The sequence below is a fragment of the Kamptonema sp. UHCC 0994 genome (genome assembly GCF_029167235.1).
Taxonomy (GTDB): Bacteria; Cyanobacteriota; Cyanobacteriia; order Cyanobacteriales; family Microcoleaceae; genus Kamptonema.
In genome coordinates, this window is record NZ_JARFTR010000207.1 from 1 (window position 1) to 57,671 (window position 57,671).

The window sequence follows — 57,671 nt, forward strand, 5'->3', positions numbered from 1 at the left end:
GCAATTTCTATTTCTTTGAGAACTTATGTAACGCCGCCCTCTGGGCGGTAAATTACCGCCCAGAGGGCGGCGTTACATCAGTTTAGCGGTTGCTATAACTCAAATTCTTCACGTTCTTCATCGGTGTCGAAATCAATCTTTGCTCCTTGCACGTAGCGTAGAGCCTCCACTTGTTCCGCCAGGGTTTCTACTGTCGGTGCTTGAAATAAGCTCTTCAAAGATAGTTCTACACCGAGGGTTTCTTGCAAACGAGAAATAACTCGGATTGCTAACAATGAATGTCCGCCTAAATCAAAGAAGTTGTTACGAATACCAACTCGTTCTATCCTTAAAATCTCAGCCCAAACTTGAGCTAATTCTTGTTCTATAGGTGTACGAGGAGCAACGTAGTTTAATTCTAGTTCTAGGTGATTTTGGATCGGATTTGGCAATGCCCGACGGTCGATTTTGCCATTAGGAGTTAACGGCATTTCGCCTAAGAAGACGAAAGTTGGGGGCACCATGTAGTCAGGTAGTTTTGATTTCAAAAAGCTCCGCAATTGCGGGATTAACTTATTGGATAATTTCTTCAGAGAGGGATTGGTTGCATAGCGGTTTAGAGGTAAGGTGGTTCTTCTTGCTTCTGGGGGAGGAGCGATTTTCAGCGCTGGGGATTTCTCTGAGGTACGTCGTTGAAAAATTGCCTCAAAGTGGCCATTTTTACTGCTGATGTCTGACCATTGTAGATTTACCGTATAGGGTAAACTCTCTTCTAAAGCCCACAAACTTTCGGGATGAATACCAGGGGGGATATTCTCTAAGGCAGCAGTTAAGTCTCCTACTGTTGGTAAATTATCCTGATTTCTGAGCAATTTTAGAGCTTGTACTTCTTTCTGAAGCCGACTGTTAGGAACTCTTTTGATGCAATACAAATCTGGCTGATTTTCCTCCAGAATTTTTTGTACTGCTTCGAGAGTTAATTGTTCATCTTGCCAATCATGCCAGGTTGGTTCTACCACTGTTTGGGATTCTGGCTCGATGTATAGGAATACATCGTAGTGAACTTGAGTTGTTTCATTGAGAATGTGACCTCGGCGCAGTTGAAATTCAACTCGACCGATCGCGGGAATCTGCTCTTCTAGGGCGTAAAAGAATCCCGGATCGATCATCAGTTCTTCTTCATTGGCAATGCGATATTCTAGGGCTTTTTTGAATTCTTCCAGAGGCATTAAGGCAGGCGATCGCTTCAAAAGGTCGGCTACATGACAGGCAGCTAATAGCCCATAACCTTGCACGTCTCCCACATAAAGACATCCTCCGGCTTTGACAGTCTTTACCGCATTTTCTAGCACTCGCCACAGATAGTTAATATCGGGTAAATGCTGACTGACAGAATTCATAATTACGGTGTCAAAAGAGGCTATTTCACTCTCGTCTAATTTGTCAGCTTCTCGGCAAGCGAGAGCAACCTGGCTTAGGTTCACTTCAGGACTTTTGACGGTTTTTCCTAGTTCCTGAATTACTAATTCTGCGTAATCTGTTCCTAAGAAATAGCTACAGTGAGGCGCAACTCTCAATAATATCTGACCGCAGCCGCAGCCAATTTCCATCGCGCGATCTGGTTTTAAGCTAAGAATCCGATCGACGGTGGGATTTAACCATTGTTTGACTTGTTCTTCTAAAGCGTCCATTTCATCAGCTTTAGTCAGCTTTGCTAAGTCATCTAACTGCCAATCCGAGTCGGCGTTTTCGATCAGAACTTGTGAGAGTCCCAGAAACAAAAAGGCAACATCATCTAATTGAGAGTTGGGCGATTTCCAATCTTTTGATTTCTGGTTAGAGAGATTTTCATACCCAGATTTGTAGAGGTCATCCCATTTTTGATGCCATTCTGCTACTTGTTCGCTACTAGCATCAACTCCGGTTTCTGGATCGGCGATCGCGCTGAGATCCCCCGGTACCACATAGGCGACTAAAGCTTTCTCGCCAGGGACATCTTCGCGGGCTACTACTGCATTTTCTTGGACGGCGGGATATTGAGCTAAAACTGATTCGATCTCGCCTAGTTCAATGCGGAATCCGCGAACTTTTACTTGATTATCAATCCTGCCTAAATATTCGATATTGCCATCAGGTAAATAGCGGGCTAAATCTCCAGTTTTATAAAGGCGATCGCTACTTTGATTGCTAAAGGGATTAGCAATAAACTTTTCGGCTGTTAATTCGGGCCGATTCAGGTATTCCCTCGCTAAACCTGCACCGCCAAGGTGCAATTCCCCAGCTACGCCGATGGGGACTGGTTGTAAGTGAGAGTCGAGAATATAAGTTTGGGTATTGGCAATTGGCCTGCCAATTGATGGCGGTTGTTTTGCTCCTTTTTCGACTAAGGTAAAGGTTGAATAGGTGGTGTCTTCCGAAGGGCCGTAGAGGTTAAATAGCTGTTCGATACTCCCAGTTTCATACAGCCGTTGCGCTAATGTTTGAGAAAGGGGTTCTCCTGCTAAGTTGACTGTTTTTACATTGGCAGGGATACCGATTCTGACTAATTCTGCGATCGCAGAGGGAACTGTATTCACCAATGTAACTGCTTTGACGGCCGGTAAGCTAGGCAGGTGCAAGGCATTCTCTGCGACGATGACTTTGCCACCGCAGCTTAGAGGTACAAATATCTCAAATACTGAGAGGTCAAAGCAGATAGAAGTTGAGGCTAAAACTCCTGCTAGTTGTTGGGGTGAAAATACGCTTCTGGCCCAGTCAATAAAGGCAATGGGACTATGATGTTCGATCGCAACACCTTTAGGTCGGCCTGTGGAACCGGAGGTGTAGAGTAAGTAAACTAAGTTAGCGGGCGAACTCTGGTTTGTGGGGTTATTCTGGTTGTAGGATGCGATCGTTGGCCAGTCGCGATCGAGGCAAATGCGATTTGCCGCCGATGCCGGCAATTCTGCTAGCAATTTTTCCTCAGTTAAGAGCACAGAAATTTGTGCATCTTGGAACATGAATTCTAGCCGATCTTGAGGATAGGCTGGATCTAAGGGTACGTAAGCACCGCCTGCTTTTAAAATTCCTAACAATCCTATTAACATTTCTAGGGAACGATTGACGCAGATCCCCACTAGCACTTCCGGCCCTACTCCTAATGTTTGTAAATAGTGTGCCAGTTGATTAGCTTTGACGTTTAATTCCCGATAAGTGAGTTGTTGGTCGTCAAAGATTGCAGCTACGGCTTCCGGGGTGCGTTCTACCTGCGCTTCAAATAATTGGTGAACGCATTGAACTTTCGGTAGTTCTTTCTGAGTCTGATTCCAAGCTGTCAAGATTTGAGCTTTTTCATCGCTCGGTAAAATCGGAAGTTCGTAGATTTTTTGCTGGGTATCGGTGGCAATTCCTGCTAGTAAAGTTTCAAATTCTTCCAGGCGACGGCGGATCGTTTCAGCCGTAAATAAATCAGTATTATACTGACATTCTAAAATCAGTTTGTCGCCCAAATCTACAGCATTGATGAACATCTCAAAATTCTCAGAAATTCTGGGATTTGAGAAAAATTCTGCCTCTAAACCATCAAACTGAAGGCTATTACCCTTTAGAGGTTGATCGATATTAAAAATCACCGAGACGAGGGGAATTCGGCTGGGATCTCGCGGCAGATTTAATTGTTTAAGGACGCTACCAAAGGTCATTTGTTGGTGTTCGTAAGCGTCTAAAATAGCGGCTCTTCGCTGTCGTAGGTAATCGCTAAAGGGTCGATCTGGTTCAATTTCGGTTCGCAGTGGTAGTAAATTTACGCAATGACCTACCAGTTGGTTTTTCTCAGCAAATAGTTGACCTGCGGTCGGCATTCCTACTACTAAGTCTGTTTGTCCCGATATCCGGTAGAGAAAGATTTCAAAGGCCGCGAACACGGTATTTACGAAACTACATCCGAGTTTTGCACCTGCGCGTTTAAGCGGTGTCACAACAGAGGCATTAATTTCCCAATCTTCCCGTAAAGAGTTGTAACTTCGGAAAGGAGGTCGCGATCGATCTATGGGAAGATTGAGGACGGGAACTTGATTAGCAAACTTTTCTATCCAGTAGTTTTCAGCGGCGCGAACTTCTGAGGAATTTTCTTGTTGCTGCTGTAATAATGCGTATTCGCTGAAGCGTTCGGGTACGGGTAAATTAGGGGAAATACCTTGTTTTAAGGCTGAATAAATTGCGGCTAAATCTGGGATCATTACCCCCCATGACCAACCATCGCAGATAATGTGGTGAGCAGTAATTGTTGTCAGGTGTTCTTCGGCTTGCAATTTGATAATTTGCACGCGCAATAGGGGGCCATGTTCGAGATTGAAAGGTTGCTCAACGGCTTGTCGCCGCAGTGCTGCAAGTTGGGTTTCTCGCTCTTTTTCGCTTAATTTTGATAAGTCAATTAAGGGAATTTCCAGGTTGAGAGATTCTGTGATACAAAGGGTGGAGCCATCGGCACTTAAGGTAGTCCGTAGCGCTTCGTGTCTTTGCACAATTTCTTGAAAGGAAGAACGGAGTATTTCTAGATTGAGGGGGCCGCGTAACCGCAGGGATTGGGATTCATTAAAGGCACAATTGGCTTCATCTCCCATTTGTACGGATAGCCAAATTTCTTTTTGTGCTTCTGTTGCCGGTGCTGTCAGCAAGATTTCACCGCTAGCAAATGGATCGAACTCGACGGCGGTTTCCTTGAATTGTGAATTTAATAACTCGTTATTCATTTCTCAACTTTCAATGAATTGGCAAAGCGATCGAACATTTCTGTGTTTATTGTAGTGGAGATTTAAAAATATCTCCACTAGCCGTTAGCTATCTTGTCCCACTCAACCTTTCACTAGCCGTCATTAAAGAGCCCAAAACTGTTAAATAAGCCTCGATCATTCTCGATCTGATCGGATATTTTTTTCTCCGACCAGTCACGCATTCGTTGATGAAAAAATCCCAGTTGGATTGACAAAGCTGATCGAAGGCGACTGAAATTGTGACTGTTAGCGATCGCGCAGTATGATACCAACCACAGGGAATAAACATGGTTTCACCGGCTGAGATGATGACAGTCGTTGGGGTTGCTTGAGCAAAAAGTGGGTATTTTTTAAGATCGGGATTGTGGTGATTCTCAATGTCAGATAACCAAGGAGAGTCTTTCCGAGGGTAAAGATAAGGCTGCTGCTCTGGTGGAAATAGTGTAAATTCCTTTTCACCATACACTTGGCTAATAAACGCATACAAACCTAGGTAATCATAATGTAGGTAAGGAAATTCTCCGCCTGGCCCCCCAAAAAAAATTTCTAAATCATATAAACTATTCAAGCATACGCTAGGGATTAAGGGATTAGAAGTGCGATCGGGGATAGTAATGCTAGGTCTAGGAGTCACATAAGGTACTAATTCTGCAAATTCTTTGCGTAAGTCCATCTTCAAAGGATAAGGAGCGGGGTTGTCTTTGGTTGAATTGACCAAGAGATCCATCAAGTCCGCAACATTGTAAGGTTTATCCCCAAGAACAATGATTCTGTCAGCAAAGTTTTCTTTGAAAAATTCCGGTGTAAACTCTGTTGTTGCTCGCCAATCTTTTGAAAGATCCGTAATAATTACGGGTTTATTCGGATTGCGGTATTCGTCCACAAATTCTTGATGAGTTAGACCACTGCGGCGATCTACCTGCAATTTTTGTGTGGTTGTAGTCATGGTGATTTTTTCTTCCTTGTGGTGTTGTCTTATCTAGTAAAGAGTTTTTCTGGTTGAGGATTGGTCGAGAACAGGAACTGAGAACAGCAAGGGATAAACTGTGCGTTTACAGTTGTAACAGTCTAGGGAGTATAGACGCTTTCAATATGCCATACTGACAGTAACATAGTTAAAATGGCTGTGTAAAGATAGACTGAGGAGAAAAGTTCCTGCTCGCAGGCGATCGGGCTAATATTTTCTAGATGGATTTTTCTATTTACTTATGTCTAGCTCCCAAGAGCGCTGGTGATGAAAATATCTGGAATGCACCTACGACAACTATTATAGCGCTCTGTCTTTTGTTGGCAATACTTTTATGTACTAGATTCGATTTCAATAACAGCTTTACTCACTCTTTACAATGCGCCATATTCCTTAACAAAATCAACATATTTCTTACCTGTTGAGTGTTAACAATTCTTAACTCCAGCTATTCTTTTTAATTGATAATAACTACTTGACGATAAAAGAGTTATGTACAAGTCTTATTTCCTTAGCTTTTCTAATAACTGCTTCTATTATCTTCTTAAGATTGGCTTGGTGACTGGATTTTGTCTGAGTTAAACTCTCATATCATGTCCGGCAAATTACTTACGATCTGTCATTGCGAGCGAAGCGAAGCAATCGCCTAGTCTCTGCGATTGCTTCGGGCTTAGTTTGCTTCGCTGCGCTCGCAACACCCTCAGATTGCTTCGGAAGCCTCGCAACTGCGCTTCGCTTGGCTCGCAATGACAAGTATTTAACCGGACATGATATCACCTACTGAAAATACCCTCATCAAAACAAAATACCCCCACCTCGAAAGGTGAAGGTATTTAACTTAATGGAACTGGGCAGAATCGAACTGCCGTCCAAAGCGGGTATTAGCTTCCCGATCGCTCACAGGTTTAGCCTATCTGATCCTTTAGGCGGGAACTATCCATTGTCCCGGATTGTGGGATGCTCTGGTAAATTCTTTCCAAGATTAGCCTACCAGAGGAAACTAATTAGGGCATCCGTTGGGGTTTTGTCTGTAATCCTTAACGGAGTCAAACTACAGACGCTCGAACCGTGTTATGGGTTATTAAGCAGCTACAGTAGCGGCTTTACGAGCAAAGGGTACAATGTTGTTTGCACTTATTGTTTGTTGAGCCCGGTATTTCCGAGAGAAGACTCACTCTCGACCTGCATCACGGAGTAGCGTTCGCCACCCTGTCGAAACCATTACAGCCCCTTGTTTGCATATATCCATCATAGACAAGTTTTTTTGTCAAGTCAAGGGCAAACTACTGCAAATGCAAAAATTTATCCAATGCAGCCACAACCGCAGGCGGCCAGCGGCGGATGGTTGCCACCCAATTTAGGTCTTTATAACGACCATCAAGCCCAACAGCCGCCACCCAATTACTCTCAGCTTCTCCATGCTGTCCCGTTTCCCAAAGGGCCGCAGTTAATGCTGCTCGCATATCAGCAAATTTCGGGTATCGGCGCACTAAATTTTTCATTGTGGTGATGGCTTCAGCAGTTTCGCCAGTTTGGTAAAGAGCGAGGGCGTAATTAGCACGGGCAAAGGCGTATTCGGGAGCTAAGTCAGCAGCTTTGCGGTAGTCTGCGATCGCCTTTTCCCAATCTCCTAAACCCGCCTCTGCATTCCCTCGATTATTGTAAGCGGCTGGATCTTCGGGGTCTAATTCCAGTACATGATTATAAGATGCGATCGCCTCTGACCATCGCCCCAAACCTTCTAAAGCCGTACCGCGATTCAAATAAGGATCGGGAGCATCAGGAGCTAATTCACTCGCTTTTTCATAGTCTGAAAGCGCCTCTTCTAGCTTATTTTGACTTACCCTAGAATTGCCGCGATTGCTCCAAGCTGGCGCAATTTCTGGGAACTTGTCAATAATCTGCGTCCAGAAACCTTCAGCATTAACAAAATTTCCCTCATTTGTAGCACTAAAAGCCTTTTGTACCAATTCCCCCAATTCTTCCTGGGGATTAGCTGTCTCTGGTGTTGAGGAAAGCGCGATCGCGTGAGTTAAATTACTAAACCAAGTGACCGCGATCACTAACGAAATAGTTAAAGATGTCAAAATTAAACGAATCATAGCGAGCTCAGAAGTTCAATTTTACTTTACTTAATTATTAACTTAAATTGTCTACAATTTGGGTTTTTATATAATTCAAACTTAGCTACACTATATTCAGCATTTACTATCGGCAATTAGAGAGTAAGATCGCGCTACTGCGATCGAGACTCCCAGCCGCGTTCTCATCCGCTTCAATCTCGCTTGGCGCTTAAGGTTATTTTCTAACTCTCATCAGCCTTGCTATAGATTGAAAAACATCACAAGTATAGCCCGCCGCGCACGCAGGCGTACCTCAAAAAATTTATGAACAGCAATTTAACTTCTGTCAAGCAATTAGCTTACAGAACAGTATTTATCTATGCCTTTTTCAGTAGCCTGTGGATTCTAATTTCCGATATGCTACTGAGAATTCTGACTAATAGCTCGGTTTTTTTTACTAATCTACACACCGTTAAAGGGTGGGCTTTCGTTTTAGTTACCAGCACCTTTCTCTATGCTCTCATTCGCCGAAATTTACACTCACTCCAAGAAAGTTACCATCTTTTAGAGGCAATCATTGAAGGCACAACAGATGCTATCTTTGTTAAAGACATTCAAGGGCGCTATCTGATGGTAAACTCTACAAGTGCTCAGATATTGGGAAGACCAAAATCGGAAATTTTAGGCAAAGACGATCGAAATTTCTTTTCACCAGAAATTGCCAGCCAATACATGGAAAATGACCGCTTAGTTATTACTGCGGGCGAGACTCAAACTGTGGAAGAATTTGGGATGATCGATAATATCAAGCGATTTTACCTTGCCACAAAATACCTCTGCCGGGACAAAAGTGGCAAGATAATTGGCTTAATTGGCATCTCGCGAGATATCACCGATCGCAAACAGGCAGCAGCAGCATTACAAGAAACAAAAGAAAAATTAGAAGCGGTTGTTTATGCCTCACCCTTAGCTATTTTTGTACTCGATCGCGAAGATCGAGTTAAGATGTGGAACCCTGCGGCAGAGAGAATTTTCGGCTGGCGAGAAGCAGAGGTGTTAAACTGCCCCCTTCCCGTTATTCCACCTGATAAACAGGAAGAATTTCGGACTTTGCGCGATCGCGTCTTCCAAGGCGACTCCCTAGCGAATCTGGAGGTTAAACGCCAGAGACGAAACGGATCTCTAGTCGATATTGCTCTTTCCCTAGCGCCTCTGTACGATATTAACGGTCAAATTAACAGCACTCTGGCTGTTGTCGCTGACATCAGCGATCGCAAATATGCAGAGTCAGAGCGCGATCGCTTAATCGAGGAACTTCGACAACAAACCGAAGATTTGACTGCACTCAGTATTGTTACGGGTAACAGCATCAGTACCTTGAAACTGGAAGAATTGCTGAACGTACTGTTAGAAAGAATTGTAACAGTAATGAAGGCTGACAGAGCGACGATTTTGTTACCAGGGGAAGGGGAAGCACCTACTACGCTATGTATACGCGCCAGCATCGGAGTTGAGGCGGGAATAGGCGATCGCACCACAGTCCCCATCGGAGAAGGCTTTCCCGGCATCATCGCCGCCACTACAAAACCGCTATATATAGAAGATGCTCAAACTGACGGGCGGGTATGCAGCGAGTATATTCAAGATTGCGGAATTCGCACTATGTTGGGCGTACCCCTCAAGCGCTACGACACTTTAGTAGGAGTCCTTCATGTAGATTGGTGCCACATTCATCCCTACAGCGATCGCGAACTACACCTATTAGAAATTACCGCCGAACGCTGTGCAATGGCAATACTCAACGCCCAGCTATATGAACAAACCAAAGAATTACAAGAGCGCCTTCAATTGCAAATTGAGCGGATGCCAATAGGATATATTTTCACCGATCCAGAATCCCGCATTCAAGAGTGGAATCCTGCCGCCGAAACAATATTTGGCTTTAGCAAAGAAGAAGTTTTAGGTAGACATTACGAGATCATCGTCCCTCCAGAAGTTCGCAGCGAGATCGGAGATATTTTTCAGCAGCTATTTCAAAACGAACATACGAAGCAAAATGTTAATGAAAACCTCACTAAAAAAGGTGAAATCATCACCTGCGACTGGCAAAATACAACGATAAAAAAAGAAGACGGCGCGGTAATTGGAGTGTTGTCAATGGTGCAAAATATTACCTTGCAACAGCGGGCAGAAAAGCAGTTGTGGAAGTATGCTTTTTACGACCAAATTACTGATTTACCCAATCGAACTTTGTTTCTAGCTTGGCTTAAACAATTTGCCGTGCGATCGCTGTGGGACGAAGGGAATTTATTTGCTATACTTTATCTGGATCTCAACCGCTTTCAGCTCGTAAAATATAGCATGGGCCAGCAAGTAGCGAACGAACTACTATTAGCTGTAGCAGAAAGATTGCAAAATTGTCGTGCTGAAAGTGAGGAATTGGATCGGACTCCTAAAATTAATAGTATTGCTCACGTCGGAGCAGACGAGTTTGCGCTCTTATTAGAAAACATTCAGGAAGAAAGGGATGCGATCGCGATCGCCGAAAACATTCAAAAGCAATTAAGCAAACCATTCAAATTAAATGGCTGCGAACTATTCACAGACTCCAGCATCGGCATTGTCTTGAGTTCTATTAATTATCAGCAACCAGAACAACTCCTGCAAGCCGCCGAAACTGCCATGAATCACGCCAAAGGATTAGGAAAAAGCCGCTATGCCGTCTTCAATACATCAATGCAAGAACGAGCTGCGAGACCTTTACATTTAGATGCAGATTTGCGACGAGCTTTAGAAAATAAAGAATTTCAGGTTTATTACCAGCCGATTTTGTCACTGATTAATCATCAAATTATCGGCTTTGAAGCTTTAGTACGGTGGCTGCATCCTGACAGAGGTTTAGTTTCCCCTGCGGAATTCATTCCCATAGCAGAAGAAAGTAGTTTAATTATACCACTAGGGGCGTGGGTTCTCCGCGAAGCAATAAGTCAAATTATGGTATGGCAGCAAAAATTCCCTGCTAATCCTCCTTTATCAATTAGTGTTAATGTTTCCGCAGTACAACTGGTTCAACCCTGCTTTATAGAGCGAATCGATCGCTTGCTAAAAGAGACAGGAATTAATCCTTTGAGCCTGAAATTAGAGATTACAGAAACCGCAGTTATGGAAAATGCCAAATCCGTAACAAATGTTCTGGAATACTTGAAAGAGCGCGGGATTCATTTGAGCATAGATGACTTTGGCACGGGATATTCATCCTTCTCATATCTACATACATTTCCTTTCGACACTTTGAAAATTGACCGTGCCTTTGTTAGTCGGATGAGTGTAGATCCTAAGAATTTAGAAATTATCCGCACCATCATCATATTAGCTCACAATTTAGGCATGGATTTGGTAGCTGAAGGAATAGAAACAATAGAGCAGTTAGACAAATTGCAAGAGCTACAATGTGAACATGGGCAAGGTTATTTGTTTTCTCGGCCTGTAGATAGCGAAGCAGCGGAAAGATTGCTCGAACTCCAGAAGAGAGCTATTTAACCTCTTAAAACGGCGATACTTTATCGCGTTTTTCCTCGTCTTGTAAATCAGTTTTTTCATTCGAGCTTATGTCATCATCCGGCGGACGTTGCGGTTGTTCCTGCTTCTTAAAGCGATCGCGAGTCGAGACAATCACTACATACAAAACTGGAACCATAAACAAACTCAAGAAAGTAGAAACAACCATTCCTCCTGCGATCGCATTTCCCAGCGATCGACGACTTGCGGCCCCCGCACCTTCAGGGTTAACTAGGGGAGCAATCCCCAAAATAAACGATAAAGAAGTCATCAAAATTGGTCGTAAACGCTCTTGAGCCGCCTCAACTGCTGCCTTAGCAATTGGATATCCCCGCTCCCGTAACTGGTTAGCAAATTCCACAATTAAAATTGCATTTTTACTCGCCAATCCAATCAACATTACTAAACCAATTTGACAGTAAACATCATTAGCTAAACCGCGCACCGATTGAGCTAAAAGTGCTCCTAAAATCGCCAGTGGAACAGCAAGCAAAATAATGAAAGGATCGACATAATTTTCATACTGAGCTGCCAAAACCAAGAACACAAAAACCAGCCCCAAACCGAAAATAATCGGTGCTTGACCCCCAGACTCAATTTCTTCTAAAGAAGTCCCCGACCATTCATAACCAAAACCTGCGGGTAAAACTTGAGTTGCGACCTTTTCCATCGATTTGATCGCCTGTCCAGAACTAGCTCCTGGGGCCGGAGAACCGTTAATTTCAATCGATCTAAATAAATTGTAGTGGTTAACAGTTTGTGCTCCCACCACCGGAGTTAGCTTTACCAAATTGCTCAAAGAAACCATTTCATTTTTTCCAGAGCGGACGTACAATTTGCCAATATCTTCAGGATTAGCACGAAACTGTTTATCGGCCTGGACATACACCCGATAATTACGCTGCTGGAGATTGAAATCATTCACATATTGCGAACCCAAAGCAGTTTGTAACGTACTAAAAACATCATCAATAGGAATATCTAAAGCCTTAGCACGATTGCGATCTACTTCCACAATTAATTGAGGCGTATTCGCAGCAAATGTACTAAATACTGCTTGCAATCCCGGCGTTTGATTCGCCTGCTTTAAAATTCCACCCATGCTCTGAACTAGACCATCTAAACCGCTATTACCTTTGCGATCTTGCAATTGAAATTGGAAACCTCCAAATTGACCTAAACCTTGAATTGCAGGTGGATTCACAGGAAAAATTCTAGCTTCTGGAATAGCAAAAAACTTGCCTCGTAACTTCCCAATAATCGCTTGTACGGTTTGATCTTCTCCGTGACGTTCTTTCCAGGCTTTAAGTGTAGTAAATATAATGCCTTGATTAGAAGTGCTACCACTAAAACCAAATCCGCCCACAGAAAAAGTTCCGACAACTTCAGGAAGCTTGAGGATTTCTTTTTCAACTTCGTCCATTACTTTCTGAGTGTATTGCAGCGACACACCTTGGGGCCCTTGAATAATTGTCATAAAATAGCCCTGATCTTCTTCCGGGATAAATGCTGTCGGTACTGACAAATAAAGCCAAGCGGTTACTCCCAGAAAACCTATGAACACGAGGGTGACAATAGTTTTAATTCCTGTTAGAAATATTAAGGATTGCCGATATTGCCGCTGCATCCAATCGAGAGCTCTATTAACACGACCAAAAACCCAACCCACAGGGCCGCTAAACTTCTGCCCTGGCCGCAGTAATATAGCTGAAAGTGAGGGTGTGAGAGTAATAGCAATAAAGGTAGAAAGCAGTACAGAAAAAGCAATTGTCAGTGCAAATTGTTTATAAAGCGCTCCCGTTGTTCCGGGAAAAAATGCCACTGGCACAAACACTGCCATCAACACTAAAGAAGTCGCAATTACAGCACTAAAAAGCTCCCGCATTGACTCAAAGGCTGCTTGGCGGGGATTCATACCTTGGCGGATCAAGCGGTCAATATTTTCTACTACAATGATCGCGTCATCAACTACTAATCCGGTTGCTAATGTTAGACCAAACAGAGATAAGCTATTGATCGTAAAACCAAAAACTTTGATAAAAGCAAATGTCCCAATCAAAGAAATTGGAATTGTGATGGTAGGAATAATAGTAGTACGCCAATCTTGCAAGAAAACAAAAATCACTATCACCACTAGCAAGACTGCTTCAAATAATGTCTTGACTACTTCTGACATTGACTCTTCTACAAATAAAGTCGTATCCAGCGCTACTCTATGTATCAAGCCCGGAGGAAAACCAACAGCTAGTTTTTCCATTTCTGCTTTGACAGCATGGGCGACATTCAAAGCATTACTTCCCGGTAGTTGGTAAATCCCTAAACCCACCGCATCATTGCCTCGAAATCGCAGGAAAGAGTTATAACTTTCTGCTCCTAGTTCCGCTCTTCCGATATCTTTTAACTTAACTAACGTTCCATTTGCCTCAGTTTTGAGGACAATTTCTTCAAATTCTGCTGGTTCTTTTAGGCGACTTTCAGCACGCAAGTCAATTTGATACATTTGCCCCTGGGGAGCCGGTTCTTGACCAACTCTCCCAGCACCAACTTGCAAGTTTTGTTCATTAAGCGCCCTGGTTACATCTTGCATTGTGAGGCTACGAGCGGCTAATTTATTGGGGTCTATCCATAAACGCATTGCATAGCGTCTTTCCCCAAAAATTCGCACGTCGCCAACCCCTTTTATTCTTTTTAAGGCATCTGCTAAATATAGGTCAGCGTAGTTGCTTAAAAATATGGTGTCGTATTCTTTATTTTCTGTAAATAAGCCGATGGCTAATAGGAGACTGGTAGATTGTTTTGTAACTCTAACTCCTGTGCGTTGTACGGCATCTGGTAGTTGTGGTTGAGCAACTGCAACTCGATTTTGAACATCGACGGCGGCGATATCTTTATTACGTGACGGGTCAAAGGTAGCTGTGATGGTACTGGTTCCATCATTACTGCTACTGGAAGTTAGATATTTCATCCCTTCAACGCCGTTTATTTGCCTTTCTAGGATATTTGTAACTGCATTTTCGACAATTTCAGCGCTCGCCCCGCTATAGTTAGCTGTTACGTTAATTTGGGTAGGGCTAATGTCGGGGAAGCGTTCGATCGGCAGAGTCGGAATGCTAATTGCGCCTACCAGGATAATAATTAAGGCGCAGACGCTAGCAAAGACTGGTCGTTTAATAAAGAAATCTGCAAACATTATTTTGGTAATTGCTAATGGCTAATTGCTAATGGCTAATTGCTAATGGCTAATTGCTAATTACACTTTAGTGAAACTTTAAAATAGCCCCCTTTTGAATCACATTTGGTATGTAGTTGCGCTTCAGCGCTCTTAATTCGCCTTTTAAGAGCGCTGAAGCGCAACTACGTACCTAAACTACGTACCTTAATTTTTGCCCCCTCCTGGTAATTTTTTATCTTGCCCTTGCCCTTGCCCTTCTTCTTGAGCAATAATAGGTACGCCGTCCGTCAGGTTAAGAATACCTGCAACAACAATTCTTTCCCCAGCTTGCAATCCTTCTATTACTTGGTAATTATTACCCTCAATAGTTCCTAATTTCACTGGCTTTTGCCGCGCGATTAAGGGAGGCATTCCAGGTTGTTGCTGTTCGGGTTTTTGAGCAGCAAAGACAAAAGTTTGGCCGCCTAAGCGAGTGATTGCTGTGACTGGAACTAAAATTCCAGGGGTTTGTTTCCAAATTACTTTGGCTTTCACGAATTGCTGATTGAGCAGTTCGCCGCTGGGATTAGAAAAAGTGGCTTTAGCTAAAATTGTCTGGGAATTGGCGCTGACATTTGGGGAGATAAAACTGATTTGACCTTTGGCGATCGCTTTGCCTTGAGCATCCAACATTTCTACTGGCAATCCTAAGCGTAATTGAGGTTGTCGCTCTAAAGGAATTGACAATCGCAAGTCTAGTAATTGGTTCTCAGTTAGAGCCGTAAGTAAGTCGCCTTTTTGCAAGTAGTCGCCAACTTTCGCGGGTACGTCACCGATAACTCCGGCAAAAGGTGCGATCACTGCTGTTTCTTGCAGTTGTACTTCAAAGCCGCGCACTTGAGCTGCGGCTTCGGCCACTTGGGCTTCAGCTTGATCGACTTGCTCTTTGCGAGTGCCATTGGCTAACTCGGCTAGTTTGCTTTTGGCTTGTGCGACTTGTGCTTCGGCGATCGCGATTTCCTCTGGGCGAGAGCCGTTTTGCTGTTGGCGCAAAGCTTCTCGCTGTTGTTGCAAAGCTGCTGTCCGCCGCTCGATTTCGGCTTGTCTGTTCTTTTGTCGCTGATCGAAGCGCCTTTGGGCTTCTCGGAGGTTGGCTTTGGCGGAACGGTCTTTTTGTTGGTATTGCTCGAAGGTGTTGGCGGACTCTGCGCCTTCTTTTGCTAATGCTTGATATCTGGCGAGTTGCTGGCTGGCAAGCTCTGCTTCGGCTTTACTGGCTTCTATTTGCGCTCTTGCTTGGGCGATGTCTTCTAGGAGACTTCCGCTTTGGGCATCGGCGAGGTCGGCTTCAGCTTGGCTAACGCGGGCTTGGGCTTGGCCAATTTCTTCTGGGCGATTGCCCGATCGCAGTTGGGCGAGGTTGGCTTGGGCTTGGGCGACTTGGGCTTGGGCTTGGGCGATTTCTTCTGGCCTTGAGCCTGCTTGCAGTTCTGCTAAGTGCGATTGAGCGCGGATGAGGTTGGCTTGGGATTGTCTCAAGTCAGCTTGGGCGCTGTCGCTTTTGATGCGGGCGATCGCTTGTCCTTTTTCTACGAAGTCGCCGGATTTGACAAATATCTCTGAGATCAGGCCATCAATTTCAGGCTTGATTTCTACTGAGCGTTTTGCTTCTAAGCTGCTGACAAATTCGGAGGTATCTTGAATTAAGCTGGTTTCAACGGGTGCGAGTTTGACTGGTATGCCTTGAGGTTGACCTGCTGCTGCTTGTTGTGGGCGAGCGTGACTGGACTGCCACAAGTGCCAGCCGAAAGCTCCGCCTAGTGCGATCGCAATGATGGCGGCGACTAGGGGTAAGCGCGATCGCGGTTTGCTAGGACGGGGGCGATCGACAATCGGGGGAAAATCGTCTGGTTGATAGCTGTCTGCATCTGTTGGGTGAATTTCCGATGTAGGAGACTGTTGATCTTCAGCATCAACGACGGATTCAGGGGATTTAGAATAAGTCATTTACAACACCAGTTAGATAGATTTTTTTACATCGGACTTACCCAGATTTTGGCTGATTAGACCTCTTGGAAAAGTCCTTTAACTTGATTAGTCCGCGCAGGTCTTGACTGAGCTTGTTGAAGTGCGGAGTTTGTATGTTTAGCAGGGATTGCCATCGCCTGATGTTTTTGCTAAGCCTTGGTTACGATACTATTAGGAAAGTTTTCTGTTATCTCTCAAAAGTTAGGATGTTTACCGAAGATTGCACATCCTTCTTCTGACTCACCCGATTGGGTGAGTGCGATGGATTTTCCTTTTCGCAAGACGGATTTAGATCGATTGGGGAGTCTCGTACTTGTGCGATCGCGCTTCTTTGTTTGGCTAGTTGCTCGGTTAACCACTCTATTTCTAAGGTCAGTAATGACTTGCAGCGATCGCGAGAGGCGAATTGATAGTCATCTATGAGTGGATATTCACTCTTAAGGCTGTCAATGTAGTCTTGCCGGAGGTAACATACTCGTAAGCGGTGTTCCAACAATTTCACCCGTTCTGCGGGTTCTAAGTCGCCAAAAAAGAAGAATTTGATTTGGAACCGGGAACCGCTGTTAACCCAGCTTTCTTGGGGGTGTTCGAGCATTTTGTGCCGCCAGAGTTCGCGTCCAGAGGGGGTAATGCCGTAAATTTTGCGCGGACATCCAGCATCTCCGGCTTCTTCGGCAATTGTGGCAATCTGGCCTCGCTCTTCTAAACGCTTCAGGAGTGGGTAAATCGCTCCGTAGTTGACGCTGATGCAACTGCTCATAAACACCTCCAGTTGTTGCTTTAGCCGATAGCCGTGCAGAGGTTCCCGTTGTAGCAGACCAAGGGCTGATAATTCAAGCATTTATATCAAGTTGATATTATAGTCTGGATTATATACTAAGGAGTTGACAAGCGCAAGTATAGTAATTTGTTCTTGATGACAACAGGCGAGGTGGTGGCGATCGCACTTAGGCGATGTGCGATCGGCTGTGGACATCTGGGGTGGGGTTAGAGGATGGCTTAGTACCCAATCTTTTGAAGAACAACAAGACTTTGGTATTAGAGTTATTATAGCTTTCGGAGGTATAGTTTAATGCTGACTATAGATATCGAATCAATTCTAAATTCTATTCCCAATGAAATTCACTGGGAAGACATCGTACAGTTTGAAAAACTAGACGAGCGAGTTGCCATTGCTAATGACCTTTGTGCGAATATTATTGGTGTAAATGAAGGTACTATTGAATGGTGTCCTAACGATAATCCACCCAATCATTTAGAAAAGCTGGTTTGGTGGTGGGTTGTTCGTCCAGATTTAGGCGCGGCGATCGCAAAAGAAGCTCCTCAAGAGTTCAAAATGATTATTAGTCAGTATATTTTGCAAATTTGATTTAACAGTAAACTAGGTCAATTAGAATGTGAAAACTATGAATATTAGTCCAAAATTTGTAGAAATTATCCAGAAGGCAAGAGAGGAGTTTAAAGCAGGGAAAGAGCTGTCTCTTGAGGAAATGAAACGAGAAGTTTTGCCGTAAATAATATATTTTGCCAATTTGACACAATCTAAGGATTAATATTAGTCAAACTTGGGTTTCTGCAACCGAGGTAATTTCAACCTGAAATGTCATATTTCTGTTGCATTCCCTGAATGAAATCCCCAATGGGGCGACTTTTCCCAGCATTGAGTTCCTCAAAACCTTGCTGGATACCTGCGATCGTTTCTAGCTTGTCAATTAATTGGCGCAGTTTGGTTGGATCGATTTTGCCGGGTTCAAGAAAGGTGACGATCACTTGAGTGCGATCGCTCATATTCTGCGGTAACTCGGTTAGTTCGATTTGCCCATTCTGATAAAAGCCTTCGATCGTTTTGAGCATAGGTTGCAGCAATGGGGTAATAGCTCTTTCAAGATTGTATCCGAATAATGGTGGATCATGCTATGATTTTGGCTTGCAATCGACAAAGGATAGAGCCTCTTCATCAAGATAACCTGCGATCGCCATTTCAATTACTGCCCAAACTGGATAGTTCATTATTTTAGCTCGCATTTCAAGTGCGCTACGAATATTTTCAGGTAATCCTTCGAGAAAGATTTGTGCTAATTCAGGGGAGAGATGTCCCGCGATCGCAGGCTGAGTTTGCATATAGTTAGTCCCTCGCTGGAATTTTTACCTTGATCGTTAAAGAAGCTTCTCAAGAACTAAAACAAATTATCAGTCAGTACATTTTACAAATTTGACAATAATCTTTGGCATAAAGAATTTTACTTAGCTAGCTTTAAAATACTTAAAAATTTCTTGAAAAGAGTTAATCAGACTTTCAATTTCTTGTTGAGAGCCGGGAATAATATTAAATTCCCATTTTCTACTGTGTCGGGTCAGTAATTGTTTAAGATTTTTTGTGCTGGAATAGTTTGAAACAAAAAATATATTATTATAGGACTTGAAATCCATAGTTAATCCCAAGAAACCTCTCCCTACATTGATTCCTAAGTGACTTTTCTCATAACACTTGCACTCGACAGCAGCAATGATTTTTTTATAACTAGGCATACATTGATGTTTACGACAAAAATCTGCTTCACGTTGAGGTAATATGCATACATCACATTCGTGAGCAATGTCAGAAAATCCTTGAATTTTTATACCTAAATGAAGCTCTAATATAGATTCTTTTGAACTGCTGCTATTGTTATAATTCTTAGCTTGACTAAAATCTAACCTTGCATAAGTATACGCTGGTTGATTTTCAGTATAAGTATAAATTTGTCCTGGACTTGTACGAAAAACTAGGCTGTTGTTATTGAATTTCTTCTTGGATGGAGTATCAAAAATTATCTTAGCCTCTTCTCTTTGGGCAGCTTCTAAGATTAATGTAAAAACATAAACTTCGTATAAATCATAGCTTTTATGTGGGTAAATAAATTTTTGTAGGTTTTGTTGTGAAAAAAACTCTTCTACTTCCGTTAACAACTGATCGGTTAGAGAATTTATTGGCATAATTATTTAATAATTAATAATTTCATTTCGCAACATTATAATTAACTTAAGTATATCGTCTTTGTTTCGTAAAATAGAGGAATCAAATCTGGAGGCATCATCACGCGGATAATAAAGAATCGGACGGCTTTCATTATTTCCATCCTCTATAAATTCTATTGATTGAATTTCTTGCCGCCCTAATGATTGGAATAAAGCTGTGCTCATATCTATTCTTTTAGCTGTTACTTCCAGAGCTTCTAGCAAGAATAGTAACTTTTCTTTTTCTGAATATCTTTCTGTTCGTAACCTCTTTCCTCCTCGTCGAGACTCACTTAGTTCAACTATTTTTTCTTCCTGTATCATTCCCTCTACGCTTTCGACAAGGGTGTTCAGTTCTAAATTCAAAAGTTGCTGTCGAATTTGATCATATACTTCACTGCATTGCTCTTCATCCATAAAATTACCTTAAGCTGAATACAACAAACTTTGTAACTAATCTACCTCCTGTTTTAACTTATTTGCACCCCCAAATATTGCCTTTTCAGGTCAGCAGCGATCGCTCACTTCCATAATCAGGATTATCTCACTTTTAGTGCATTACTGGATGAATCTGTAACAATTCGTAATACCTCAGCAATAGAGCGATCGCACACTTTCCCTAACTCCCTCCCAACTTCAACCACCCAAATACATCACCCACCGTTAAATGCAATTTAACCAAGTCTGGAACTGGTAACACATCCCCCCCCTCAGTAAACAGTTCCGGTTGTTTTCCAGGCGGATAAACCAACACCGATCGCACATCTGGATCGAGCAGCCAACCCAATCTGCTACCATGTTTTAAACAATGCAAAATATTACCAGTCACCTTAGTTTGACTTTGATCGGGAGACAGAATTTCAATTGTCCAATCTGGATAAGTTGGGAATACATTTGCAATATCACCACTCTCATCAACAGGTATCCTTTCCCAGGCAAAAACTGTCACATCTGGCACAACTGAACGCCCACCAAAGCTACACCGCAATTCTGAGAATGCTATGGCAATTCGCTGAGGTTTGACTACTGCATTGATAGCTGTTACCAGTTCAACTTGAAGAATACTATGTTTTCCTTGCGGCATAGGTTTCTGAATAATTTGACCATTGATATATTCACTCGCCGGCTTAGTTTCTGGCAGCTTCAAAAACTCTTCCAGTGTGAGATTTTTTGCAGGTATCAGTACCATTTTCTATTCCTCCGCATCAATATAACCCAAATGTTTCCAAGCAGCAGGCGTAGCGATCCGGCCGCGATTTGTCCGCTGCATAAAGCCAATTTGCATCAAATAAGGTTCGCAAACTTCCTCAATAGTTTGCGAATCTTCACCCGTAGCCGCAGCGATAGTTTCTAAACCAACTGGGCCGCCGTTAAAACTTTCAATCATTCTGCTGAGAATTAGCCTGTCAGTCCAATCTAAACCTAAAGGATCGACATTAAAAAGTTCCAGAGAAATTGAGGCAACTTCGGCATCAATTGGTGTCAAATTTTTCACTTCGCTGTAATCTCGTACTCGTCTAAGCAAGCGATTAGCTATGCGGGGAGTACCGCGAGCTCGGCGGGCAATTTCTTCGGCTCCCTCTGTAGTAATAGGGGTGTCGAGAACTTTGGCACTTCTAAGTACAATTGAAGTTAATTCATCAATTTCGTAAAAACGTAATCTTTGGATAAAACCAAAGCGATCGCGCAAAGGTGCAGTTAGCGAACCCACTTTCGTAGTCGCCCCCACCAAAGTAAACGGTTTCAAAGGAATGCTGCGCGTTTTAGCAGTCTTACCTTGACCAATAGTAATATCTAAACGGCAGTCTTCCATCGCCGGATAAAGTATTTCTTCTGCTACCTTCGAGAGACGGTGGATTTCATCAAGAAAAAGAACATCTCCAGCCTTGAGACTAACTAGCAATCCTACAATATCTCGCGGTTTTTCCAATGCCGGGGCGGTAGTAATCTTGCAACTAACACCCATTTCCTCAGCAATAATCAGCGACATAGTAGTTTTGCCCAATCCCGGCGGGCCGTACAATAATAAGTGATCTAGGGGTTCATTTCGGGACTTGGCCGCTTGAAGTGCGATCGCCAAAAACTCTTTTAAATCTTTTTGACCAATATAATCAGCCAACCTATGAGGTCTAATTTTCTCTTCCTGCTTGTTGGTACTTTCCTCATCAGCAAAAGCTTCCGGTTCCACCAGAGATTCCGGTTGACTTTTAGCAGCTTTGCGCCGGGGAGGTTTTTTGAACTCTTCCGGTAAATCTGGAGAGGGGGGTTGTTTTTTAGAGGAAATAATTGCCATATCGATCGCTATCAGACATGAGGAATATAAGAAACCAACTAGCCAATCGGCCTAGGAATGATAGCTGACGGCGGGCGGATCTATTGTTTACAATCTTAGAAGACTTTGCACAATTAATGCTAATACTAAATTTGCAGATTTTGGCTCAAAAAACTTATACCAATTTAAATTAAATAGGACTTAGGCAAATTTATTTGTACCGCCGCCGTCAAGGCGATGACTTTACCGCCGAGACGGCGGCGTTACGTTTTAACCGCCATAATTCCAGCCAGTAGTTTCGAGTAGAAGGGGATCGCCTTCACGGTGAACCCCTGCGCCGACGACTTCTCCGACATAAACGGTATGATCGCCATGTTCCACAGCACCGACAACTTTACACTCTATATAGCCCAGGGAATCTGAGATAATCGGACAGCTTGTTTCCTCTCCCAGATAAAATTCTACATCTTCAAACTTATCGCCAACACGCCGCTGAGCTTTGAAAAATTTCTGGGCGAGTTCTTTTTGTCCAGCTTCTAGGAAACTCAAGGCAAAAACGCCGCTGGCTTTAATCATGGCATGGGACTTGGAATCTTGCTTAACGCAGTTTACGACTAGGGGAGGCTTAAAAGATGATTGCATCACCCAGCTAGCGGTGAAACCGTTTACTTCTTCACCGTCCTTAACGCCGCAGATGTATAGTCCGTGAGGAATCTTACGCAGGATTGTCTGTTTTGCTTTTTCGTCTAGCACGGGCGTACCTATCTGAATTGGTTGTATATAGATTAGTTTAGCAATCTGTATCCCTACTACCAACTTATTATATATAAGACTTACGCAAATAGTACGATTTTCTGTCTTTACGAGCCAAGGGAAGTGCAGTTGCGAGATTACGAAGCAAACTCGAAGTAATCGCAACTTTTAATTTTTACTTGATGTAGTCTAAGTCCTAAGTATAGCGATAGCTATGGTTTAAGTTATCCCCTAATAATTGTATAATGTTAAGGTATTGGTTGCAGCGATCTGGTTTTTAGTTGATCTATCGCTTGTAAAATTGGTAATAAAGTAAAGAAAGTTCCTTTGGTTTGTCCCTTTTTTTCAATTAAACCACGTCGAGTTAAAGACTGAACGGCATTAACTAAGTTTGGCAATATTTGAGGAGTAAATTCTCGATCTAATTGAATTTCCTTATGAATTTGTTTCATAGTTAAACCTTGAGGATATTTACTCAAAACTTCGGTAATTTTTAACTCAATATCAGATAAACGTTGCCAATGTTGTTGTAAAATAGCTTGTAATTCTGTGGTTAAAAATAAAGGAGAAAGTTGACTAAATTCAGCAACACTGCCATTAAATAAATCTTCAATTGTGTAAGCGATTAAATTTAACCATAAGGGGTTGCCTTGATAAAAATTAATAATATCCAACCATCTCTCTTGATCTTGTAAGCCTATTTTTTGCCAAATTTCTGTGATAATTGTGGGTTCTAAACCGGGTAATGGGTAAATTTTAACGAAAGGATTTTTTTGAGAAAGAGAGATAATATCGATCGGCGGTTCCCAACTAATGAGAATGAGGCAACTTTGATGACAAAGTTCGGCAATTTGTTTAAATAGTTTGCTATAATTGGTTTGGTCTGGTTGATAATTTCCGGCTAATTCTCGGCTACTTAGGATATTTTGGACATCATCAAAAATAATCAGACAGCGATGACAACGGAGAAAGTTAAGGAAATTTTGACGCAATTCATCGAGATTATCTGGTAATTGATTTTCCGTGTTTTGCAGAAAAATTTGCAGGATAGATTTGAGGAGTTTTTCTAAGGTTGGCGCGGTGTCGAGACTGCGGTAGATAATGTAATCAAATTGTGGTTTTATTTGTTCGATAAGAGTAAGAGTGAGGGCTGTTTTGCCGATGCCACTTAGACCTAACATGGTAATGATGCGAGTACGATCTTGGAGTATCCATTTTTGTAGTGTTTCAAGTTCAGTGGGGCGGTGGGAAATTGAGGCAATCGTTGGTACTTCTGTTAAATCTAATATGGTTTCATCGGATGTAGATGATGAGGAAAGGGATGATTGATCTTTTTTATCGGGAGAAACACTTAGATTATTATTAATTGTAAAGTTACTTTGGCAAACTCCAGAAACAATGGTTGATGGATAATTAGATGATGAAACATCATTTTTTATATTTTTTAAAACGCTTCTAACATTTTTTTTACTAACCTCTTCTCCTAATGCTTTCGATAGCGTTTTCCAAAGAGCATATCCCACATTTTTAACATGACTTTCACTAAAACCATGTTCACGAGCAATTTCCTTATACAATTGACCCTGAATACCGCCACGTAAAATAGCTTCTTGAAGATCATCAAGATGTTTGCCAGTTCTTTCAAAAATTAAGTCATCGGTCAGTTTTAAAATTTCGTCTATCTCCATAAGTCGTTAGAATTACCTATTTTGGATTATTTTAACAGATTTTTGTGACTTTTCGTAATTTTTAGTAACTTTCGGACTTGGCAAATCATAATTTTTAAGACTTTTTAGGCTTTTTTCGGTCTTGACAGTGACAATTCATTTTTGGCATCATAGTGATAGCTGTAAGAAGTAGGTGGCCATATCATGCTTACAAACATTAATCCCCGCCAGGTCTTGACTTGTTTGATCGTGATTACAAAGAATAATCCGGGATGCTATAAGTCTTTTGCAGCAAAGAAATTGACATCTCAGGTTGTAAGTTTACTATATGGCCACCTCACTTACATTTTTCATGAAAACCAACAAAATGCAAGGAGAATCGATTTATGGAGATCATATTGTTACTGAGTGCCTGTTGTTTTGCTGGCATTGCTGGTTCTACAGCTATACTAGAAGCTGTCAAAGAAGATCAACCACACGAAATCAACCACAAGAAGAAAGTCAATGCAAATAATTTTAGCTGTCGCGAATGCTAGGTGTCGAAAATAGTATAGGTGAGGTGTCAAAAGTATTAGCTGATACAATTTTGCCCTTAGAAGGAATGCTGGAAACCTTTATGGAGCATTATCACCTTATCCTATCACGACAAATACAGATCGTCTACCAGATTGATCGTCAATTGTTTGAAAAGACTGCTTAAAAAGACCACTAGGTTCCTAGTGAGTCTTTTACATATTAAGGTCAGAAAATTTATGTATTTAATCTAGGCAAAATATGAACGATCGGTTTCGATCAACCTTACAGTTCTTATTAACAGGGTTGCTAATTGGTGTAGTGGTTAATCAAATATTTAGTTGCTTCATCATGGGTGGCTATGTTATGCCTGATCCAACAGCCTCTACTGCTAATGTTAATGTTATAGTACAAAAGTTTAAAGTTCCTGTTATAGAAATAGCTTTTTTACTTGGACTTTCTCTAAATTTTCTAAGAATAGGTCATGCTTTGATTGTATTAGAAACCAGTCGATCTTGTCGTGATTATCAGGACTGTATGGAAAAAAATTGTTTTAAATGGCATATTCCTTTTAGCCAAATTTCTTGTTTATTGTTATTTGTTGTCATAGGAATTTATTTAGTTTTATTTGGTCTGCCTAATTTTGAACAAAAGAGTGCTGAAGTTTTACTCGCAACAATTGCATTATTTTTTGTAATATTTTTTTGGGATGCACCTACATTTTCTGTGTATATAAAGTATATAAATAGCCAGAAAAATATTTCTTCGGTGTTAATAGAAATAGTTTTTAATCACTCTATAGGTAAACAAAATGAAAATTATAATAATAATTGTATAGCTAGAGCTTTAATTAATTGGGTGATTTACGATCTGGCTTGTTTCGCATTACTTATCCTGGGATTTGCTCTAATTGGCATCTTGTATACAAATAAGCTTTGCTTGCCTCTATTGGGATGTTTAGAGGAAAACTATATTAAACTTGCTTGGGCTTCATTTTTACTAATATTGGTTTCTATCTTAGATTACTCCCATCCTAAATTATTTAAAATAAAATTACCTTTTGGCTGGTTAACTAATGGTATATTCTATATAAAATTACCTTTCGGCTGGTTAACTAATGGTATATTCTATTGGGGAGATGAATCTGAGAAAAGAGAGTCTGATGTACTAAATGACAGTGCTTCTGGTTCATACTCTAAAGAATAACTCACGCTAATTTACTCCTAATTTTTGGTAAGCATCGGCGGCCAAAATACGTTGTCTTCCAGTGCTTCGATGCTTTTGTATTTCTAATAAACTTTCGCGAAATTCTGGTTTCAATTCTAATCCTCGATCGGGATCGCTAAAATACTCGTCTAAAGACTCTTTTATAGTAAGTTGAATTAAATCCTGAAGTTCCTGAGATGATATACCTTGATTTATTTCATCAGGTCTTTTTGCTTCCACCTCTTGACTAACTATTTTTTGTAAGTCTTCTAGTAATTGTAACTTGTCACTTATTCTTAAACTTTGGACTTGTTGCAGTATCTCGTTATAAGTTGCCATAGATTTTTCCCGTAAGATAAATACGATCTCACTATTATATATTAAATGCAGGTGTTTGTCAAAAGTATATTTTCTCAATTGCTAATTAAAAAAGAAAGGCGATCGCTCTTTTTTCTTAGTAAAAAAGCGATCGCGATCGCCGTCATTTAAGCAACTCCATACTGCTTAAACCAAGCTTGTAATCGCTTCCATGCGTCCTGAGCTTCTTTTTGCCGATAAGTTGGGCGATAATCGGCATTAAAGCCATGTGGAGTATCTGGATAAAGCACTATTTCCGAACCGCTACTCCCAGTTTTGAGAACCTGACGCATTTTCTCAACTGTATCACTGGGAATGTAATCATCTTTGCCACCGTAAAGTCCTAAAATAGGTACTTTTAAAGTGGCTGCAATATCAATCGGATTTTTGGGATTTAAAGAGGTTGGTTCAGCAATTAATCGTCCGTACCAAGCTACGCCAGCTTTGACTTTGGGGTTATGAGCTGAGTATAACCAAACGATGCGACCGCCCCAACAAAATCCTGTTATTCCTAGTTTGTTAATGTTGCCTTTTGATGATTTTTCTGCCCAAGCTACAGTTGCATCTAAATCAGACATAACTTGAGTATCTGGAACTTTAGAGACAACTTTGCTGATGATTTCTTGAATATCGGTCATTTTGGAAACATCGCCTTGACGGGCGAACATTTGAGGTGCGATCGCTAAGTAACCTAATTTGGCAAAGCGGCGGCAAATATCCTGAATGTGAGCGTGAACGCCGAAGATTTCTTGCACTACTAATACTACTGGGAAATTGCTACCCGTTGCCGGCATTGCTCTATATGCTGGAATTGAGCCATCTTTAACAGGAATTTTTACTTCTCCTGCTAATAAACCTTTGGTATCTGTGGTAATAACTGTGGCGGAAATGGGATGAGCTGCTAATGCAAATCCGGCGGCAAGTGTGGTGATTGTAATGAATTTTCTGCGGGTTAATTCTATCATGGTTGTTGGTTGGTTGTTGGTTTTTGGTTGGCTTCGACGTGAGCGCTAAGCCGAAGGTTCCAGCGTTGATGTCTTTTATCTTACCGCAATAAACCAGTAAAGCAATTAACAATTAGCAATTAACAATTAGCAATTAGCCATTAGCCATTAGCAATTAGCAATTAGCCATTAGCAATTAGCCATTAGCAATTAGCCATTAGCAATTAACATTTTTTTTGACGGAATAGGTGACTGTGTTCGGGATGGTAAAGGCGCGATCGCCCTTCTACTGCTCCCAAGGCTGGACTAATCACATACATTGTGGTTCTAATTAATTTATTATCAAGGGTAACAACTGCCATTTTGTCAAGAGAAACTAGCAAAATCTTTTCATCCGGCCAGCCTAAACGGTAACAAATTGCTACTGGTGTATCGCTTGGATAATGTTCGGCTAACTTAGCTTGAGCTGCTTCGACGTGGCGGGCACTCAAATATAGACATAAACTCGCCTGATGTGCGGCTAAACTTGCTAATTCTTCGCGTTGTGGAACTTCTGTGTTACCGCTGATACGGGTAAGAATAATAGTTTGTACTCCTCCGGGTATTGTCAGCTCAACTTTAAGTTTAGCGGCTGCTGCCTGGAAAGCGCTAATTCCTGGTATTACCTCAAAAGGGATGTCGGCTTCAGCTAAAGCTTGCATTTGCTCGTGTATGGCACTGTAGAGGCTCGGATCGCCGGAGTGAAGGCGGACTACTGAAAGTTGCGATCGCACTCTTTCGATCGCGATCGGCAAAATCTCTTCGAGGGTTTTATTCGCAGTTTGGATAATCTCAGCATCAGGGCGAACACCCTGTAGAATTTGCTTAGGAACTAGGGAATCGGCAAATATAATTACATCAGCTTTAGCCAGTAATTTCTGAGCCTTAACTGTCAATAAGTCCGGGTCGCCGGGGCCGGCCCCAACGATATAAACTCCAGGTTTCAGAGACTCAGTGTTATCGATCGTACTCATTCAAAAAAAATTCTACTAATTTTGGCAATTGATCCGGGTTCACTCCATCCCATCCAGAAAACAAGAGTGGTAGATGCACCCTGGTTTGAACCCTAGAGACCTATCTCTAGGGTTTTTTTAATTATTGGTATCACCATCATCTCGCGAGCGGTTAATATTAGTTTGTTGTTGGCTTGCTGACACCACATCTGGCAAAGGGCGATCGAAAAAGTAAAGCCAAGCTAGCCCCGTCAATCCTACAAAAATACCTGTTAAGCTTACTAACTGAGCAATTCGCAACGAGCCTAACATCAAACTATCAGTTCGCAACCCTTCAATCCAGATGCGACCAGTGCTGTAGGCTGCTATATAAACTAGAAATAACGTGCCTGTTTTCAGGCGGCGTTTTCCCTGTAAATCCTGAAAAAATAATGTCAGTAATAAGCCAAATACTGCCAAATTCCATAAAGACTCGTAGAGAAAAGTAGGGTGAAAATAGTCAAATTGTCTGTATTCTGGAGGCAGTGCATAGCGGCGATCGGGGGGTATGTACAATTTCCAAGGCAAATCTGTAGGGCCTCCGAAAGCTTCTGAGTTGAAAAAATTTCCCCAGCGACCAATTGCTTGACCTAAAATTACAGAAGGAGCCATCAAATCCGCTAATTGCCAGAAAGAAATTTGCTGAATTTTGGAGAAGATTAAAGCTGCTGTTAGTCCGCCTAAAATAGCTCCGTGTATGGCAATTCCACCTTTCCAAATTGCAATGATATCGCCTGGATTTTGACTGTATTGTTGCCACTCGAAGAGAACGTAGTAGAGTCTAGCACAGGGAATCGCTCCCACAACTAGCCAGATCGCGAGGTCGCCGATGGTTTCAGGGTTGATGCGGCGGCGTTCGGCGAGGTATTGGGAAAGGTTTACGCCAATTAAGACTGCTGAAGCAATTAAAAGACCGTACCATCGGATCGATAGTGGCCCCAGGCTGAAAATTATGGGGCCTGGAGAGGTAAATTGAAAGGCTAAGGGTAGGGCTGGATGGTGTAGCAACATGAAAATTTAATCGATAGTGGTTACAAACTGTAAGATCCGCGCACCCTGTACGAAACTACAGATTTGATTTTAGGTTGTGGCGGTGACATGAGTGCAATATCGGTTCAAATTTCTAGGACTTACACAAAGAAACCGGGTTAAATTAGTAGTAGTCCGTTTTTAGTTTTCCTCCGTCCTATGCCCGTTGTCGAATCCCCAAAGCCCCATGCCTCTTCTTCCTCGCCCCTTTTAGGTGCAACTCTTGCGGAGTTAACAGCATGGGTACAACAGCAGGGACAACCTGCTTACCGCGCTAAGCAGTTACATCAGTGGATTTATGAGAAAGGGGTGCGATCGCTTTCGGAAATCTCTGTTTTCTCGAAACAGTGGCGTGAAAGTCTGGCCCATGTCCCCATTGGTCGGTCAACAATTCATCATCGCTCAGTTGCTCCCGATGAAACTGTAAAATATCTTTTGAAGTTAGCCGATGGTCAAATTGTGGAAGCTGTTGGTATTCCGACGGAAAAGCGTCTGACTGTTTGCGTTTCTTCACAGGTTGGCTGTCCGATGGCCTGCGATTTTTGTGCTACTGGTAAGGGTGGTTTTCAGCGCCATTTAGCTAAACATGAAATTGTCGATCAGGTATTGACGGTTCAAGAAGATTTTAAACGGCGCGTCAGCCATATTGTGTTTATGGGTATGGGGGAACCGCTACTGAATCTGGAGAATGTGGTAGCGGCGGTTAAGTGTCTCAATGAAGATGTGGGCATTGGACAGCGAAATATTACAATTTCGACAGTGGGAATCCGCGATCGCATCCACCTACTAGCTGAACATCACCTACAAGTTACTCTGGCTGTTAGCCTTCACGGTTCTAATCAAAAGTTACGGGAAAAGTTAATACCAAGTGCTCGTAATTATCGCTTTGATGAATTGATGGAAGAATGCCGGGAATATGTGAAGATTACTGGTCGCAGGTTGAGTGTTGAATATATTCTTTTGGCAGGCGTGAATGATTTGCCTGAACACGCGGCTGAGTTGGCTGATAATTTGCGGGGTTTTCAATGCCATGTTAATTTGATTCCTTATAATCCGATTGCGGAAGCTGATTATGAGCGACCAAGTGATTATCGAATTAAGGTTTTTGTGGAGGCTTTAAAGGCGCGACATATTGCAGTTAGCGTGCGTTATTCTCGCGGTTTAGATGCAGATGCAGCCTGCGGTCAGTTGCGGGCCTCGCGAGTTTAATTTTGGTGTGGATGCTGCCGATGGCTATCTTTTTGGTAAGGGAGATATTAATTAGGCAGCACCCACCCTTAAAGGTTGATGTTGTAACTATATTATTGGCGGCAATAAACTCCTGTGGCAGATGTCTCTATAACTTTACCAGTGCGAGAACAAGTAATCATTAAATAGTCGCAGGTGGGACATTTAGTTTCCGTTAGCTGAGTGCTAGAGTGATAGTGGCGTTCGGCGGCGGAACTGCCGCAATTTGGACAGCGAATAGCTTGTTTTGTCTGCATTTTAAATCCTTTGAGTTTAATGGTTTTTAACGTGCTCTTTAATTTCAAATTAGATCATTTATTTGAAAAAATTAATTTTCGCAACAAAACGTATCTAATTTAACCAATTGGTTAAGAAATTGTAACTAGAGAATTGAATCCAGAAACGTCGATCGAAAAGATCAAAGAAAAAGTTGATGGTTAAATAGGGGAAGATTTTTATAAAAATACTAGGATATAATTTTAATTAAGTGTTATAGCAATCATTCGATAGTTTTTGTGTTTTAGCAAGATTTGGATGGTATACTCTATGCGACTTGAAAGCCCTTTTCACGAAGGCGAACTCCACGCACAGCAACGGGTTGGCGAGGAGATCGCAGCCCAACAAAATGGGCAAATCATTGGGGATACAATTCTCCAAAATGCAATCAAATTCATCGAACAGCAACGCATGATTGTTCTGGGCAGTGTGGATGCAGGGCAGAAAGTTTGGGCATCGGTGTTGTTTGGGTTGCCTGGTTTTGTTAAACCTGTCGATTCGCAGGCGATCGCATTTGACTTAACCCAAGCTATGATTAATCCTCACGATCCTTTCTGGGCAAACATCCAGACTGAAAATCAGATCGGAATGCTGGCGATCGAACTTGTCAGTCGCCGTCGGTGGCGGATTAATGGCGCGATCGCTCAACAAGGAAGCGATCGCTTATGTTTAAATGTTGTAGAATCCTATCCCAACTGCCCCAAGTACATTCAGCGACGGCAGCTTGTTCCAAATTTCGATTTAACGACTGCAAAACAATGTTCTGAGGCACAATTTGGACAATCCCTGACACCTGAACAGCAGCGTTGGATTGGATCGGCCGATACTCTATTTGTTGCCAGCGCCCACCCAACTCGTGGGGTTGATGCCTCTCATCGCGGGGGAAATCCAGGCTTTGTCCAGATTCTAAATGAGCGATCGCTTCGCATTCCCGATTACGCTGGAAACAGTATGTTTAATACCCTGGGAAACCTGGTTATTAATCCTTTAGCGGGGTTAGTTTTTATAGACTTCGATCGCAGTCGCACGCTGCAACTGACAGGTAAAACTACAATTCAGTGGAATCTGGATGAGTCTACCGACTCAACTGGTGGGACTCATAGATATTGGGATTTCGCAATTGACCAGTGGTTAGAAACTGACTTACCCCAATTACTTCACTGGGAATTTTTAGATTATTCTCCTCACAATCCAATATGAGTCATGGTAAACTTGAGGAGAAATATGAGGCTGAATTATGATAAAAGAGATTTTTATAGAAAACTATAAATGAAAGTTAGAGAAATCATTAAAATGTTAGAAGATGATGGTTGGTATTTAGCCAGAACAAAGGGCAGCCATCGTCAATTTAAACACCCAGAAAAGGCTGGGACTGTCACTGTGTCAGGTAATTTAGGTGTTGATATGCCAATAGGTACGCTTAAAAATGTTTTGCGTCAAGCTCAAATAAACGAGGAGGAAGATTAATGCGTTATGCTGTTGTAATTGAGAAGGGTGAAACTAGCTACGGTGCGTATGTTCCCGATTTACCTGGATGTGTGGCTGTAGCTGAAAGTTTAGAAGATGTGAGGAATTTAATTAAAGAGGCGATCGCATTCCATCTTGAAGGACTACAAGAGGATGCTTTTCCTATTCCTGAACCTGTCTCTATTTGCGAATATGTTGAAGCTTAAGCTAATTATAATTAACATATTTCTATTTACAAATGGCGATGCAAAGAAGTATCAATAATGACCTTACCTAACCGTTTCGAGTTTCCCATCGCTAAAGCACAATATCTCTTCAGTCGTACCACTGAACCAGGAAAAGGAGGAGATAAGCGGAAATTCTGGCAAGAGGTAATGGAATTTCAATCACCAGAGGCAATTCGAGAGACAATCTTAGCAGAGGTATCCTTGGATATGCTACAACCTCAGAGTCAGAACGAGCAAGGTCAACTTTATCGTGCCTATATCCAAGTTACAGGGGCCTCTGGGATATCCCGACGAATTAGAACAGTTTGGATTGTTCTATTTAATGAAGATATTGCCAGATTTGTAACAGCAGTACCTGATAGATCAGGAGGTTTATAATGAATAAATTTCAACTATTTGATGGCGTTAAGCTAGCTGAAGAAATCCCCTTAACTGATGGAGGAGTAGCGCAAACGGGAACAGTCGGCGCAATTGTGGAAATTCTTGGAGATGGTAAAGCTTATCTTGTCGAATTATTTGGCGACTGGGTTAAGTATGATGAGAATGGGGATTTTATGCCAGCTACTCAGGATGAATCCGGCTCATTTATGGAGACAATAGGTGTAGAAACCGTTTATCCTCATCAATTAATTTTAACAATTCTTGCCCGCGAAACAATGGGAGTTCGAGAACATTTAACAACAGTTTTAGATAATTTGTCCGATGATTTAGTCGCTGAAGTTCGCGATTTTGCTGAATTTTTGCAGCAAAGACAACAACAAAAGCAAGTAAGCTAAAAAAGCTTTCCTCTTTTTGTAATTGTAGCGATCGCACTTTCTTTTTAAATATCGTCATCGCTAACCCTTTAAAATCAAGCAACACCATACCCCGTATATTGCCTTACCTCTGGCGGCTGAAAACCCAAAACAATCTTATCTTTAGAAATTCCCCTGGCGACTAACTCATCTGTCACCCCATCTTCAATCCCATCTCGCAAAATCCAAACCGAATCGCCAATAATTTCAATGTGAACTAAACACCCATGAATCCTTTGTAAGTCATTCCAACCATTATTCATCAATAAAAAATGATTTCTATTCTCACTCACAATTAATACACAATCAATTTCACCCTGGGAATAGGGGATATTAGCATGATATTGCAAAACATCATTAATAATTTTCCGATAATTATCTAGCTTGTCCATTGTATAATTACCTCCTTTCTCGGATCGAAAACTAATAAACGCAAATCGGTTTTTCTTAACAATAATTCTCCAATCGGTTGATGAACTCTTGATAAATGATTAATAATCGCCAGAACTTCATCTAATGTTTCTAGCTATCATCCTCCTATGGGTGTGATTATCCCGAAATTTTCGGCTTTTTGTGACCTAGTGGCTGACAAGACGGAAAATTTCGGTATAATAAATACTTAGATGCAATTGGAACAGCACGAATGGACTCTTGGGAAAAGCTGCACAACTTTATGAAGAGCTTTGCAGCAGCCGTTGAGCTTAACTCACGCGCTGCTAAACAAGGCTGCTTTGTGGAATGCGTTGTGCTTTCGGCGGCGGTAATCGACGCTACACTTCGAATGGGCTTAATCCTCAAGCATCAACTTGATACCAGCAGTAATAGCCTTCTTGATGACCTCCTGCATCAAGAAGAGAGAGATAAGATCATTTCAGAACAAAAGATTTACACAATGTCTCTCTCGAATCAGATTATTGATCAGGCTACTTTTGATAAGCTCAACAATCTTTATAAACGCCGTAACCGTGTTATCCATCGTTATTGCATAAGTCTGATCACTACAAAAGATGTTCTAGATATCGCATCTGAATACGACGAACTGAAGCATGAAGTCTCGGCTTTTGTTGAAAAACTAGAAAAGGAGCAGATCAGGCTCGGCGTTGGAATGACATCAGAAGGTGGCACAGGTGATATTGCTGATCAAGTTCGCGATCTTGCGCTTGGCAAGCATGGAGATGATGGACTCGCAAATGCCCTTAGAAATGGCATCTAACAACCGCGCTGCACCGGAACTCTCCAATGCAGTAGGGTGCGTTAACGAAGTGTAACGCACCATCAAATATACACAAATGTAACGCCCCATCTTTATGTTAATTTAAGGTGTGTTACGCTGTCGCTAACACACCCTACGACTGCAAAGATATCGGCAACCGCTGACCAGAACCGTTAAGGTGTTTATCGCTCATTGGTCTGTCTGAATTAGTTGTGATAAACATCTTCTCGTTCCACTAATTCTAAGGTCAATGAACGTATAATAATTTGGAAAAATAGATTTTTATGATGGAAAAATATATCATAAGGCTTTTTCACCTAAACTTGAAATGTTAATAACTGAAAATGGGAAAGGGAGGAAAATTAATACTTCTGTACAAATACTTTTAGAAGATGAGGAATTAGAATTTGATGATATTATAGATGCTTTAGATTTTGTAGTTGAGCATATTGCTGAAAAAATAATTGATGATTTTGATATATCTCGATTAATTGAACTAGATTATGTTGGTGATCGAGATGATTTATTGTCAAGTATCAAGGGTAAAAAACATATTAAAAAATTTGGTAAATTGGAAAATATGAATGGTAATCAACTTTATATTAATGTAGGTGGTAATAGAACGGAAAATATAACTAAAATAAACCAATTAGCTTCTTTATTTAGTTTTATGAGAGATTTTAAAATCATCAATTAAAAGCTAAAAAGGAAAACAATCTTTAGTGCGATCGCCGATCTTGTAGGGTGCGTTAACGGAGTGTAACGCACCATCAAATATACACAAATGTAACCCACCATCTTTATGTTAATTTAAGGTGTGTTACGCTGTCGCTAACACACCCTACGACTGCTAATCATCGCAATATCCTTGAGGTTTTTCTTTTCTGCCATCTTTACCCCAATCTGGCGGATAAATTCCCTGAGCGATAAACCGATGAATACTGGAATACTGCCAATCTTGGGGATTTTCACACAATCCATGTCGAACCGGATTATCATGAATATAATCACAATGGAGCGCAAAATCCCGTTCATCCCGAATTAAATGCTCCCAAAACCGACGTTGCCAAAGATTACTTTCTCCTCGCTTTTGTCGTGATTGAGAAACCTCCCGATTAACCCCTAATTCTTGTCCATAATGTTTGGTAACATAAGTTTTAATTAAGCGCAATCTCACCGACAAATCCTTATCATCAGGAGATAAAGTCCACAAACAATGGAAATGATCGGGTAATAAAACAAAAGCATCAATACAAAAAGGATATTTTTCCTTTACTTTTTCTATTGCTTCTCGGAGAGCTTTTCTCCCTATGTCACTACAAAGCCAAGAATCTCTTTGATAAGTGACTTGTGTGATGAAATATGTACCTCCAGAAACATTAGGTCTTCGATAATTAGGCATAGGCAGTTAGTCAGGGTGAAATTAAATTATTCTTAAATTATTTATTGTATTGTCATAAATCTGTCATTGATGACAATTAATGTGTCATTGTACATTAAAAATAAAACCAAATGGGCGATACAGGATTTGAACCTGTGACCCCTTCCGTGTGAAGGAAGTGCGCTACCACTGTGCTAATCGCCCGCGAAAAACAAATATAACACAACCACCCCAAATAAATCAACCCCCCAATTAACATTTCCTCCCTCAATCCCCCTGCGGGTACTCCTCCCACAAACTCGTAGTCTGTCGCAAACTCCGAAAATCCCCATTTCCCAAAATCAAATGATCCAACACGGGAATCGCCAAAAACTGCGCCCCCGCCAACAATTGCTTAGTTAAAGCAATATCCTCTGGGCTCGGTTCCAGATTCCCCGACGGGTGATTATGGGAAACGATCGCGCGCGTGGCCCCCTGACGAATCACTTCCCGGAAAATATCTCGCGGATGCGCCAAAGTCTCTGTCGCCGTCCCAATTGTAATCACCTGGGTCCCCAATAACCGATTTTTCACATCCAGCAACAATACGGCAAAATGTTCTTGCTGCTTCCACATGAGATCCTGACTCAGCGCGTCTGCGGCCGACTGGGGACTATCAATCATCGCTAAATCAGGCGATCGCGACTGAAAAACCCGCTTTCCCAACTCAACCGCCGCTAAAATCGTCGTCGCCTTCGCCGGCCCAATCCCGTGAATCTGCGTCAATTCCTGAACGCTAATATTTCGCAATATCGACAGCGGATCGCGCTGATGTAGGCTTAATTGATTTAAAATAAATTGTCCCAGACCTACCGCCGAAAGTTTCCCAGGCCCCTGACCGGTTCCTAAAAGAATCGCGATTAATTCCGCTGTAGAGAGACTTTTAGCGCCATTCGCCATTAATCGTTCGCGAGGTCGTTCGCTGGTTGGTAAATCGGCAATTCTCAGGCTGTAGGTCATAGATGCACCTGCGATCGCAACTTAGACAATGAAACCATATTACTTTAAACTGGGCGGTTGAAACCGCGTCTACACAAACCAAACCCGCCTACGCGGGTTAAAATTCTACAGAAAATCGGCGGTTGAAACCGCGTCTACACAAACCAAACCCGCCTACACGGGTTAAAATTCTACAGTCCGCGAAGGCGGACTTCGTTTGTGTAGCCGCGAATTATATTCGCCGGGTCTTCATTTATTTGTGTAGCCGCGAATTATATTCGCCGGGACTTATTGCTTATTGCTAAAGATTAGGCCCTAAAATAGATACAACTCCCCCAAATTCAACCATGCAAATCCGCTTTAAAATAACTCGCCAAACCCAAAACTCCGCCCCCGAATTTCAAACCTACACCATCGATGCAGAACCAGGTAATACTATCCTTGATTGCCTCAACCGCATCAAATGGGAACAAGACGGAACCCTCGCCTTTCGTAAAAATTGCCGCAATACAATTTGTGGCAGTTGTTCCATGCGAATTAACGGCCGATCAACCTTAGCTTGTAAAGAAAATATCGCCAGCGAAGTCCAAAGACTCCAAAAAATTGCCAACGCTAACTCAGCCCAAACTCCTTCAGATTCGATCCCAGAAATTACCATTGCCCCAATGGGTAATATGCCCGTAATTAAAGATTTAGTCGTAGATATGACTAGCTTTTGGAACAACCTAGAAGCAGTCGAACCCTACGTTAGTACGGAAGCTAGAAAAATTCCTGAACGGGAATTTCTCCAAACACCGGAAGAACGAGAAAAACTCAACCAAACAGGTAATTGTATCCTCTGCGGAGCCTGCTATTCTGAATGTAATGCCCGCGAAGTTAACCCGGAATTTGTCGGCCCCCACGCCCTCGCCAAAGCCTACCGCATGGTAGCTGACAACCGCGATGACCAAACAGAAAACCGACTAGAAAAATACAATCAAAGCACCGATGGGGTGTGGGGTTGTACCCGCTGTTACTACTGCAATTCTGTTTGTCCGATGGATGTTGCACCGATGGATCAAATTGGTAAAATTAAACAAGAAATCCTCGATCGCAAAGACGCACAAGCCAGTCGTTCCATTCGTCACCGCAAGGTTTTAATTAATTTAGTTAAAGAAGGCGGTTGGATTGATGAGCGTAAATTTGGTGTACAAGTAGTAGGTAACTACTTTCGCGACATCAAAGGCTTACTCAGTCTTGGCCCCTTGGGTTTGCGGATGATTGTTAAAGGTAAATTTCCCTTATCCTTTGAACCATCGGAAGGTACAGAAACAGTGCGAACGCTGATCGAATCCGTGCAAAAATTAGAACAGTAAGCCATTGGCAATAATCCCAGTTGTAGTAGTAAAATTCACCTAAAATATCAAACCAAAATGACATCTGAAACCCCAACTTCAACACCAAAATCAACTCCAGAAACACCAAGCAAACCCGAACCTGCCTTTGGTTGGACTCCCTATGCAGAACAAATTAATGGGCGTTTTGCGATGATAGGATTTGTAGCGCTGTTATTGCTAGAATTGTTTACCCGCCAGGATTTCTTTACCTGGTTGGGGATGTAATTTATTCCGTAACGCCGCCATCTTGGCGATCAAGTCACCGCCAAGATGGCGGCGTTACGTAAGTAATGCGTAAGTCCTATTTTAGAGAAATGGTATAATTTATGTTTCTTATAATCAAGGGGAAAGCAATATTTGAATTTTACTTTCCCCTTCCTTTTTAATTGTTACGGATAGTCAAAGTGTACTTACCCCGATCGGTTTTATCCCGACCATTCACAATTACCTTATAGTTGCCAGTGGCAGGTAAAGTAATACTCAGCATAGAATTGCAGAACCCCTTGCTGATAAAATCTTTCTTAGTTGTCTCATCTTGATAGTTGCAACTATCCCCCATATCGTCAGCTTCTTCGATCAATTTGCCAGTAGAATCAAACAGTGCTAAGTACGTATCAAAATCAGGACTTTCTACCTTAATAGTTACGTTTTGACCTTGACGACCGTCAAAGCTATATTGGTCGAACAGACTCCCATCAATTTCAAGTACAGACGAGTTCGTAGGGCTCAGTTCCCCATCTTTTTCCAAAATAACGCTAGATGGCGATTCGGAAGGGCTAGGCGAAGGTGGTAACGGTCTAGGCGATTCGGAAGGGCTAGGCGAAGGTGGTAACGGTCTTGGAGAGGGCGATACTGAAGGACTAGGCGACGGTTCAGGACTCTCCTGAGCTAAAATAGAATTAGCGGACAAAACAGACTTCCTCTGAGGAAATTCTGCTGAAATAAAGGAAGAGCTAGTGCTACCAACAACCTGACTAGAGGGGGAAAATGGCGCAGCGATGAGTGGATTGCCAGAAAAGGCAGCTAGTAGGCTAACTGGCGCGATCGCCCAAAATCTAACTTGACGCATGAATTACCTCGAATTGGGAATAAAGAAAAAGACCTTTCCTTTCTCTGTTTTTAACGGACTGTCAGAGTGTAGCGGCCTCGACCTGTAGAATCATAAGCATTAACAATCACTCGATAAGTACCCGCCACAGGTAAAGTCACAGCGATCGCAGCATTTTTACTTGACTCAGTAATGTCGTCATTTTCCGCAACTAACCTGCTATTCGGGCCAAACAATGCCAAATACGGATCAAACTCAGAACTTTCGAGCATAATCGAGACAGACTGTCCGGCACGACCTTCAAAAGTATACTCGCGGTAAAGACTCCCATCAGACTCAAGTACAGGAGCACCTTCAGCTAAAACCCCATTTTCCTGCAAAATTACACTTCTTGACTCCGGCGGAGTAACCTGAGTCGGCGCACTACCCTTAAGTTGTAAAGTATAAGACCCCGATTGCCGCGCCTCATAAGAATTTGCCAGTAGAGTGTAAGTACCATCTGCGGGTAACGTCACCACAATTCGGGCATCTTTATTACCGCCGCCATCATCATCTTGAGCGATTTCGCGCTGACCTGGCCCCAACAAAATCAAATAAGGGTCAATATCTTTGCTCTTCATATCAATAGTGACTTCCTGGCCAGCTTTACCCTCAAAGGAATAGAGGTCAAAAAAGCTATTGTCCACTGGCAAGATGCTGGATTTTTCATTAAGCTTGCCATTGACCATTGGCCCGTTTAGCATCAATTTTTGAGGTTGCTGGCTGCCAAAAAGTGAGCCTCGCCTCTGGGATACGCGGGAAGCTCTACCTTCTTGAACTGCCGTCAGGAATGGGGGCACTTTGTCCACAGAAATAGCAAAACCAATGCCAATATTGCCTCCACCTTGGCCGCGAGTAAAAATTGAAGTGTTGACTCCAATTAATTCTCCAGCACTATTAAGTAAAGGCCCTCCAGAATTGCCTGGATTGATAGCAGCATCGGTTTGAATCAAGCCTCGATCTTTGTCAATACGGCTGACGATCCCGACAGTAAAAGTACCCTGAAATTGACCGAAGGGATTGCCGATCGCATAGGCCCGTTGACCAACTTTTATCGAACCAGCAGCCGCCAGAGGAATTGTCGGTAAATTAGTGCGATCGCGTATTTTCACCACAGCTAGGTCTAAACCATCTTCCCCAAAGCCGACGACATCGGCTGTTACCTTACTGCCATCTGCCAGAATTACTGTCACGGTTCCGCCTTCGGAGACAACGTGAGCGTTAGTTAAAACCATCCCATCTGGAGTAACGATCGTGCCACTACCATTAGCCTTGTCCGTATCGATAGTAACGACAGCCGGACTAGCTCGTTCGTAGACGCGGATATTTGTTTGTTCGTCAACATCTTGTTGGGCGATCGCACCGTCTACATACCCCAGATTAACTTGGGTTAAGTCCTTTACCCGCATCGGTGACGGTGTGGCAGCAACACCTGCTCCCAGCACCGCACCAACTGTTAAGATTCCTGATACTGCTAAGCCCAAAATTTTGAAATTCATCTGGTTTATGTGGTGAATGCTCTTTTCCTTAGTAAGGAGGACGGGGACAGCCAGGATTTAAATCAATTGTAACTTCATATTAGATTGGTATTATATCAATATTAACCATTCTCAAACTGGCTCCCCGATTCTGGATGGTGGCTCGTTAGCAAGATAGTGGAAATTGGCTTCGCGCACTTTAGCATCCTCGTCATTATAGAAAAACGACAAAAGAGCAAAACGTTGACCCCTAGTTACTGGTGTCGCCTCATGCAACACGGAGCAAGAAAAGACGATCGCACTTCCCGTCTCGGCTCGATAGCCGTTAGGCCCGTACTCTGGAAACCGTAGATATCCGCCCGTGTATTCTCCTACATTTAGGTTGAGAGTCATGGCAAAGCGTCGGTGCAGCGTACCTTTGCTAGTGTTATCTCGGTGGGATCTGAAGTAGCCGCCACTATCAGCATCATAACAACCTACAAGATAGCGTTCAAACCTAGTTATTTTAAACTGAAATGCCTTTTCTACCTCCGGGCAAACGCGACGAACGATCGCATCACTTAACTTTTGTTGTAATTTAGGCTCCTGAATAAAGACATCTTGTCGCTTCTTGAAACTATCGTCTAACAAACCTACAGTTTTCCCGTCTATTTGCCTCATAAAACCAGAGGGACTACCGCCTTCAGCTTGATAAAAATCAATCAAGCTACGGCAAAAAGCTTTGTCCAAAACGTTAGGAATTACTAAGACTGGCGCGTGTCTGGTTGCGGGGCGGGCTTCTTCAACCGGGGGCAAAGCTTTGAAAAAACGCAAGACTTGCTCGGCGTGTTGAGCGGGATCGCCCATAGAGAAACGGTTTAATATTTGGAGGTTTTCGTTAAGAACGAAGGTACAAGGAGCATATTGAATGCCAGTAGTTTCTCCTTGCTCAACAGTTTGGCAAACACCGTACTTATTACTTACAGTTTTGTCGAAGTCCCAGAAAAAGATGAAGTCAGGGGCGATTTCTGAGGGTCGGTTGTACTCTTTGTCGGCAGAATCTATGCTGACACCGAAAAATAAGACTTGTAATTGCTCAAATTCCGCTCGCAGATTTTGGAAGGATTTAAGCATTAGTTGGATTGGATCAAAGGCACTACTGCCAAAGAAAAACAGCACGATCCGCCGACCTCCAACGGTAGAGAAATGAAACAACGGGTTAACTGTGGAGGCAAGGGAAAACCAAGGGGCGGGATCGCCAATTTCAAGTAATCGCATAGTCAGTTTTCTGTCAATCTGTCAATCTTTAATTCTTAATAGTTGTTTTTTATTTGTTTCTTGTTCCCGGTTTTTCTATTTTAGTTAAGAGGGTAGGGGGAAATTTTTATCTTTCTCCCCCATTAGCAATTACCAATTACCCATTAGCAATTACCAATTACCCATTACCCCTGTGCTTATGAGTCAAAATTAGTCGAATTGTTAGGATCATCATTGGGATAGTCTACGGGTCGATATTCAACGTAGTCTGCTGGCGTTGCGTCTTCGCTACCTCTACTCCGGCGCGGTCTAGATTCTTCAGGAGAACGGCTCCTTTTTGGTCTTGTGCTAGTTTCGGGGTTGGGGATCTCTGACCCAGGGGGGCGGGTGTTGCGTGTGCGAGTAGGTTTGTCTTCGCGATCGCCCCCTTCCCAGTCATCAGGTCTATCTGTTGTGGGACTTGCGGGACGCACTGGCCGCCTCCTGGACTTTTCTCCCAAATCTGGTCTTGGTGTACTGTTACTACGAGTTGATGGGCGGCGGCGGGGTTCTTCGTCGTAGCTGTCCCGCGTCGAACGAGGATCTTGACTGGCCCTAATTCGAGGACGGGGAGGATAATCTTCTTCTGGTTCAAGTCGCTCTACCTCAGCGTCATAACTGTCATAAGCGTAGGCATTACTGACAGGTCGCTCTTCATCTACTATTTGGTTGCGACTCTTGGCCCCGGCGGTTGCAGCACCCCGTAGGTTGACGCTTTCTACTGCAAAGAAGATGGCGGTACCAGAAAGAAGGAACTGACCGAAGGCCAGAATTGGGTCTAGCCGCCATCCTTGAAATAGCAGAATACCGCCGCACAACAAGCCTACGGCGGCAAAGAAAATATCGTGATCTCGCGCTAGTTTGGGCTTCCAAGATCGCAGAAAGTACAGGCCTGCGCCGGCCACTGCTAGGACGATTCCTAGCAGACTGCTCCAGTTCAATCCAAAATTAACCATTAGCCTTTCTCCTATGTCAGTCCTAATGTTAACGATTTAGACATAAAACCTCTACTGAGATTAAGCCGATCGGACTTACGCTCATGGGCCCAGAAACCGGGTTTTTTACGAAAATACTTCGTTGTAGACTACAGATTCGATAAAAACCCGGTTTCTTTGGTCGGAGTGCGTAAGCCCTGGCTTATAAGTACAAGGAAGAAGGAAGAGCGTTAACTGTTGACCATCGACCGTTCACTGTTTTTCAGTTAACAGTTAACAGTTAACCCATTCCCAACCTTTTAGGTGCGCTTGATCTTATCTTTCTGGCTGATAAAGAGTAGTGCGACTGTTCCAGGAATTAATACAAGCCCAGCACCCCAAAGCAGACTGTACAAAAAGTTAGCTAGTGAAGGAGTCATAGATCCAAAGCCCTCTATTACAAGAATTTGATTTTTATTAATTTTATAATAGGACTTACGCAAAAGTATTTGTAACGCCGCCTTCTAGGCGGTATAAGGAACCCGCCCAGAGGGCGGCGTTACGCAAACAGGTTAAAATTATGAGGAAGTTACTTTACAAAACTTAAGATATTGATGGCTGACATGAGTTCTATTACTATTGCGAGTTGGATACTGGGCTTTGTTCTGGTGGTGATGACTTTGCTGTTTATTTTCCGCATTGTCCTGACTTGGTATCCGCAGATAAGCTTGAATCGACTACCGTTTAGCCTCATTGCTTGGCCGACGGAACCGTTGTTAATCCCGATGAGGAAGATTGTACCTCCGATTGGGGGTGTGGACATCACGCCGATTATTTGGGTAGGTATTGTCAGTCTCCTGCGGGAGATGCTGTTGGGTCAGCAAGGATTGCTGACGATGATGTAATTGGTTAGGTTAACTGTTAACGGTTAACGGTTAACGGTTAACGGTTAACGGTTAACGGTTAACGCTTGTTTTGACGCATCCACTCTTCAACGAAATTGGTGTAAACTTCGCCGGCAAGGAAAGCGGGGGTTTCTAGGATTTTTTGATGGAAGCCGATAGTCGTGGGTACGCCGGTGATCGCGCATTCTCGGAGGGCGCGTTTCATCCTGCGGATGGCTGTGGGGCGATCGCGTCCCCAGACGATCAATTTACCAATCAAAGAATCATAATAAGGCGGGATCTCATAATCTGTGTAGACGTGAGAATCCATCCGCACGCCGGGGCCGCCGGGGGGTAAATAACCGCTGATTCTACCGGGATGGGGACGGAAGTTATGGTCTGGATCTTCGGCATTGATACGGCATTCTATGGCGTGCCCGTTCATTACAACTTGGTTTTGTGACAGTTGCAATTTTTCGCCTTGGGCGATGCGAATTTGTTCGGCGATTAGGTCGAGGCCGGTAATCATTTCAGTGACGGGATGTTCTACTTGGATGCGGGTGTTCATTTCCATGAAGTAGAATTTGCCGGATTTGTCAAGCAGAAATTCGACAGTTCCTGCGCCTGTGTAGTTGATAGATTTGGCAGCTTTGACAGCCGCATGACCCATTTTTTCTCGCAGTCTGGGAGTAAGGGCGGGGCTGGGGGCTTCTTCTAGGAGTTTTTGATGCCGCCGTTGGATGGAACAGTCTCTTTCGCCTAGGTGAATGACGTTACCGTGAGAGTCGGCGAGGATTTGAATTTCGATGTGGCGAGGGCATTCGATGAATTTTTCTAGGTAAATCCCTGGGTTGCCAAAGGCTGCATCAGCTTCACCTTGGGCGGCGGCTAGGAGTTTGGGGAGTTCGCATTCTTCTCGAACTAGCCTCATGCCGCGCCCACCGCCGCCTGCTGTGGCTTTGATCATTACGGGATAGCCAATTTCACGGGCGATCGCGATCGCTTCAGCTTCGTCTTTTAGCAATCCGCCGCTACCGGGGACTGTGGGCACTCCCACTCGCTGCATGGTTTCTTTGGCTGTCGATTTGTCGCCCATCGATCGCATGGCTTCTGGAGAAGGGCCGACGAAGACGATCTGGTGATCGGCACAAATTTCGGCAAATTTGGCATTTTCCGCTAGGAAGCCGTAGCCGGGATGAATGGCTGTGGCATTGCGGGTGAGGGCGGCGGCGATGATATTGGGGATGTTCAAATAGCTTTTGCTGCTGGTGGGTTCACCTATGCAAACGGCTTCGTCCGCTAATTGGACATGGAGGGCGTGACGATCTATGGTGGAGTGTACCGCGACGGTTGGAATCCCCATCTCTTCGCACGTGCGGATGATACGGAGGGCGATTTCTCCGCGATTGGCAATTAAGAGTTTGGAAAACCCCATCTTTGGTACTTGTGACTTTGCGATCTGTAGAATAGACCTTTTAAGTATATTGTGGTAGTGGATTTTACCCAAAATCTAATTTAAAAAATTTGTTGCACAATTTTATGGTTTTGGTGTTAAGATTGTAAATCGGCAGCGATAAAGTGAAAAGTATGAGCTTGCAACTTCTGGGGCTGAAGAAAAATCTTCAACTCAAAACCGCGCAGTATTGCGAGGTAGGAAGCAATCTCAAAACTTAAAGCTTAAAAAGCGGATGTGGCGGAATTGGTATACGCGCACGTTTGAGGGGCGTGTGGCTTGTCCTTGCGAGTTCGAGTCTCGCCATCCGCATTTATGGGTTAGGTAATTAGTAGTTGGTGATTGCTAAGGTCTAACACTTTGGAACTAATACCTGCTGGACAAGACTGGGGCGATCGCGTTTTCCAGTCTTGTTTTTTTAGAGAGTGCGGCGATCGCGTGCCAATTTCTGGTATCTTGATAAAGTAAGCAGCACTCGTCGGGATTGCATCTAAGAAATTAAAATTTGAGTTAGAAAAGCTGCTGGAAATACCCATAATTTGAAGTAATGGGGATTTGTCAATCAGTGGAGTATTAAAGGGATGCAATCTCAGGAAAATTTGAATAGCGCCAGTGTTGAAGAAGTGGTAAAGCGGATCTTTATCAATCGCAAGATTACTCGCGCCGATCAGAGAAGGTTTATGGCGGCGATGATGTCAAAGGATGCTTTGACTGTGGAAGAACATGAGCAAATTGACCGAGTTTTTGATGGTTTGCGGCGCGGAGTTTTGAGGGTTGTAGATTAGGTGTATTAGCGAATCTCGCCCTAGGTATCGCGTTTTGAGGTGGTTGAGGAATAATTACTGAACTTTATTGGGTTAAAAAGGAGTTTCTATCTCTAAATTAATGTTTTTCCCTAACTGCGGATGCTGAAAATAAAGCTCCCTTGCGTGTAAGTGTAACCTATTTGCTGCGGTCTGACATCCATAGAGACGATCGCCTAAAATTGGTATTCCTAAACCTCTTTTATCTGACGCATGAACCCGAATCTGATGAGTACGACCGGTTAACGGCATAAACTCAATCCGAGTAAAATTTCCTTCCCTTTTCATCACTTGAAAACGAGTTAAACTGGGTTTCCCGTATTCTATATTTACTTGCTGATAGGGGCGATGTTCAGGATCTCCCCATAGTGGCAATGAAATCTCGCCACCATCATTTATTACATTACCATAAAGTACCGCTTCATAAATCTTTTTAACTAATTTATGTTGAAATTGACGGCTTAATTCCCGATAAATTGGTAGGGAACGAGCTAATAGCATAATTCCTGAAGTTTCCATATCCAAACGATGAACAGGGATAATATTTATGCCATCCGGTAACAACTGACGTAAGCGACTTAAAACGCTATCTTGTCTATCGCGATAACGACCAGGAACAGAAAGTAAACCTGATGGCTTGTTTACAGCTATTAGCCATTCATCTTCATAAATAATTGGTAAATTTTCTGTTATGGTAGGGAAACGGCATTGCCTTTTCCCTACTGCGATCTGATTTTCAGAGGTTTCTAAAAAACAATTTTGAGACAAACCTGATAGTAAAAATCCCATCAAGGGCTGACAGCGCTCCGCGCAAGCTCCATAAAATTCTCCCTGAATTTTATCAAGATTTATTGATGAATTTCCCCACCAAAACTCTGCCATTGCTAAGGGTTTAAGGTTATTTATAGCTGCATAGTGGAGTAACTTCGGCGCACAACAATCTCCAGTACCCGTAGGCATTAAACCAGTTGGCATTAATTCTTGTAAGGAACGAGACTGGCCTGCAAAATTAGCGATACTGTAAGCAGCATACATCTGAGTTTGTAGTTGCTTTGATAGAGTTTTTCGCTGTTGTTTCAGTTGAGTAATTCTGGCATTAGCATTGTCAATTATCGCCTTTAATGGCTGCAATTTTTCATTTTGATCTCGTTTAAGGTTACGCCTTTCAATTCCATCTTGTTGACTTTTTTGATCGAGGTTTTCGAGAGCTAAATTAAGTGCTTCATCTGTGAGGGTTTGGGAGATAAGTTGACGTTTTTCCTGTCGCTGTTGTTTGCAACTGCGATGACGTTCGCTCATTAATTTTAACTGTTGTTCAAACTCGCTAGATAATGTTTGGTATTGTTGCCATTGCGGAAGTTGTTTTAGGGTAATTATCTCTTGTTTAATAGCATCTAATTCAGCTAAGGTATAAGCTTCTTCTAATGCTACTTTATCGCGTCCCGGAATTGGTGGAACCCAGCCATCAATAGTATGAGAACCATTGAGAAGGCCTGAGAATGCTTTGAGTACCCGTTGTTCGCCATTAGGCATTTTAACTAATAGTATCCCATACATTTTACCTTCGCGGGAATAATCATTATTATTGGCTAATTGCTGCATTAAACCTTTAGCAATTGCTTCAGCTATGGGAGTGCGGGGAAGTTTGAGTAATTCACCATTTTGAGGGGAGATTCCTTCGTAGTAATAGGTAGGATATGAGTTATGCAAAGAAACCGGGTTTCTCTGAAAAATCTTTGCTTTCTCAACTAGATATTGAGGAAGAAACCCGGTTTCTGGCTGGAAGTGGGTAAGTCCTGTAGAATATAAGTTATTGATAGTAGCATTTTGGTCAATAAAATCTGAGATGGGGTGAAGGTTTATCATAATTAATGATATCAGATGTTAATCCTTAGACAAAATCAAGTTAAGTACGTTTAACTCGTTAGAAGTCAAAAGATATTTATCTGTAAAAATCTTTTCCCTACTTTGTTCTAAACTGTAACTTCTAAACACAATAAACGGGAAATCTTGATATTTATGTCCGATTGGCATTACACTACCTACAGGGTAGAGCGAGCGCATATAAGCCGACAAAATCTCTCGAAACTGCCTGTCTTCCGGTTCTTCCAGCCTGCTGTCAGCAAAATACTCCTGCATTTCCTCCCCGCTAACGAAGGCAAACAGCGGTATGGCATAATAGCGATCGAACTGCTGGCTAAACTGTTCAAAATACTGAGTTTTTTCCACATCGCTGTTGAGAAATTGGACTAATTCGATCGCACCTCCTCTAATAGCCGATATTACATTCTCCGGGTACGACTTGCTATCCCTAATCCGATACATTTTTTGCAGCAACTGATTATCTACACATTTTTTAATTTTCTGATGCAGCGATATCTGGTACTTTTCTGCCAACTTTTTATTAGCTAGAGGTACTACCAACAAACTACCACAAACATGACCAATCTCTAGATGATCGTAACTCAGCAAACCTGCAAGAGGATTGCACTTTTCCAAAAACTTGCGATTAAAATCATCCCGCATTTCCAGGTAAGAATCGCCCTTGTGACGCGAGTTGTCAGAATTTGTCAAAACAAACTCCCCACGATCTAAAAGTTCTTCTAAACTCGTATAAACCTCCTTTAATAACATATCTCCTCGTTGGCTTTCGCTCTTTAAAGTCTTAATTAAAGAAGCCATCTTGTTACTAAAAGTATCGCCCACCGCGGAAACCGACTTACCACCGATGGGAATCATCAAAAACTTTTCCCTACCTAAATAACCATATCCCAAAATTCGCGTCATTACCGCCGTCTTCAGAATCAGCAGTAAATTTAACAAATTCAATTTACTTTCTTTTAAAGAAAGTTCCGCATCATCAGCATAATAAACTGCTGTATCAGACAGGTAAAAAAACAACTCCTTATCTTCACCATCAAGGGTTTTCCCATGTTTATCTTCCCCGCGTCCCCGATAAATCACCTGTATCACTTCCATCAGATTTTTCTCAATCTGGAAGCGGGGAATATCAACTAAAATATGTTTTGTTTTCGGGAACGATAAGCCGCGACTTCCCGATGCAGTCATAAAGATAACTTTAGCTGTATCTTTACACTGCTGTATTTTTTGTTTTTCCTGTTCCGAGATACTAGCGTGAATTTCTAGATAATCGGTAAACTGCTCAAATTTGCCGCGACTATCTCGAATTCGAGCGATTAATTCTGCCAATCTTTGCTTGTTTTGAATATAGACTATAATTTGTTCAACACCAGGTAAGGCTAATTTGGTTTCGATATCTGCAACTATTTCTGATTGTACTCTTTTTACTAAATTAGTATTCTCCTTTAAAGACACATCTTCATTATATCTAACAGTTTCTACAAATACCTTGTAAGTTATCTGCAAACTGCGGGCTGGGTAGGAATTCGCATTGATGGCCCTTGCAGGTAGCCCTTTGAATTCAAAAGGAATGGTTTGTAAAGGTGCAATTACATCCGAATTTTTTGGTAACTTTTTAAAGTAGATTTTATCCGGTTCTGGGGATGTATTTTCAAGGTGTTGTTTAATCACATCGGAGTCAACTATCGAAGCATCTGCTACAATAATTTTAGTATTAAAACCATGTTCCGGCTTGTACAATTCATGTTTTTTGACAATCTTGGCAATTCCGGCTAAAAACTCAACGCCACCGTCATCTCCAGTAATTTCATCTATCATAATGAAAATGTGTTTGATGCGACTAGATATTTCTTGCATCTTGGCGGGTATGACTAATTTTTCTCGTTTGTTATAAGTATCTTGAAATATCTTTTCTAAATAATCTAGGGTGTTTTGTCCATTTTCTTTCATTCTTAAAGATTGGATAGATACCGTAGCGACAATATTGTTAGAGGTTTTACAGTTTATCAGGCTATAAATTCCATTGCAAATGCTATTTAGCACTCCCATAGTTTTGACGCTAGCTGGTTGAATTACGGTTTCATTCTTTCTTTCGATTTGTCGTTGGTGGTATTCTTTTGTCTTATTTTCTGGATTGTCTTGAAGAAAATGAACTGTTTGTTTTGTGAAGTTTTTCCTATGGCTATTCGATGCGTACTTGACTGTAAGCCGACCACCATTACTTGCAATAATGTCGGAATTTGTGTTAATACAAAATAGCCGCTCGTCGCACAGCAACCCAGTGTTTTTATCTATGAATTTCTCGATAATATCTAAGTTTACTTGCTTGCGGGGACTGACGTAGAAGAATAGGAAACCGTCATGGATATGTTGTTGGAGAAATTTTGCGATCGCCGTAGTTTTCCCAATTCCCGGATTCCCCGTCAAAAAGATATAGGTTTCATCAGATTGAAGCGCTTTCACAATCAATTCAGCATGAGCATTTCTCAGATGTAATCCGCGATAAATTTGCAAATCATCTGCCAGTTTATCTGAGATAATATCTATTGAATTCTCAAAATCGTCGATTCTCTCTGTATGACATACAGGTTCAGTGACATTTTTCCCAATTCCTAATAGAGAATTGACAAATTTTCGGCCTTCTTTGAAACTGCGAGCCGCGTTAAATTGAATAACATCCAAAACTTCGCTGCGGGAGTCACTAATTTCCTTGTTGGTAGGTTCGTTTTTGTAAATCTGGGCGCAAGTTGCTAACAACTTAAGTTTGTCCTTTCGTAGGGAAATAGCGCTAATATTGCGATCGCCATAACCCACCACATTCAACAAAACGTCAGCCTCACTTGAAATTATACCAGTTTGTTCCAGAAATCCATAAAAGCTGTGAGCATAGCTACCAGCCTGAATTAACTTCGTACTTTCCTTATCCTTATACTTAAAAGCTGTAAAAAAGCGTTTTAAATCCTCCGAGAAATCCACACCTAAAGTGCTCGTATCCATCCGCAGATTAGAAAACACACTTTTCGATCGCAAATAACTAATTTCTCTGAGTAAATATTTTCTGATCGCCTCTATTTCATTGATATCCTCCGGTTTTGGAGCTAACATCGGAGAAAACACAGACAAATCAACGCAGAGAATTCTAAAATCATTCCCGTGTTGTAACAGGATGAGCGTATCAGCTTGCAAAAACTCGCCTTTTTTCGAGTAGCGCCGGATGTACGAGTTAATTTCATCATCTGATAAACTAAGTTTGGTAGTTTTTAACTGAGATAATAGTTCTTTAAACGCTTCTTTTTCACCTTTTTTATAGGTTCTGATACTATTAGCATCACTAAAACTACAATGACAATACAAAATTTGCAATCTGTGCAAATTCCAGCCAGTAGATTTGACGTACTCCCGGAAAAAATTCAACCCACCAAGAAAGCCTTTTTGAACAAAAAACAGGCTCCATTTTTCAACAACTTGAGCATCTAGACTAGCCAGCAGATTAGCTTCTTTGATTATTTCCGCCATCATCTTTGGCAATTTGAGCTGCTGCAAATCCCGACTGTAAGAATCACCAAAATTGTGAGCCAGCTTTTCCTTTTTAATATATGCCAGAATCCCGATATTGAATCCCACCTCAAACAGCCGTCCAAAATCTTCACTTATCATTATTTTGCACCTCTCTCAGTTACGCTCAATACTTCTCTTACCTTATTCAAAAAAGCCAGCGAGTTAAACTCTGCACTCCCGCCCGCATGACTAAATATAGATAGATTACCAACCGAATCATCGCCGATAATATGAGAGTATGGATCGAGTTTCAAACTAATCTGTTGACGGGCTTCATACCTGGAAAAGTGGAATATGGTTAAATAGTGTAGTAAAGTATCTTTAATTTCACCATCATACATCAAACCTTGGCGAATATCTTGGTCATCCAGAATGCCTTCATATATATTCAATAGTGTCGAGTAAGAAATCACACCATTGTAAAAGTTCTTTTCCCCTTGTTCTACTCTGATACCATTAAACAAATTGAAAAACATCACAGCTTGTTGACTGGGATCTTTTGATAAACTTTCCAGTTCCGTTGTATCCTGAATGTAGAAAGATTCTCCCTTGTGTCCTTTCAGACTGCGGACGTAATATTTATCAAAAAATATCGGATAAATCCTGATATCTTGTCGCTCTCCTTTTAAAATTTCAATCAGCTTTTTCGACATGAAAAATAATTCTTCATCTTCATCTGTCTGGGTAATGTGCAGCGTGCTTGTATAAGGTGCTTGTGCAATATACAGGAAATTGCGATAGCCATACTTGTAGAGTTGGCTGACAGTATCTTCGAGGATTGATGGCTGAGTATAAAGGTTTTGAACGCTGTAGTTTTCTGATAATGTTTTTAGCATTCCGACTTGAATTGTATCCTCTGATAGGCGTTTGATTCCCGCAACTTCACCTAACAAACAGGTTTTTCTCTGAAAGCGATCGCTATTACCTTTTTTCGCATCACTTTCGCAACTGGAGACGACAATAATTGCTAAATTATCCAACTCTGGAGATAGTGGAACATTCCTGAATTTAAACTTTTTAGGAAGAATTGAATAGAGGGAACTTAAACCATTGCGGATACTGAAACCATTGGGTTTTCCCTTGATGCGAAACCCTTGAGAAGTCGATCGGTATTTTTCACTAAAAAGATGAGACAATGTTTTGGAAACGTTAGCCATAAACTTTTCCGACGGCGAAGGGTGATTGTGGTCGCATTCGTGAAGTCTCACCATCGGAATAAACAAATTCTTTTTCTGATTGTGTAACAAGATTTCCAAGCAAATATAAGACAGCAGTGAAATAGAGAATTTGTAAACAAATCCTGCTTCTGGTTTCAAACCTTCCTGGCTGTCTAAACGTCTATTGTTATAGCAAAATAACAGCATTTTATACTGCTTGAAAGAGTTGTCACATACGCTCATTAGACTTTCGGGAACCCACATTACAGGCAAAGCATTAATGCCCTTAATGTTGTATTCTATACTGAAATTTTGAAATTCATCAGTAGAAAAATAACGGACATCTTCAATTATGATATTGACTGGTAGTTGACAGATAGCTGTTTCGTTGATGCTCGATTCTTCAACAGTGATATACTGAAGTGCTTGCTTGGGATTTCGTTGCAGAACATCATTAAAAAATCGACCTGTCGTTAAAGCGTTATCGAGGTCTTCTAGAATGCCTCTTTTGATGCTGATATGTCGCGGCTCTGTGCGACTTGGCAAAATTGTTTCGCGATCTAAAAACTTTCTTAAGAGTTGTTTTAAACGCTCTATTTTTACTTCAACATGATATGTATTTAAGCCTTTTATGATGCCTCGAAATATTCCCTTTTTCTTTTCTTCATCAGAATCTCTGAGTACAGACCTTACTGCTTCAAAGCTTTGTCTAGGATCGTAAGTTAATTCAGATTCAGGGTTGTAATCGGGTGCTAAGGGATTGCTCCGAGAAGCAAATACAAAATAGTACAAGAATGCTATTTTTAATACCTTGCGAATAAAGGTTTCGCTAGTGTAGCTATCCGCCAATTCAGCTTGGTGTTCCTCACTTTCAGGATTTAGCAAATTCAGGTTATAGTCAAACACAGGTTCACCGCCGCGTGCTTGAACTTCGTTGCCAAATTTCATTTTTAAACCAAAAATATATTTACGTTCGCTCAAATGGCTGTCTGTGGTTTCTCCTAAATAGCCTGCTACAATTGGAATGATGGGAAGTGCATCTAAGGCTTCCGCTCTGGAAAACATATCTCTGTAGTTAACTGTGACACCAGCATAATTGACATTATAATAGCCGTCATCTTTTGTGAGATCGCTAATGTATTCTTCGATCCACCTAAGCCGTCGTATCAATTGTTCTAAATAGATAATACCAACACTATCTGTGTTGCTAGTGCGGAGGTGTTCTAGTAGATACTCCAAGTAGGTAATTTTAGCTTCTTTTTTTAGCTTCCCTAGAGTTTCTTTGTCTACAATTTTGAGCAACTTGTGAAAATCAGAATTTCCATTTTTAACCTCCTCATCAAGCCGATGACGCAGTTCTTGCTTATCGCTTTCACTCTCAGCATTTTCATTAATGTAATTTTGTAAACCCTCCTTGAGTTGTTGCTGAAAGATGTCTGAATCTCGCACGGTGATAGTCAATTTATGCAGCTTCAAAATTGCCGTTGTCCCAACAGTATTTGGGCGCTGCAAAGTTAGCTTCTTTTTCGCTAAGATAGGAGAGGATTTGGCAAAATCGTATTTGAAACCTAATTCTTGACCGCTTCCCTGAAAAACTGGTGATTCTAAAGGCTCAATTAAGTTAGAGACGAAATCTGCAATAGCATCATTACCTCCCACAGCAGATGCTAAATGTTGACGCAAACAATCTCTAATTTGTCTAATTTGATTGCCAAATTTAGTTTCAACTTCCCCTGGAAAATTGACTGTAGCAGAACGTGCTTGGCGTTCAAAAGAACCCAAGGGAGGAATGATTTGTAATTGGGAGACTTCATTGGCAATTGCATCAATATCAATTACCAGGCGATAGTTATCACTTGACCGACTAAAAGGATTTTGACTCTGCAAAACTCCTAAGATTTTATCCAGTAAATCACCATAGTCCACTGGAATTAAATCATCGTCACCTAGTCTTAAGCTGTTCACCATATTAACTCCTTTAAAAAGCCTGAATCCACTCTTTCACATCATACTCAGTCCAAACCCCATTTTGCCAATAAGGATCGGCCTCCACCCATTGTCTCACACTTGCTTCATCCTCAGCCTCATAAATCGCAAAAACCTTAGTTAAATCCTTAGTTGGCCCAATTGTAATCAACACACCAGACTCTTTTTGCTTCGCCAAACCAGCCAAATGAGCATCCCGAAAAGGCGCACGCTTTTCGATGACATCCTCACAGTAACTTCCCCACATCACATACTTAGTCATAGCCTTCAATCTCCTTAATAATTTAACTTTCAGACTATCGATCTAAAATCAAATCCATTGCCATTGTTATAATATCATCTTCCTTGACCATTTTGGCAATTTCTTCAAAATTATATATCCCTTCAAAAGCTTCTAAAGCCGCCGACTTCAACGCCGACTCATAGGCATCCTGTAAAGTCTCCACTAATTCCTCTTCCGTGAGATAGTTTCCTTTAGCTTTATGCCGTTTGTTAGTACGTTGAATTTGCTTAACTGCATTAAAAATCGAAGTTTCCCAAGACTTAGTAGTGCGGTTTTCAGCAACTTTTTTAATTAAATGCAACAGCAAAATTATACCATAACTAAAAATTTTATTCAGCTTATCAGATTTACTCATTTCTTCCAATTCTTCCACCAGTAGCAGCGCCTCTGCAACCTTGCCTCGGTGCAACAACTCCTTTAATTCCATTAATTCTTCCATAAAGTTTGACGTTCTTGCTATTTAATATGTTACGCTAAATTATAACTTAACACCATATTACTCGTAACGCCGCCCTCTGGGCGGTATCTTAACCACCGAAATGGTCACGTTAAGCAAGTACAGGAGACAGCCATGACAACATTATTAGAAATTCATTTATTTACAGTTCAAGATTATCACCTGATGATAGAAACTGGTATTATTGACGAGGATGAAAAAGTAGAATTACTAACAGGACAAATAGTAAAAATGGCATCCAAAGGAACAGCGCACAATGCAGCAGTAAAACGTACTGTAGAACTATTGCAAGATCGTTTAGGGAAGTCAGTTTTGATTAGCGTACAAGACTCTATTAAATTAAATGATAACTCCGAACCGGAACCAGATATTGCCTTGCTTGTTCGAGATCCACTCTACTACGAAGACCGACACCCAACCCCATCAGAAATTTACTTAATTATTGAAATTGCCGATACAACTCTCAGAAAAGATTGCGGAATCAAAGCCCAAATTTACGCTCAATCAGGCATTATTGATTATTGGGTATTGGATGTCAATGACCGCCAACTCCACGTATTTAGAGAACCGAGTCAGGAAGGCTACAAAAGTGAATTAATACTTGCTGATAGCATGACTATTTCACCTTTGCACTTTCCTGACACTTCCTTTATCGTTAGCGAAATGTTACGGCCATTAACAACAGCCTAACTTCTCAAACTAACAGCGAACTGCTTCACCAGTGCATCGCGAACTTTTTGTTGCACAGGTTCAATATCACCATCAGAAAGAGTGCGATCGCTAACTCGATAAATTAACCGAAAAGCCAAACTTCTTTGACCTTCCGGCACATTCTCGCCGCGATATTCATCAAACAATTCTACCGACTCCAGCAAACTCCCCCCCGCCTTTTTCATCACACCTTCAATCTCAACAACAGAAACATCAATAGGTGCAAATAAAGCTAAATCTCTTTCAGCCGCAGGGTAACTAGAATAAACACTGAATTTCCGAGTCAAATTATCAGCTTCATTCAACGCCGCTAGCAACACCTTCAAATCAAACTCGAAGGCATAAACCGCCTCTGGTAAACCTCGTTCTTGTTGCAATTGCGGGTGTACTTGTCCGAAAATTCCTAAAGGATTACTTTCACCCTTTTTTAATGAATTAGAGAGAATTGATAACCCTGCTGTGCGGCCTGGATGCAGTCGCGAATCACTGCTATCGCTTTGATATTCTACCCTCAAACCCAAGGACTCAAACACACCCTCTAAAATCCCCTTCGCCTCAAACCAAGTCAAAGCGCGATCTCGTCCACCTTGTTGCCATTTCCCTTGAATTGGATCGCCCCCAATAATACCAGCAACCCTGTCCCCTTCCCGCATTTCCTCCCCATTTTTCCAGAAAATACGACCAATTTCAAACCCATTTAATGGGCCATTTCCCTGCTCTAAATTATACTCAAAAGCATCGATCAATCCTGACAACATCTCCGTCCGCAAAGCCGAATACTCAACTAACAGCGGATTAGCCAAAACTACTTGATTTTCCCCCTCAGTTTTCACCAGAGAATAGTGCATTAACTCCGTCAAACCTGAAGCGCGAAAAGCTGCTCTAATATTACGAATTGCAGCATATTCTAATGGTAAAAAACCTGCCGCCGTCTTACTTGGTAAAGTATCACAAAAGCGATCGTAACCGTAAAGCCGCGCAATTTCCTCAATTAAATCAATCTCCCGTTCTAAGTCCCGATGACGATAAACTGGTACCGTCACCGTCCACACTCTTTCCTCAACACTTGGAGCCACACCGCAGCCTAAAGCTGTCAGAATACCCTTAATTTCATCAGGTTGTAGATACTTTTCATAAAGCGTACCTTCGCCCCGTTTAAGTTGTCCTAAAACTTGATTAACTCGATCTAAACGCAATTCTACACTGCGAGTTAAATTTGACTTATCTACACCGATACTGGCACTTTCCTGAACAACAGGGACTCCTTCTGCCAATTCAACAATCAACTTTAAAGCACAGCGGCAAGCTAAAGCTAATTCTGCCTGATTTACCCCCCGTTCGTAGCGAGTAGAAGCCTCACTTCGCAAACCTTGAGAACGAGCAGAACGCCGAATGGCTACAGGCTCAAAAATGGCAGCTTCCAAAACCAAATTCTGCGTACCTTCGTGAACTTCCGTCTCTTCCCCACCCATCACGCCAGCTAGAGCTACAGGCTTGTCATTAACAGTAATTAACAGCGCTTGTGCTTGCAAATTCCGT

Annotated in this window: 52 protein-coding genes, 2 tRNA genes and 1 other RNA gene (1 of these 55 running past the window's edge); 18 read left to right on the forward strand and 37 right to left on the reverse strand. The window is 42.0% G+C overall.

The annotated features are described in order from the left end of the window. Nucleotides 1–92 precede the first annotated feature (92 nt). The 4 genes from PY364_RS18500 to PY364_RS18515 all read right to left on the reverse strand — a co-directional run bounded on the left by PY364_RS18500 (nt 93) and on the right by PY364_RS18515 (nt 7,799). Nucleotides 93–4,709, reverse strand: a complete 4,617-nt coding sequence (locus PY364_RS18500; RefSeq protein WP_275524699.1) for a non-ribosomal peptide synthetase — start codon at nt 4,707–4,709, stop codon at nt 93–95. 88 nt (nt 4,710–4,797) lie between these two features. After that, on the reverse strand, nt 4,798–5,676 hold the full coding sequence (locus tag PY364_RS18505) for a cupin-like domain-containing protein (RefSeq protein WP_275524701.1): 879 nt from the start codon (nt 5,674–5,676) through the stop codon (nt 4,798–4,800). An 860-nt stretch (nt 5,677–6,536) separates the two neighbouring features. Beyond that, nucleotides 6,537–6,928: a transfer-messenger RNA gene (ssrA, locus tag PY364_RS18510) on the reverse strand. Between the two features lie 52 nt (nt 6,929–6,980). Beyond that, the gene (locus tag PY364_RS18515) at nt 6,981–7,799 is read right to left on the reverse strand and encodes a tetratricopeptide repeat protein (RefSeq protein WP_275524703.1); all 819 of its coding nucleotides are present in this window, start codon (nt 7,797–7,799) and stop codon (nt 6,981–6,983) included. 285 nt (nt 7,800–8,084) lie between these two features. Between PY364_RS18515 and PY364_RS18520 the strand changes: the two genes are divergently transcribed. Next, complete coding sequence (locus PY364_RS18520) at nt 8,085–11,300, forward strand: EAL domain-containing protein (protein WP_275524705.1); 3,216 nt, start codon at nt 8,085–8,087, stop codon at nt 11,298–11,300. 4 nt (nt 11,301–11,304) lie between these two features. Here the strand turns inward: PY364_RS18520 and PY364_RS18525 are convergent, their stop codons facing one another. The 3 genes from PY364_RS18525 to PY364_RS18535 form a co-directional block, all read right to left on the reverse strand. Next, entirely contained in the window at nt 11,305–14,508 is a 3,204-nt protein-coding gene (locus PY364_RS18525) for an efflux RND transporter permease subunit (RefSeq protein ID WP_275524706.1), read from the reverse strand. A gap of 186 nt (nt 14,509–14,694) precedes the next feature. Beyond that, nucleotides 14,695–16,476 (reverse strand): efflux RND transporter periplasmic adaptor subunit, encoded by a 1,782-nt coding sequence (locus tag PY364_RS18530; protein WP_275524708.1) that lies wholly within the window; start codon nt 16,474–16,476, stop codon nt 14,695–14,697. Nucleotides 16,477–16,684: 208 nt separating this feature from the next. Next, nucleotides 16,685–17,338 carry a PadR family transcriptional regulator gene (locus tag PY364_RS18535; RefSeq protein ID WP_275524710.1) on the reverse strand — a complete coding sequence of 218 codons (654 nt, stop codon included), beginning with the start codon at nt 17,336–17,338 and terminating at the stop codon, nt 16,685–16,687. Nucleotides 17,339–17,569: 231 nt separating this feature from the next. On the opposite strand from PY364_RS18535, the gene PY364_RS18540 reads away from it, so the two are divergent. Then, nucleotides 17,570–17,866 carry a hypothetical protein gene (locus PY364_RS18540; protein WP_275524712.1) on the forward strand — a complete coding sequence of 99 codons (297 nt, stop codon included), beginning with the start codon at nt 17,570–17,572 and terminating at the stop codon, nt 17,864–17,866. Nucleotides 17,867–18,087: 221 nt separating this feature from the next. Here the strand turns inward: PY364_RS18540 and PY364_RS18545 are convergent, their stop codons facing one another. The 8 genes from PY364_RS18545 to PY364_RS18580 form a co-directional block, all read right to left on the reverse strand. Continuing rightward, nucleotides 18,088–18,351 carry a hypothetical protein gene (locus PY364_RS18545; RefSeq protein ID WP_275524713.1) on the reverse strand — a complete coding sequence of 88 codons (264 nt, stop codon included), beginning with the start codon at nt 18,349–18,351 and terminating at the stop codon, nt 18,088–18,090. Between the two features lie 60 nt (nt 18,352–18,411). Further along, on the reverse strand, nt 18,412–18,618 hold the full coding sequence (locus PY364_RS18550) for a hypothetical protein (RefSeq protein WP_275524714.1): 207 nt from the start codon (nt 18,616–18,618) through the stop codon (nt 18,412–18,414). A gap of 123 nt (nt 18,619–18,741) precedes the next feature. Further along, nucleotides 18,742–19,473: a hypothetical protein gene (locus PY364_RS18555; protein WP_275524715.1), complete on the reverse strand. Its 732-nt coding sequence runs from the start codon at nt 19,471–19,473 to the stop codon at nt 18,742–18,744. A 6-nt stretch (nt 19,474–19,479) separates the two neighbouring features. Next, entirely contained in the window at nt 19,480–19,911 is a 432-nt protein-coding gene (locus tag PY364_RS18560; RefSeq protein ID WP_275524716.1) for a hypothetical protein, read from the reverse strand. A 202-nt stretch (nt 19,912–20,113) separates the two neighbouring features. Beyond that, nucleotides 20,114–20,683, reverse strand: coding sequence for a Uma2 family endonuclease (locus tag PY364_RS18565; protein WP_275524717.1), 570 nt, complete (start codon nt 20,681–20,683; stop codon nt 20,114–20,116). A 3-nt stretch (nt 20,684–20,686) separates the two neighbouring features. Continuing rightward, nucleotides 20,687–21,787 (reverse strand): Holliday junction branch migration DNA helicase RuvB, encoded by a 1,101-nt coding sequence (ruvB, locus tag PY364_RS18570; protein WP_275524718.1) that lies wholly within the window; start codon nt 21,785–21,787, stop codon nt 20,687–20,689. 249 nt (nt 21,788–22,036) lie between these two features. Then, nucleotides 22,037–22,519, reverse strand: a complete 483-nt coding sequence (locus PY364_RS18575) for a flavin reductase family protein (protein WP_275524719.1) — start codon at nt 22,517–22,519, stop codon at nt 22,037–22,039. Nucleotides 22,520–22,767: 248 nt separating this feature from the next. Next, nucleotides 22,768–24,207 (reverse strand): NB-ARC domain-containing protein, encoded by a 1,440-nt coding sequence (locus tag PY364_RS18580; RefSeq protein WP_275524720.1) that lies wholly within the window; start codon nt 24,205–24,207, stop codon nt 22,768–22,770. A 365-nt stretch (nt 24,208–24,572) separates the two neighbouring features. On the opposite strand from PY364_RS18580, the gene PY364_RS18585 reads away from it, so the two are divergent. Then, a complete protein-coding gene (locus PY364_RS18585; protein ID WP_275524721.1) occupies nt 24,573–24,722 on the forward strand; it encodes a hypothetical protein in 150 nt (49 codons plus the stop codon). A 343-nt stretch (nt 24,723–25,065) separates the two neighbouring features. After that, nucleotides 25,066–25,905 (forward strand): hypothetical protein, encoded by an 840-nt coding sequence (locus PY364_RS18590; protein ID WP_275524722.1) that lies wholly within the window; start codon nt 25,066–25,068, stop codon nt 25,903–25,905. A gap of 6 nt (nt 25,906–25,911) precedes the next feature. Here the strand turns inward: PY364_RS18590 and PY364_RS18595 are convergent, their stop codons facing one another. The 4 genes from PY364_RS18595 to lgt form a co-directional block, all read right to left on the reverse strand. After that, nucleotides 25,912–26,244: a hypothetical protein gene (locus tag PY364_RS18595; RefSeq protein ID WP_275524723.1), complete on the reverse strand. Its 333-nt coding sequence runs from the start codon at nt 26,242–26,244 to the stop codon at nt 25,912–25,914. Nucleotides 26,245–26,390: 146 nt separating this feature from the next. Next, nucleotides 26,391–27,227 carry a dienelactone hydrolase family protein gene (locus PY364_RS18600; RefSeq protein WP_275524724.1) on the reverse strand — a complete coding sequence of 279 codons (837 nt, stop codon included), beginning with the start codon at nt 27,225–27,227 and terminating at the stop codon, nt 26,391–26,393. A 203-nt stretch (nt 27,228–27,430) separates the two neighbouring features. Next, nucleotides 27,431–28,219, reverse strand: coding sequence for a precorrin-4 C(11)-methyltransferase (gene cobM / locus PY364_RS18605; protein WP_275524725.1), 789 nt, complete (start codon nt 28,217–28,219; stop codon nt 27,431–27,433). A gap of 117 nt (nt 28,220–28,336) precedes the next feature. Further along, nucleotides 28,337–29,248: a prolipoprotein diacylglyceryl transferase gene (lgt, locus tag PY364_RS18610; RefSeq protein WP_275524726.1), complete on the reverse strand. Its 912-nt coding sequence runs from the start codon at nt 29,246–29,248 to the stop codon at nt 28,337–28,339. A gap of 177 nt (nt 29,249–29,425) precedes the next feature. Between lgt and rlmN the strand changes: the two genes are divergently transcribed. Beyond that, nucleotides 29,426–30,475: a 23S rRNA (adenine(2503)-C(2))-methyltransferase RlmN gene (gene rlmN, locus PY364_RS18615; protein WP_275524727.1), complete on the forward strand. Its 1,050-nt coding sequence runs from the start codon at nt 29,426–29,428 to the stop codon at nt 30,473–30,475. 92 nt (nt 30,476–30,567) lie between these two features. Here rlmN and PY364_RS18620 read toward each other — a convergent pair whose 3' ends face one another. Beyond that, a complete protein-coding gene (locus tag PY364_RS18620) occupies nt 30,568–30,750 on the reverse strand; it encodes a replication restart DNA helicase PriA (protein WP_275524728.1) in 183 nt (60 codons plus the stop codon). 289 nt (nt 30,751–31,039) lie between these two features. Here PY364_RS18620 and PY364_RS18625 point away from each other — a divergent pair, with 289 nt between their 5' ends. The 5 genes from PY364_RS18625 to PY364_RS18645 all read left to right on the forward strand — a co-directional run bounded on the left by PY364_RS18625 (nt 31,040) and on the right by PY364_RS18645 (nt 33,239). Continuing rightward, complete coding sequence (locus PY364_RS18625; protein WP_275524729.1) at nt 31,040–31,969, forward strand: pyridoxamine 5'-phosphate oxidase family protein; 930 nt, start codon at nt 31,040–31,042, stop codon at nt 31,967–31,969. Between the two features lie 69 nt (nt 31,970–32,038). Then, nucleotides 32,039–32,236, forward strand: a complete 198-nt coding sequence (locus PY364_RS18630) for a type II toxin-antitoxin system HicA family toxin (RefSeq protein ID WP_275524730.1) — start codon at nt 32,039–32,041, stop codon at nt 32,234–32,236. Beyond that, nucleotides 32,236–32,442 carry a type II toxin-antitoxin system HicB family antitoxin gene (locus PY364_RS18635; RefSeq protein WP_275524732.1) on the forward strand — a complete coding sequence of 69 codons (207 nt, stop codon included), beginning with the start codon at nt 32,236–32,238 and terminating at the stop codon, nt 32,440–32,442. Before PY364_RS18630 ends, PY364_RS18635 begins: the two co-directional genes overlap by 1 nt. Nucleotides 32,443–32,499: 57 nt before the next feature. Beyond that, nucleotides 32,500–32,841, forward strand: a complete 342-nt coding sequence (locus tag PY364_RS18640; protein ID WP_275524733.1) for a DUF6883 domain-containing protein — start codon at nt 32,500–32,502, stop codon at nt 32,839–32,841. Then, nucleotides 32,841–33,239: a DUF2281 domain-containing protein gene (locus PY364_RS18645; protein WP_275524735.1), complete on the forward strand. Its 399-nt coding sequence runs from the start codon at nt 32,841–32,843 to the stop codon at nt 33,237–33,239. Before PY364_RS18640 ends, PY364_RS18645 begins: the two co-directional genes overlap by 1 nt. 74 nt (nt 33,240–33,313) lie before the next feature. On the opposite strand, the gene PY364_RS18650 is transcribed toward PY364_RS18645, so the two are convergent. Continuing rightward, on the reverse strand, nt 33,314–33,649 hold the full coding sequence (locus tag PY364_RS18650) for a XisI protein (RefSeq protein ID WP_275524736.1): 336 nt from the start codon (nt 33,647–33,649) through the stop codon (nt 33,314–33,316). A gap of 251 nt (nt 33,650–33,900) precedes the next feature. On the opposite strand from PY364_RS18650, the gene PY364_RS18655 reads away from it, so the two are divergent. Next, nucleotides 33,901–34,470 (forward strand): hypothetical protein, encoded by a 570-nt coding sequence (locus PY364_RS18655; protein WP_275524738.1) that lies wholly within the window; start codon nt 33,901–33,903, stop codon nt 34,468–34,470. Nucleotides 34,471–34,798: 328 nt separating this feature from the next. Next, a complete protein-coding gene (locus tag PY364_RS18660) occupies nt 34,799–35,167 on the forward strand; it encodes a hypothetical protein (RefSeq protein ID WP_275524740.1) in 369 nt (122 codons plus the stop codon). Nucleotides 35,168–35,320: 153 nt separating this feature from the next. Here PY364_RS18660 and PY364_RS18665 read toward each other — a convergent pair whose 3' ends face one another. The 3 genes from PY364_RS18665 to radC form a co-directional block, all read right to left on the reverse strand. Then, nucleotides 35,321–35,872 carry a transposase gene (locus PY364_RS18665; protein WP_275524742.1) on the reverse strand — a complete coding sequence of 184 codons (552 nt, stop codon included), beginning with the start codon at nt 35,870–35,872 and terminating at the stop codon, nt 35,321–35,323. A gap of 111 nt (nt 35,873–35,983) precedes the next feature. Beyond that, nucleotides 35,984–36,055, reverse strand: a tRNA-Val gene (locus PY364_RS18670). Nucleotides 36,056–36,118: 63 nt separating this feature from the next. Continuing rightward, the gene (gene radC / locus PY364_RS18675; RefSeq protein ID WP_275524743.1) at nt 36,119–36,850 is read right to left on the reverse strand and encodes a DNA repair protein RadC; all 732 of its coding nucleotides are present in this window, start codon (nt 36,848–36,850) and stop codon (nt 36,119–36,121) included. A 326-nt stretch (nt 36,851–37,176) separates the two neighbouring features. On the opposite strand from radC, the gene PY364_RS18680 reads away from it, so the two are divergent. Both PY364_RS18680 and PY364_RS18685 read left to right on the forward strand, forming a co-directional pair. Then, entirely contained in the window at nt 37,177–38,184 is a 1,008-nt protein-coding gene (locus tag PY364_RS18680) for a succinate dehydrogenase/fumarate reductase iron-sulfur subunit (protein WP_275524744.1), read from the forward strand. A gap of 57 nt (nt 38,185–38,241) precedes the next feature. Continuing rightward, complete coding sequence (locus PY364_RS18685; protein ID WP_275524745.1) at nt 38,242–38,430, forward strand: chlorophyll a/b-binding protein; 189 nt, start codon at nt 38,242–38,244, stop codon at nt 38,428–38,430. A 157-nt stretch (nt 38,431–38,587) separates the two neighbouring features. Here PY364_RS18685 and PY364_RS18690 read toward each other — a convergent pair whose 3' ends face one another. From PY364_RS18690 to PY364_RS18710, 5 genes are all read right to left on the reverse strand, one after another. Next, nucleotides 38,588–39,274: a PPC domain-containing protein gene (locus PY364_RS18690; protein WP_275524747.1), complete on the reverse strand. Its 687-nt coding sequence runs from the start codon at nt 39,272–39,274 to the stop codon at nt 38,588–38,590. 50 nt (nt 39,275–39,324) lie between these two features. Then, entirely contained in the window at nt 39,325–40,791 is a 1,467-nt protein-coding gene (locus PY364_RS18695; RefSeq protein ID WP_275524748.1) for a trypsin-like peptidase domain-containing protein, read from the reverse strand. Between the two features lie 111 nt (nt 40,792–40,902). Next, the gene (locus PY364_RS18700; RefSeq protein ID WP_275524749.1) at nt 40,903–42,027 is read right to left on the reverse strand and encodes a 2OG-Fe(II) oxygenase; all 1,125 of its coding nucleotides are present in this window, start codon (nt 42,025–42,027) and stop codon (nt 40,903–40,905) included. A gap of 176 nt (nt 42,028–42,203) precedes the next feature. After that, on the reverse strand, nt 42,204–43,001 hold the full coding sequence (locus tag PY364_RS18705) for a Ycf66 family protein (RefSeq protein ID WP_275524750.1): 798 nt from the start codon (nt 42,999–43,001) through the stop codon (nt 42,204–42,206). Nucleotides 43,002–43,279: 278 nt separating this feature from the next. Further along, nucleotides 43,280–43,399 (reverse strand): photosystem II reaction center X protein, encoded by a 120-nt coding sequence (locus PY364_RS18710; RefSeq protein ID WP_275524752.1) that lies wholly within the window; start codon nt 43,397–43,399, stop codon nt 43,280–43,282. A gap of 183 nt (nt 43,400–43,582) precedes the next feature. Here PY364_RS18710 and PY364_RS18715 point away from each other — a divergent pair, with 183 nt between their 5' ends. Continuing rightward, the gene (locus tag PY364_RS18715) at nt 43,583–43,864 is read left to right on the forward strand and encodes a YggT family protein (protein ID WP_275524810.1); all 282 of its coding nucleotides are present in this window, start codon (nt 43,583–43,585) and stop codon (nt 43,862–43,864) included. Nucleotides 43,865–43,922: 58 nt separating this feature from the next. Here the strand turns inward: PY364_RS18715 and accC are convergent, their stop codons facing one another. Further along, on the reverse strand, nt 43,923–45,278 hold the full coding sequence (gene accC, locus PY364_RS18720) for an acetyl-CoA carboxylase biotin carboxylase subunit (RefSeq protein WP_275524754.1): 1,356 nt from the start codon (nt 45,276–45,278) through the stop codon (nt 43,923–43,925). A gap of 249 nt (nt 45,279–45,527) precedes the next feature. Here accC and PY364_RS18725 point away from each other — a divergent pair. Further along, a tRNA-Leu gene (locus PY364_RS18725) sits at nt 45,528–45,608 on the forward strand. 8 nt (nt 45,609–45,616) lie between these two features. Here the strand turns inward: PY364_RS18725 and PY364_RS18730 are convergent. Then, nucleotides 45,617–45,832, reverse strand: a complete 216-nt coding sequence (locus PY364_RS18730) for a hypothetical protein (protein WP_275524756.1) — start codon at nt 45,830–45,832, stop codon at nt 45,617–45,619. 36 nt (nt 45,833–45,868) lie between these two features. On the opposite strand from PY364_RS18730, the gene PY364_RS18735 reads away from it, so the two are divergent. After that, nucleotides 45,869–46,081: a hypothetical protein gene (locus PY364_RS18735; RefSeq protein ID WP_275524811.1), complete on the forward strand. Its 213-nt coding sequence runs from the start codon at nt 45,869–45,871 to the stop codon at nt 46,079–46,081. A gap of 72 nt (nt 46,082–46,153) precedes the next feature. Here PY364_RS18735 and PY364_RS18740 read toward each other — a convergent pair whose 3' ends face one another. The 5 genes from PY364_RS18740 to PY364_RS18760 are packed head-to-tail and all read right to left on the reverse strand — an operon-like array spanning nt 46,154 to nt 55,403. Next, the gene (locus PY364_RS18740) at nt 46,154–47,965 is read right to left on the reverse strand and encodes an RluA family pseudouridine synthase (protein ID WP_275524758.1); all 1,812 of its coding nucleotides are present in this window, start codon (nt 47,963–47,965) and stop codon (nt 46,154–46,156) included. An 18-nt stretch (nt 47,966–47,983) separates the two neighbouring features. Continuing rightward, the gene (locus PY364_RS18745; protein ID WP_275524760.1) at nt 47,984–51,637 is read right to left on the reverse strand and encodes a helicase; all 3,654 of its coding nucleotides are present in this window, start codon (nt 51,635–51,637) and stop codon (nt 47,984–47,986) included. Further along, complete coding sequence (locus PY364_RS18750; RefSeq protein WP_275524761.1) at nt 51,637–54,663, reverse strand: hypothetical protein; 3,027 nt, start codon at nt 54,661–54,663, stop codon at nt 51,637–51,639. Before PY364_RS18750 ends, PY364_RS18745 begins: the two co-directional genes overlap by 1 nt. 10 nt (nt 54,664–54,673) lie before the next feature. Next, the gene (locus tag PY364_RS18755; RefSeq protein WP_275524763.1) at nt 54,674–54,943 is read right to left on the reverse strand and encodes a YciI family protein; all 270 of its coding nucleotides are present in this window, start codon (nt 54,941–54,943) and stop codon (nt 54,674–54,676) included. Between the two features lie 34 nt (nt 54,944–54,977). Continuing rightward, nucleotides 54,978–55,403, reverse strand: a complete 426-nt coding sequence (locus tag PY364_RS18760) for a DUF29 family protein (RefSeq protein ID WP_275524764.1) — start codon at nt 55,401–55,403, stop codon at nt 54,978–54,980. A 132-nt stretch (nt 55,404–55,535) separates the two neighbouring features. Between PY364_RS18760 and PY364_RS18765 the strand changes: the two genes are divergently transcribed. After that, a complete protein-coding gene (locus PY364_RS18765; RefSeq protein WP_275524766.1) occupies nt 55,536–56,111 on the forward strand; it encodes a Uma2 family endonuclease in 576 nt (191 codons plus the stop codon). Here the strand turns inward: PY364_RS18765 and pheT are convergent. Next, nucleotides 56,108–57,671: the 3' portion of a phenylalanine--tRNA ligase subunit beta gene (gene pheT / locus PY364_RS18770; RefSeq protein WP_275524768.1), read on the reverse strand. Its footprint extends 920 nt past the window's final position; the window shows 1,564 of its 2,484 coding nt (coding positions 921–2,484); the start codon falls outside the window, past its right edge — the gene reads right to left on this strand; it ends in the stop codon at nt 56,108–56,110. The genes PY364_RS18765 and pheT overlap by 4 nt on opposite strands.

What these genes read in the sequence shown, in the direction of transcription:
- PY364_RS18500 (WP_275524699.1), bottom strand. Translation starts at nt 4,709, where the DNA reads ATGAATAACGAGTTATTAAATTCACAATTCAAGGAAACCGCCGTCGAG.
- PY364_RS18505 (WP_275524701.1), bottom strand. Translation starts at nt 5,676, where the DNA reads ATGACTACAACCACACAAAAATTGCAGGTAGATCGCCGCAGTGGTCTA.
- PY364_RS18515 (WP_275524703.1), bottom strand. Translation starts at nt 7,799, where the DNA reads ATGATTCGTTTAATTTTGACATCTTTAACTATTTCGTTAGTGATCGCG.
- PY364_RS18520 (WP_275524705.1), top strand. Translation starts at nt 8,085, where the DNA reads ATGAACAGCAATTTAACTTCTGTCAAGCAATTAGCTTACAGAACAGTA.
- PY364_RS18525 (WP_275524706.1), bottom strand. Translation starts at nt 14,508, where the DNA reads ATGTTTGCAGATTTCTTTATTAAACGACCAGTCTTTGCTAGCGTCTGC.
- PY364_RS18530 (WP_275524708.1), bottom strand. Translation starts at nt 16,476, where the DNA reads ATGACTTATTCTAAATCCCCTGAATCCGTCGTTGATGCTGAAGATCAA.
- PY364_RS18535 (WP_275524710.1), bottom strand. Translation starts at nt 17,338, where the DNA reads ATGCTTGAATTATCAGCCCTTGGTCTGCTACAACGGGAACCTCTGCAC.
- PY364_RS18540 (WP_275524712.1), top strand. Translation starts at nt 17,570, where the DNA reads ATGCTGACTATAGATATCGAATCAATTCTAAATTCTATTCCCAATGAA.
- PY364_RS18545 (WP_275524713.1), bottom strand. Translation starts at nt 18,351, where the DNA reads ATGCTCAAAACGATCGAAGGCTTTTATCAGAATGGGCAAATCGAACTA.
- PY364_RS18550 (WP_275524714.1), bottom strand. Translation starts at nt 18,618, where the DNA reads ATGCAAACTCAGCCTGCGATCGCGGGACATCTCTCCCCTGAATTAGCA.
- PY364_RS18555 (WP_275524715.1), bottom strand. Translation starts at nt 19,473, where the DNA reads ATGCCAATAAATTCTCTAACCGATCAGTTGTTAACGGAAGTAGAAGAG.
- PY364_RS18560 (WP_275524716.1), bottom strand. Translation starts at nt 19,911, where the DNA reads ATGGATGAAGAGCAATGCAGTGAAGTATATGATCAAATTCGACAGCAA.
- PY364_RS18565 (WP_275524717.1), bottom strand. Translation starts at nt 20,683, where the DNA reads ATGGTACTGATACCTGCAAAAAATCTCACACTGGAAGAGTTTTTGAAG.
- ruvB (WP_275524718.1), bottom strand. Translation starts at nt 21,787, where the DNA reads ATGGCAATTATTTCCTCTAAAAAACAACCCCCCTCTCCAGATTTACCG.
- PY364_RS18580 (WP_275524720.1), bottom strand. Translation starts at nt 24,207, where the DNA reads ATGGAGATAGACGAAATTTTAAAACTGACCGATGACTTAATTTTTGAA.
- PY364_RS18585 (WP_275524721.1), top strand. Translation starts at nt 24,573, where the DNA reads ATGGAGATCATATTGTTACTGAGTGCCTGTTGTTTTGCTGGCATTGCT.
- PY364_RS18590 (WP_275524722.1), top strand. Translation starts at nt 25,066, where the DNA reads ATGCCTGATCCAACAGCCTCTACTGCTAATGTTAATGTTATAGTACAA.
- PY364_RS18595 (WP_275524723.1), bottom strand. Translation starts at nt 26,244, where the DNA reads ATGGCAACTTATAACGAGATACTGCAACAAGTCCAAAGTTTAAGAATA.
- PY364_RS18600 (WP_275524724.1), bottom strand. Translation starts at nt 27,227, where the DNA reads ATGATAGAATTAACCCGCAGAAAATTCATTACAATCACCACACTTGCC.
- cobM (WP_275524725.1), bottom strand. Translation starts at nt 28,219, where the DNA reads ATGAGTACGATCGATAACACTGAGTCTCTGAAACCTGGAGTTTATATC.
- lgt (WP_275524726.1), bottom strand. Translation starts at nt 29,248, where the DNA reads ATGTTGCTACACCATCCAGCCCTACCCTTAGCCTTTCAATTTACCTCT.
- rlmN (WP_275524727.1), top strand. Translation starts at nt 29,426, where the DNA reads ATGCCCGTTGTCGAATCCCCAAAGCCCCATGCCTCTTCTTCCTCGCCC.
- PY364_RS18620 (WP_275524728.1), bottom strand. Translation starts at nt 30,750, where the DNA reads ATGCAGACAAAACAAGCTATTCGCTGTCCAAATTGCGGCAGTTCCGCC.
- PY364_RS18625 (WP_275524729.1), top strand. Translation starts at nt 31,040, where the DNA reads ATGCGACTTGAAAGCCCTTTTCACGAAGGCGAACTCCACGCACAGCAA.
- PY364_RS18630 (WP_275524730.1), top strand. Translation starts at nt 32,039, where the DNA reads ATGAAAGTTAGAGAAATCATTAAAATGTTAGAAGATGATGGTTGGTAT.
- PY364_RS18635 (WP_275524732.1), top strand. Translation starts at nt 32,236, where the DNA reads ATGCGTTATGCTGTTGTAATTGAGAAGGGTGAAACTAGCTACGGTGCG.
- PY364_RS18640 (WP_275524733.1), top strand. Translation starts at nt 32,500, where the DNA reads ATGACCTTACCTAACCGTTTCGAGTTTCCCATCGCTAAAGCACAATAT.
- PY364_RS18645 (WP_275524735.1), top strand. Translation starts at nt 32,841, where the DNA reads ATGAATAAATTTCAACTATTTGATGGCGTTAAGCTAGCTGAAGAAATC.
- PY364_RS18650 (WP_275524736.1), bottom strand. Translation starts at nt 33,649, where the DNA reads ATGGACAAGCTAGATAATTATCGGAAAATTATTAATGATGTTTTGCAA.
- PY364_RS18655 (WP_275524738.1), top strand. Translation starts at nt 33,901, where the DNA reads ATGGACTCTTGGGAAAAGCTGCACAACTTTATGAAGAGCTTTGCAGCA.
- PY364_RS18660 (WP_275524740.1), top strand. Translation starts at nt 34,799, where the DNA reads ATGTTAATAACTGAAAATGGGAAAGGGAGGAAAATTAATACTTCTGTA.
- PY364_RS18665 (WP_275524742.1), bottom strand. Translation starts at nt 35,872, where the DNA reads ATGCCTAATTATCGAAGACCTAATGTTTCTGGAGGTACATATTTCATC.
- radC (WP_275524743.1), bottom strand. Translation starts at nt 36,850, where the DNA reads ATGACCTACAGCCTGAGAATTGCCGATTTACCAACCAGCGAACGACCT.
- PY364_RS18680 (WP_275524744.1), top strand. Translation starts at nt 37,177, where the DNA reads ATGCAAATCCGCTTTAAAATAACTCGCCAAACCCAAAACTCCGCCCCC.
- PY364_RS18685 (WP_275524745.1), top strand. Translation starts at nt 38,242, where the DNA reads ATGACATCTGAAACCCCAACTTCAACACCAAAATCAACTCCAGAAACA.
- PY364_RS18690 (WP_275524747.1), bottom strand. Translation starts at nt 39,274, where the DNA reads ATGCGTCAAGTTAGATTTTGGGCGATCGCGCCAGTTAGCCTACTAGCT.
- PY364_RS18695 (WP_275524748.1), bottom strand. Translation starts at nt 40,791, where the DNA reads ATGAATTTCAAAATTTTGGGCTTAGCAGTATCAGGAATCTTAACAGTT.
- PY364_RS18700 (WP_275524749.1), bottom strand. Translation starts at nt 42,027, where the DNA reads ATGCGATTACTTGAAATTGGCGATCCCGCCCCTTGGTTTTCCCTTGCC.
- PY364_RS18705 (WP_275524750.1), bottom strand. Translation starts at nt 43,001, where the DNA reads ATGGTTAATTTTGGATTGAACTGGAGCAGTCTGCTAGGAATCGTCCTA.
- PY364_RS18710 (WP_275524752.1), bottom strand. Translation starts at nt 43,399, where the DNA reads ATGACTCCTTCACTAGCTAACTTTTTGTACAGTCTGCTTTGGGGTGCT.
- PY364_RS18715 (WP_275524810.1), top strand. Translation starts at nt 43,583, where the DNA reads ATGAGTTCTATTACTATTGCGAGTTGGATACTGGGCTTTGTTCTGGTG.
- accC (WP_275524754.1), bottom strand. Translation starts at nt 45,278, where the DNA reads ATGGGGTTTTCCAAACTCTTAATTGCCAATCGCGGAGAAATCGCCCTC.
- PY364_RS18730 (WP_275524756.1), bottom strand. Translation starts at nt 45,832, where the DNA reads ATGGGTATTTCCAGCAGCTTTTCTAACTCAAATTTTAATTTCTTAGAT.
- PY364_RS18740 (WP_275524758.1), bottom strand. Translation starts at nt 47,965, where the DNA reads ATGATAAACCTTCACCCCATCTCAGATTTTATTGACCAAAATGCTACT.
- PY364_RS18745 (WP_275524760.1), bottom strand. Translation starts at nt 51,637, where the DNA reads ATGATAAGTGAAGATTTTGGACGGCTGTTTGAGGTGGGATTCAATATC.
- PY364_RS18750 (WP_275524761.1), bottom strand. Translation starts at nt 54,663, where the DNA reads ATGGTGAACAGCTTAAGACTAGGTGACGATGATTTAATTCCAGTGGAC.
- PY364_RS18755 (WP_275524763.1), bottom strand. Translation starts at nt 54,943, where the DNA reads ATGACTAAGTATGTGATGTGGGGAAGTTACTGTGAGGATGTCATCGAA.
- PY364_RS18760 (WP_275524764.1), bottom strand. Translation starts at nt 55,403, where the DNA reads ATGGAAGAATTAATGGAATTAAAGGAGTTGTTGCACCGAGGCAAGGTT.
- PY364_RS18765 (WP_275524766.1), top strand. Translation starts at nt 55,536, where the DNA reads ATGACAACATTATTAGAAATTCATTTATTTACAGTTCAAGATTATCAC.